This is a genomic window from Staphylococcus sp. HMSC069D12, from assembly GCF_001810405.1.
Taxonomy (GTDB): domain Bacteria; phylum Bacillota; class Bacilli; order Staphylococcales; family Staphylococcaceae; genus Staphylococcus; species Staphylococcus haemolyticus.
This window is the reverse complement of the sequence record NZ_KV801132.1, coordinates 1-57,671: the sequence shown is the minus strand read 5'-3', so window position 1 is coordinate 57,671 and position 57,671 is coordinate 1. Positions and strand designations below refer to the sequence as shown.

General features: G+C 32.1%; 53 protein-coding genes, 1 other RNA gene, 1 pseudogene, 1 riboswitch and 3 other annotated features. Of the genes and pseudogenes, 53 read left to right on the top strand and 2 right to left on the bottom strand.

Translation table 11 applies throughout. The annotated features are described in order from the left end of the window. Positions 1 to 41 precede the first annotated feature (41 nt). The 24 genes from polA (at position 42) to HMPREF2737_RS10330 (ending at position 26,959) form a co-directional block, all read left to right on the top strand. Complete coding sequence (polA, locus tag HMPREF2737_RS10445; protein WP_037551025.1) at positions 42 to 2,672, top strand: DNA polymerase I; 2,631 nt, start codon at positions 42 to 44, stop codon at positions 2,670 to 2,672. A gap of 15 nt (positions 2,673 to 2,687) precedes the next feature. Continuing rightward, entirely contained in the window at positions 2,688 to 3,560 is an 873-nt protein-coding gene (gene mutM / locus HMPREF2737_RS10440) for a bifunctional DNA-formamidopyrimidine glycosylase/DNA-(apurinic or apyrimidinic site) lyase (RefSeq protein WP_037551024.1), read from the top strand. Between the two features lie 16 nt (positions 3,561 to 3,576). Beyond that, entirely contained in the window at positions 3,577 to 4,185 is a 609-nt protein-coding gene (gene coaE / locus HMPREF2737_RS10435) for a dephospho-CoA kinase (protein ID WP_037551023.1), read from the top strand. Positions 4,186 to 4,405: 220 nt separating this feature from the next. Then, positions 4,406 to 5,431: a type I glyceraldehyde-3-phosphate dehydrogenase gene (gap, locus tag HMPREF2737_RS10430; RefSeq protein WP_037551022.1), complete on the top strand. Its 1,026-nt coding sequence runs from the start codon at positions 4,406 to 4,408 to the stop codon at positions 5,429 to 5,431. 254 nt (positions 5,432 to 5,685) lie between these two features. Further along, positions 5,686 to 6,156, top strand: coding sequence for a transcriptional regulator NrdR (gene nrdR / locus HMPREF2737_RS10425; protein WP_037551021.1), 471 nt, complete (start codon positions 5,686 to 5,688; stop codon positions 6,154 to 6,156). Continuing rightward, positions 6,157 to 7,542 carry a replication initiation and membrane attachment family protein gene (locus tag HMPREF2737_RS10420; RefSeq protein WP_037551020.1) on the top strand — a complete coding sequence of 462 codons (1,386 nt, stop codon included), beginning with the start codon at positions 6,157 to 6,159 and terminating at the stop codon, positions 7,540 to 7,542. After that, entirely contained in the window at positions 7,543 to 8,463 is a 921-nt protein-coding gene (gene dnaI / locus HMPREF2737_RS10415) for a primosomal protein DnaI (protein WP_037551019.1), read from the top strand. It begins immediately after the preceding gene. Positions 8,464 to 8,800: 337 nt separating this feature from the next. Beyond that, positions 8,801 to 10,738, top strand: coding sequence for a threonine--tRNA ligase (gene thrS / locus HMPREF2737_RS10410; RefSeq protein WP_037551017.1), 1,938 nt, complete (start codon positions 8,801 to 8,803; stop codon positions 10,736 to 10,738). A 49-nt stretch (positions 10,739 to 10,787) separates the two neighbouring features. Continuing rightward, positions 10,788 to 10,963: riboswitch (Lysine riboswitch) on the top strand. Positions 10,964 to 11,121: 158 nt separating this feature from the next. Then, entirely contained in the window at positions 11,122 to 12,615 is a 1,494-nt protein-coding gene (locus HMPREF2737_RS10405; RefSeq protein ID WP_037551015.1) for an amino acid permease, read from the top strand. A gap of 63 nt (positions 12,616 to 12,678) precedes the next feature. After that, positions 12,679 to 12,805, top strand: a sequence feature (ribosomal protein L20 leader region). 22 nt (positions 12,806 to 12,827) lie between these two features. Beyond that, a complete protein-coding gene (gene infC / locus HMPREF2737_RS10400; protein ID WP_029376631.1) occupies positions 12,828 to 13,355 on the top strand; it encodes a translation initiation factor IF-3 in 528 nt (175 codons plus the stop codon). A gap of 27 nt (positions 13,356 to 13,382) precedes the next feature. Then, positions 13,383 to 13,583, top strand: coding sequence for a 50S ribosomal protein L35 (gene rpmI, locus HMPREF2737_RS10395; RefSeq protein ID WP_002448990.1), 201 nt, complete (start codon positions 13,383 to 13,385; stop codon positions 13,581 to 13,583). 54 nt (positions 13,584 to 13,637) lie between these two features. After that, positions 13,638 to 13,994 (top strand): 50S ribosomal protein L20, encoded by a 357-nt coding sequence (gene rplT, locus HMPREF2737_RS10390; RefSeq protein ID WP_011275545.1) that lies wholly within the window; start codon positions 13,638 to 13,640, stop codon positions 13,992 to 13,994. 284 nt (positions 13,995 to 14,278) lie between these two features. Continuing rightward, positions 14,279 to 14,887, top strand: a complete 609-nt coding sequence (locus tag HMPREF2737_RS10385) for an NUDIX domain-containing protein (RefSeq protein WP_037551013.1) — start codon at positions 14,279 to 14,281, stop codon at positions 14,885 to 14,887. A 12-nt stretch (positions 14,888 to 14,899) separates the two neighbouring features. Beyond that, positions 14,900 to 15,823, top strand: coding sequence for a hypothetical protein (locus HMPREF2737_RS10380; RefSeq protein WP_037551011.1), 924 nt, complete (start codon positions 14,900 to 14,902; stop codon positions 15,821 to 15,823). Between the two features lie 158 nt (positions 15,824 to 15,981). Further along, positions 15,982 to 17,286 (top strand): trigger factor, encoded by a 1,305-nt coding sequence (gene tig / locus HMPREF2737_RS10375; protein ID WP_037551009.1) that lies wholly within the window; start codon positions 15,982 to 15,984, stop codon positions 17,284 to 17,286. A 157-nt stretch (positions 17,287 to 17,443) separates the two neighbouring features. Further along, positions 17,444 to 18,706 (top strand): ATP-dependent Clp protease ATP-binding subunit ClpX, encoded by a 1,263-nt coding sequence (gene clpX / locus HMPREF2737_RS10370; RefSeq protein WP_037551007.1) that lies wholly within the window; start codon positions 17,444 to 17,446, stop codon positions 18,704 to 18,706. A gap of 217 nt (positions 18,707 to 18,923) precedes the next feature. Then, positions 18,924 to 19,511, top strand: a complete 588-nt coding sequence (gene yihA / locus HMPREF2737_RS10365; protein WP_037551005.1) for a ribosome biogenesis GTP-binding protein YihA/YsxC — start codon at positions 18,924 to 18,926, stop codon at positions 19,509 to 19,511. A gap of 170 nt (positions 19,512 to 19,681) precedes the next feature. Next, positions 19,682 to 21,028, top strand: a complete 1,347-nt coding sequence (gene hemA / locus HMPREF2737_RS10360; RefSeq protein ID WP_037551004.1) for a glutamyl-tRNA reductase — start codon at positions 19,682 to 19,684, stop codon at positions 21,026 to 21,028. Between the two features lie 21 nt (positions 21,029 to 21,049). After that, positions 21,050 to 21,862, top strand: a complete 813-nt coding sequence (ccsA, locus tag HMPREF2737_RS10355; RefSeq protein WP_037551002.1) for a cytochrome c biogenesis protein — start codon at positions 21,050 to 21,052, stop codon at positions 21,860 to 21,862. 30 nt (positions 21,863 to 21,892) lie between these two features. Next, positions 21,893 to 22,825, top strand: coding sequence for a hydroxymethylbilane synthase (gene hemC / locus HMPREF2737_RS10350; RefSeq protein WP_037551000.1), 933 nt, complete (start codon positions 21,893 to 21,895; stop codon positions 22,823 to 22,825). Positions 22,826 to 22,851: 26 nt separating this feature from the next. Further along, positions 22,852 to 23,532, top strand: a complete 681-nt coding sequence (locus tag HMPREF2737_RS10345) for a uroporphyrinogen-III synthase (protein WP_037550998.1) — start codon at positions 22,852 to 22,854, stop codon at positions 23,530 to 23,532. Then, positions 23,522 to 24,496, top strand: coding sequence for a porphobilinogen synthase (gene hemB, locus HMPREF2737_RS10340; protein WP_037550996.1), 975 nt, complete (start codon positions 23,522 to 23,524; stop codon positions 24,494 to 24,496). Before HMPREF2737_RS10345 ends, hemB begins: the two co-directional genes overlap by 11 nt. Positions 24,497 to 24,518: 22 nt before the next feature. Next, entirely contained in the window at positions 24,519 to 25,802 is a 1,284-nt protein-coding gene (gene hemL, locus HMPREF2737_RS10335; RefSeq protein ID WP_037550994.1) for a glutamate-1-semialdehyde 2,1-aminomutase, read from the top strand. A gap of 80 nt (positions 25,803 to 25,882) precedes the next feature. Then, positions 25,883 to 26,959, top strand: a complete 1,077-nt coding sequence (locus tag HMPREF2737_RS10330) for an AbrB family transcriptional regulator (protein ID WP_037550992.1) — start codon at positions 25,883 to 25,885, stop codon at positions 26,957 to 26,959. A gap of 126 nt (positions 26,960 to 27,085) precedes the next feature. On the opposite strand, the pseudogene HMPREF2737_RS10325 reads toward HMPREF2737_RS10330, so the two are convergent. After that, positions 27,086 to 27,640: pseudogene (locus HMPREF2737_RS10325) on the bottom strand (DNA-3-methyladenine glycosylase I). A gap of 56 nt (positions 27,641 to 27,696) precedes the next feature. Further along, positions 27,697 to 27,915, top strand: a binding site (T-box leader). A gap of 43 nt (positions 27,916 to 27,958) precedes the next feature. Here HMPREF2737_RS10325 and HMPREF2737_RS10320 point away from each other — a divergent pair. The 5 genes from HMPREF2737_RS10320 to HMPREF2737_RS10305 all read left to right on the top strand — a co-directional run bounded on the left by HMPREF2737_RS10320 (position 27,959) and on the right by HMPREF2737_RS10305 (position 33,804). Continuing rightward, positions 27,959 to 30,589 carry a valine--tRNA ligase gene (locus tag HMPREF2737_RS10320; protein WP_037550989.1) on the top strand — a complete coding sequence of 877 codons (2,631 nt, stop codon included), beginning with the start codon at positions 27,959 to 27,961 and terminating at the stop codon, positions 30,587 to 30,589. 11 nt (positions 30,590 to 30,600) lie between these two features. Beyond that, a complete protein-coding gene (locus tag HMPREF2737_RS10315; RefSeq protein WP_037550987.1) occupies positions 30,601 to 31,863 on the top strand; it encodes a bifunctional folylpolyglutamate synthase/dihydrofolate synthase in 1,263 nt (420 codons plus the stop codon). Between the two features lie 192 nt (positions 31,864 to 32,055). Further along, entirely contained in the window at positions 32,056 to 32,751 is a 696-nt protein-coding gene (locus HMPREF2737_RS12045) for a prepilin peptidase (RefSeq protein ID WP_083303072.1), read from the top strand. A 15-nt stretch (positions 32,752 to 32,766) separates the two neighbouring features. Then, positions 32,767 to 33,453: a RadC family protein gene (gene radC, locus HMPREF2737_RS10310; RefSeq protein ID WP_037550985.1), complete on the top strand. Its 687-nt coding sequence runs from the start codon at positions 32,767 to 32,769 to the stop codon at positions 33,451 to 33,453. Positions 33,454 to 33,522: 69 nt separating this feature from the next. Then, the gene (locus HMPREF2737_RS10305; RefSeq protein ID WP_037550983.1) at positions 33,523 to 33,804 is read left to right on the top strand and encodes a hypothetical protein; all 282 of its coding nucleotides are present in this window, start codon (positions 33,523 to 33,525) and stop codon (positions 33,802 to 33,804) included. 56 nt (positions 33,805 to 33,860) lie between these two features. Here the strand turns inward: HMPREF2737_RS10305 and HMPREF2737_RS10300 are convergent, their stop codons facing one another. Further along, positions 33,861 to 34,040, bottom strand: coding sequence for a hypothetical protein (locus tag HMPREF2737_RS10300; RefSeq protein ID WP_011275566.1), 180 nt, complete (start codon positions 34,038 to 34,040; stop codon positions 33,861 to 33,863). A gap of 165 nt (positions 34,041 to 34,205) precedes the next feature. On the opposite strand from HMPREF2737_RS10300, the gene HMPREF2737_RS10295 reads away from it, so the two are divergent. From HMPREF2737_RS10295 to HMPREF2737_RS10185, 24 genes are all read left to right on the top strand, one after another. Continuing rightward, the gene (locus tag HMPREF2737_RS10295) at positions 34,206 to 34,682 is read left to right on the top strand and encodes a DUF4930 family protein (protein WP_037550981.1); all 477 of its coding nucleotides are present in this window, start codon (positions 34,206 to 34,208) and stop codon (positions 34,680 to 34,682) included. Between the two features lie 80 nt (positions 34,683 to 34,762). After that, entirely contained in the window at positions 34,763 to 34,885 is a 123-nt protein-coding gene (locus HMPREF2737_RS11930) for a hypothetical protein (protein WP_011275568.1), read from the top strand. A 196-nt stretch (positions 34,886 to 35,081) separates the two neighbouring features. Further along, complete coding sequence (gene mreC, locus HMPREF2737_RS10290; RefSeq protein ID WP_037550978.1) at positions 35,082 to 35,918, top strand: rod shape-determining protein MreC; 837 nt, start codon at positions 35,082 to 35,084, stop codon at positions 35,916 to 35,918. After that, positions 35,918 to 36,427: a rod shape-determining protein MreD gene (mreD, locus tag HMPREF2737_RS10285; RefSeq protein ID WP_037550976.1), complete on the top strand. Its 510-nt coding sequence runs from the start codon at positions 35,918 to 35,920 to the stop codon at positions 36,425 to 36,427. Before mreC ends, mreD begins: the two co-directional genes overlap by 1 nt. Before the next feature lie 46 nt (positions 36,428 to 36,473). After that, positions 36,474 to 36,550, top strand: a sequence feature (ribosomal protein L21 leader region). Between the two features lie 13 nt (positions 36,551 to 36,563). Continuing rightward, entirely contained in the window at positions 36,564 to 36,872 is a 309-nt protein-coding gene (rplU, locus tag HMPREF2737_RS10280) for a 50S ribosomal protein L21 (protein ID WP_002448968.1), read from the top strand. 3 nt (positions 36,873 to 36,875) lie between these two features. Then, positions 36,876 to 37,196, top strand: a complete 321-nt coding sequence (locus HMPREF2737_RS10275; protein WP_037536746.1) for a ribosomal-processing cysteine protease Prp — start codon at positions 36,876 to 36,878, stop codon at positions 37,194 to 37,196. Positions 37,197 to 37,207: 11 nt separating this feature from the next. Further along, positions 37,208 to 37,492, top strand: coding sequence for a 50S ribosomal protein L27 (gene rpmA / locus HMPREF2737_RS10270; RefSeq protein WP_011275573.1), 285 nt, complete (start codon positions 37,208 to 37,210; stop codon positions 37,490 to 37,492). A gap of 152 nt (positions 37,493 to 37,644) precedes the next feature. After that, positions 37,645 to 38,937 (top strand): GTPase ObgE, encoded by a 1,293-nt coding sequence (gene obgE / locus HMPREF2737_RS10265; RefSeq protein ID WP_037550974.1) that lies wholly within the window; start codon positions 37,645 to 37,647, stop codon positions 38,935 to 38,937. A gap of 11 nt (positions 38,938 to 38,948) precedes the next feature. Beyond that, a complete protein-coding gene (locus HMPREF2737_RS10260; RefSeq protein ID WP_037550972.1) occupies positions 38,949 to 39,404 on the top strand; it encodes an ACT domain-containing protein in 456 nt (151 codons plus the stop codon). Positions 39,405 to 39,416: 12 nt separating this feature from the next. After that, positions 39,417 to 40,022: a Holliday junction branch migration protein RuvA gene (gene ruvA, locus HMPREF2737_RS10255; protein ID WP_037550970.1), complete on the top strand. Its 606-nt coding sequence runs from the start codon at positions 39,417 to 39,419 to the stop codon at positions 40,020 to 40,022. Between the two features lie 52 nt (positions 40,023 to 40,074). Next, positions 40,075 to 41,064, top strand: coding sequence for a Holliday junction branch migration DNA helicase RuvB (ruvB, locus tag HMPREF2737_RS10250; RefSeq protein ID WP_037550968.1), 990 nt, complete (start codon positions 40,075 to 40,077; stop codon positions 41,062 to 41,064). Between the two features lie 19 nt (positions 41,065 to 41,083). Continuing rightward, positions 41,084 to 42,109 carry a tRNA preQ1(34) S-adenosylmethionine ribosyltransferase-isomerase QueA gene (gene queA, locus HMPREF2737_RS10245; RefSeq protein WP_037550966.1) on the top strand — a complete coding sequence of 342 codons (1,026 nt, stop codon included), beginning with the start codon at positions 41,084 to 41,086 and terminating at the stop codon, positions 42,107 to 42,109. Between the two features lie 19 nt (positions 42,110 to 42,128). Then, positions 42,129 to 43,268: a tRNA guanosine(34) transglycosylase Tgt gene (tgt, locus tag HMPREF2737_RS10240; protein WP_037536731.1), complete on the top strand. Its 1,140-nt coding sequence runs from the start codon at positions 42,129 to 42,131 to the stop codon at positions 43,266 to 43,268. Positions 43,269 to 43,283: 15 nt separating this feature from the next. Next, positions 43,284 to 43,544, top strand: coding sequence for a preprotein translocase subunit YajC (gene yajC / locus HMPREF2737_RS10235; RefSeq protein WP_011275581.1), 261 nt, complete (start codon positions 43,284 to 43,286; stop codon positions 43,542 to 43,544). Between the two features lie 224 nt (positions 43,545 to 43,768). Beyond that, positions 43,769 to 46,054 (top strand): protein translocase subunit SecDF, encoded by a 2,286-nt coding sequence (secDF, locus tag HMPREF2737_RS10230; RefSeq protein WP_037550964.1) that lies wholly within the window; start codon positions 43,769 to 43,771, stop codon positions 46,052 to 46,054. 141 nt (positions 46,055 to 46,195) lie between these two features. Further along, positions 46,196 to 48,469 (top strand): single-stranded-DNA-specific exonuclease RecJ, encoded by a 2,274-nt coding sequence (recJ, locus tag HMPREF2737_RS10225; protein WP_037550962.1) that lies wholly within the window; start codon positions 46,196 to 46,198, stop codon positions 48,467 to 48,469. A 21-nt stretch (positions 48,470 to 48,490) separates the two neighbouring features. Next, positions 48,491 to 49,009, top strand: coding sequence for an adenine phosphoribosyltransferase (locus tag HMPREF2737_RS10220; protein ID WP_037550960.1), 519 nt, complete (start codon positions 48,491 to 48,493; stop codon positions 49,007 to 49,009). A gap of 367 nt (positions 49,010 to 49,376) precedes the next feature. Continuing rightward, positions 49,377 to 51,566 carry a RelA/SpoT family protein gene (locus HMPREF2737_RS10215; protein WP_011275585.1) on the top strand — a complete coding sequence of 730 codons (2,190 nt, stop codon included), beginning with the start codon at positions 49,377 to 49,379 and terminating at the stop codon, positions 51,564 to 51,566. A gap of 15 nt (positions 51,567 to 51,581) precedes the next feature. Then, positions 51,582 to 52,034 (top strand): D-aminoacyl-tRNA deacylase, encoded by a 453-nt coding sequence (gene dtd / locus HMPREF2737_RS10210; protein ID WP_037550958.1) that lies wholly within the window; start codon positions 51,582 to 51,584, stop codon positions 52,032 to 52,034. Next, positions 52,031 to 52,906 carry an N-acetylmuramoyl-L-alanine amidase family protein gene (locus tag HMPREF2737_RS10205; RefSeq protein ID WP_037550956.1) on the top strand — a complete coding sequence of 292 codons (876 nt, stop codon included), beginning with the start codon at positions 52,031 to 52,033 and terminating at the stop codon, positions 52,904 to 52,906. Before dtd ends, HMPREF2737_RS10205 begins: the two co-directional genes overlap by 4 nt. Before the next feature lie 360 nt (positions 52,907 to 53,266). Further along, positions 53,267 to 54,538, top strand: coding sequence for a histidine--tRNA ligase (gene hisS, locus HMPREF2737_RS10200; RefSeq protein WP_037550954.1), 1,272 nt, complete (start codon positions 53,267 to 53,269; stop codon positions 54,536 to 54,538). Between the two features lie 17 nt (positions 54,539 to 54,555). Then, positions 54,556 to 56,322 carry an aspartate--tRNA ligase gene (gene aspS, locus HMPREF2737_RS10195; RefSeq protein WP_037550952.1) on the top strand — a complete coding sequence of 589 codons (1,767 nt, stop codon included), beginning with the start codon at positions 54,556 to 54,558 and terminating at the stop codon, positions 56,320 to 56,322. A gap of 233 nt (positions 56,323 to 56,555) precedes the next feature. After that, a non-coding RNA gene (gene ssrS / locus HMPREF2737_RS10190) (6S RNA) lies at positions 56,556 to 56,746 on the top strand. A 91-nt stretch (positions 56,747 to 56,837) separates the two neighbouring features. Continuing rightward, entirely contained in the window at positions 56,838 to 57,614 is a 777-nt protein-coding gene (locus HMPREF2737_RS10185; protein ID WP_011275590.1) for a tRNA threonylcarbamoyladenosine dehydratase, read from the top strand. Positions 57,615 to 57,671 lie beyond the last annotated feature (57 nt).

Genomic DNA, 57,671 nt, shown 5'->3' with positions numbered 1-57,671 from the left:
ATATGCTAAAATATAATAAAATCACTCTGGAGGTATACGCTTTGAATAAATTAGTTTTAATTGATGGTAATAGTTTAAGTTTTAGAGCATTTTATGCATTACCACTACTTTCTAACAAAGCAGGAATACATACGAATGCAGTATACGGTTTTGCTATGTTATTGGAAAAGATTATAAGAAAAGAACAACCAACACACTTTTTAGTTGCGTTTGACGCCGGCAAAACAACATTTAGACATTCAAAATTTAGTGAATACAAAGGCGGAAGACAGAGTACCCCACCTGAGTTAAGCGAACAGTTCCCATACATTCGACAATTATTAGATACTTACCATATAAAGCACTATGAGTTAGAAAATTATGAGGCTGATGATATTATAGGCACATTAAGTAAAGAAGCAAACGAGCAAGGGTTTGAAACGATTATTGTTACTGGTGATCGAGATTTGACACAGTTAGCAACTGATAATGTTACAATTTATTACACTAAGAAAGGTGTAACAGATGTTGATCATTATACTCCAGAATTCATTAATGAAAAATATGATGGGCTTAATCCAAGTCAAATTATAGATATGAAAGGACTTATGGGTGACACATCTGATAATATCCCTGGCGTTGCGGGTGTAGGTGAAAAGACGGCTATCAAATTATTGAAACAATTCAATACTGTTGAAGGTGTTTATGACAATATAGAATCTGTTTCAGGAAAAAAATTAAAGGAAAAACTTGAAAACAGTCGTGAAGATGCATTTATGAGTAAAGAATTAGCAACAATTAATAAAGATAGCCCAATTGAAGTTGCATTACAAGATACTAAGTTAGAAAATCAAGATGATAATAAAGATAAAATTGAATTATTCAAAAAGTTAGAATTCAAACAATTATTATCTGATATAGATAGTAATAATACTGAAGAGAATCACGAGGATAAAGTCATTGAAGTGAGTAATGATTTTAGCAACATAAATTTTAAAGAATTAAAAGAAGCTGTGATTCACATCGAAGTAGATGGTACCAATTACTTACAGGATACAATTTTAAAATTTGGATTTTATGATGGAGTGGACCATGTTGTAATAGCTTCCGATCAACTAAAGGAATATCCTGAATTGATTAAATGGCTAGAGAATGATACTACAGAAAAAATTGTTTATGATGCTAAAAAAACATACGTTGTTGCGCATAGATTAGATATAGATATAAAAAATATTGTATTTGATGTTATGTTAGCAAGTTATATTATTGATCCATCGAGAACGATAGGTGATGTAAACTCTGTAGTAAGTAATTATAATCAAAATTTTGTTCAAGATGATATTTCAATTTATGGAAAAGGGAAAAAGCGACATGTTCCAGAAGACGCAATTTTAAATAAGCATATTGCTACAATCACAGAGGCAATTTATGCCTGCAAACCTGAAATGGTTGCTGAATTAGAATCGCACCAACAAATTGATCTATTGTTAAATTTAGAACTTCCACTTGCACGTATTTTAAGTGAAATGGAAGAAACAGGAATTTATACGGATATTAATGATTTAAAACAAATGCAGTCTGAAATTCAAGAAAAATTAGATTTACTAATAAGTAATATTCACGAAGCGGCTGGGGAAGAATTTAACATTAACTCTCCTAAACAATTAGGTGTAGTATTATTTGAAACACTAGAACTACCGGTCATTAAAAAAACAAAAACTGGATATTCTACTGCAGTTGATGTGTTGGAGCAGTTACAAGGTCAGCACCCAATCATTGACTATATACTTGAATATCGTCAATTATCAAAATTACAATCCACTTATGTAGAAGGATTACAAAAAGTCATAAGTAAAGATAACAGAATTCATACTCGCTTCAATCAAACATTAGCACAAACTGGTCGTTTATCAAGTGTAGATCCTAATTTACAAAATATACCTGTCCGTCTTGAAGAAGGACGTAAGATTAGAAAAGCTTTTAAGCCTACTACAAATGATAGTGTGATATTATCAGCTGATTACTCTCAAATTGAATTACGTGTACTTGCTCATATTACCCAAGATGAAAGTATGAAAGAAGCATTTATCAATGAAAGAGATGTTCATAATGCTACTGCGATGAAAGTATTTGATGTAGAAGCGAATGAAGTTAACGCTTTAATGAGAAGACAAGCTAAAGCTGTTAACTTTGGAATAGTATATGGTATTAGTGATTATGGTTTGAGCCAGAGCTTAAACATTACTCGAAATAAAGCAAAAGCATTTATAGATGATTATTTGGCAAGTTTCCCAGGTGTAAAACAATACATGTCTGATATTGTTAAAGATGCGAAAGCAGATGGATTTGTTGAAACATTATTGCACCGTCGTAGATATATACCAGATATTAATAGTAGAAACTTTAATTTGAGAGGTTTTGCTGAACGTACGGCAATGAATACTCCAATACAGGGTAGTGCAGCAGATATTATTAAATTAGCAATGGTAGAATTTGATAGACAAATTAAACGAACGTCATATCATGCTCAATTATTACTACAAGTACATGATGAATTAATTTTCGAAGTACCTGCAAATGAAGTTGAAGATTTTAGTTTATTTGTTGAGGAAATTATGGAACACGCATTACAATTAGATGTGCCGTTAAAAGTAGATTCTAACTACGGATCTACATGGTATGATGCAAAATAGAAAGAGGAATTAGAAATGCCAGAATTACCAGAGGTTGAACACGTTAAAAGGGGTATAGAGCCTTATATATTGAATGCAACTATTAAAAGTGTGACATTTTCAAACAAAGTTATTGAGGGTAAACAACAAGGAAAAGAGACAATTATTAAAGGAATTAATTTGGATGGTTTCAGATTGAATAGTGAAAGTTTTAAAATAAAATCCGTTGATAGAAGAAGTAAATATATTGTCTTCACTATTGAAAAAAATAACAACCAGCGTATTATATTAAGTCATTTAGGTATGGCAGGCGGATTTTTTATTGTCGATAAATTATCAGATATTAGTACACCTAACTATCGAAAACATTGGCATGTTGTGTTTCATTTAGATAATGGTCAACAACTTGTTTATTCTGATATTAGACGATTTGGTGAACTAAGAAATCTAGCTACTTATAATGATTATCCAGCTTTTCTTGAAATTGCGCCTGAACCTTTTGATGACAATGCATTAAACTATTTTTTAGACCGGATTAAACTTAAGAAATACCAAAACAAACCTATTAAACAAATGTTGCTTGATCATAAAATGATAGCAGGTTGTGGAAATATTTATGCATGTGAAGCGTTATTTAGAGCAGGCGTTTTACCTGAGAGAAAAGTAAAAGATGTATCTAATCAAGAACGACAAATGTTATTTTATTATGTTCAAGAAGTATTAAATGAGGGTATAAATAATGGCGGTACTAGCATTTCTGATTATCGTCATGCTGATGGCAAAACAGGAGAAATGCAATTACACTTAAATGTATATAAACAAAATATATGTAAAATATGTGGTCATGATATTGAGCAAAAAGTCATTGCATCGCGAAATAGTCATTTTTGTCCACATTGTCAGAAATAAAGGTGAGTGAATATTTATGCCAAAAGTTATTGGATTAACAGGTGGTATTGCCACTGGAAAGTCAACGGTTTCTGAGTTATTAACAGCATTTGGTTTTAAAGTTGTAGATGCTGATATAGCTGCAAGAAAAGCTGTTGCAAAAGGAACCAAAGGTTTAGAACAAGTTAGAGCAGCTTTTGGTGATAGTGCTATCACTGATGAAGGTGAAATGGATCGCAAATATGTAGGTGAAATTGTTTTTAATCACCCAGAGAAACGTTTAGAGTTAAATGATATTGTGCATCCTATAGTTAGAGAAATAATGGAAGAAGAAAAGCAATCATATCTTAATCAAGGTTATGATGTCATTATGGATATCCCGCTTCTTTTTGAAAATGAATTACAAAATATAGTTGAAGAAGTATGGTTAGTATACACGTCTGAAAGTATTCAAATTGAGAGATTGATGGAGCGAAATCAATTGTCGCTAGAGGATGCGAAAGCGCGCGTTTATAGTCAAATATCGATAGATAAAAAGAGTAGAATGGCAGACCATGTTATTGATAACCTAGGGGATAAGTTGGAACTGAAACAAAACTTAGAACAGCTATTGACTGATAAAGGTTTTATTAACAAAGATATATAAAATTTGCTTAAGCAATTATTTATGCTTCGGCTCTAGTAGATGAATGATGTAAATATCAAATTTTTACATAGAGAAGTCTATTAGAGCTTTTTTGTTAATCAAATATTGTCGATTAAAAAATTTTTTAAAATTAATAGAAAACGCTTTCAAAATCAAATTATTATGTTACACTATTTTTATAAAGTATAACATATAAACAAACGATCAAGGGGTGCTTTAAATGTCAACAAATATTGCAATTAATGGTATGGGTAGAATAGGTAGAATGGTGTTAAGAATCGCATTACATAAAGAAGATTTAAACGTTGTAGCGATTAACGCAAGCTATCCACCTGAAACAATTGCACATCTAATAAATTATGATACTACTCATGGTAGATTTGATAAAAAAGTAGAACCAATTGAGAACGGTATCCGTGTCGATGGACAAGATATTAAACTTGTTTCTGACCGTAATCCTGAAAATTTACCTTGGAAAGACTTAGACATTGATATTGTAATTGAAGCTACAGGTAAATTTAACCATGGAGATAAAGCAATAGGCCATATTAATGCAGGTGCTAAAAAAGTATTATTAACTGGTCCTTCTAAGGGTGGCCATGTACAAATGGTGGTTAAAGGGGTAAATGATAACCAATTAGATGTAGATACATATGACATTTTTAGTAATGCATCTTGTACAACTAACTGCATTGGTCCGGTAGCAAAAGTGCTTAATGATAAATTTGGCATCGTTAACGGTCTTATGACAACAGTGCATGCGATTACTAACGATCAAAATAATATTGATAATCCGCATAAAGATTTACGTCGTGCACGTTCATGTAATGAAAGTATTATTCCAACTTCAACTGGCGCAGCTAAAGCTTTAAAAGAAGTACTTCCAGAATTAGAAGGTAAATTGCATGGCTTAGCTTTACGTGTGCCAACTAAAAACGTGTCACTTGTAGACTTAGTTGTAGATTTAAAAGAAGATGTTACAGCTGAACAAGTCAATGATGCATTCAGAAATGCTGGCCTAGAAGGTATTCTTGATGTAGAAGACGCGCCTCTAGTATCAATGGACTTCAATACAAATCCTAATTCAGCAGTTATTGACGCTCAAAACACAATTGTGATGGATGATAATAAAGTAAAAGTGATTGCATGGTATGATAATGAGTGGGGCTACTCAAATAGAGTAGTTGAAGTTGCTCAACAAATTGCTAAATTAATTGCCTCTGAAAATGTTGCAACGGCTAACTAAGAAGATATCACTATAAATTAAAACGAGACTGTTAAATCTTTTGACTAAGATTTGATAGTCTCGTATTTTATTTTTATGTGATTTTGTATTTAAACTTTCACACATTCTTGTCATTTAAGAAATATATTATGCATATAACTAGATTCTTATTAAGATACTTTTGTTTTAGTCTAATTTAAATGAGAATTAGACTTCTTTTGTCAAGAATGCTTTTATAGTATAATAAATCATAATCTATTCAAGAGGGTGAAGATATGAAATGCCCAAAATGTAGTTCAACACATTCGCGTGTAGTTGATTCTAGACATGCCGATGATGCAAATGCAATTAGAAGAAGAAGAGAATGCGAAAATTGTGGTACTCGATTTACGACGTTCGAACATATAGAAGTAAGTCCATTAATTGTAGTAAAAAAAGATGGAACTCGAGAACAATTTTTAAGAGAGAAAATTTTAAATGGTCTTGTTAGATCTTGTGAAAAGAGACCAGTACGTTATCAACAATTAGAAGATATTACTAATAAAGTTGAATGGCAGCTACGTGATAGCGGACAAACTGAAATATCTTCACGAGATATTGGTGAACATGTTATGAACCTATTGATGCATGTCGATCAAGTTTCTTATGTGAGATTTGCTTCAGTTTATAAAGAGTTTAAAGATGTTGATCAATTGTTAGCATCAATGCAAGGTATCTTGAACGATAATAAACGGAGTGATATATAAATGAGTTTACAATCGTATGAGTATGGTTTGAGTCCACATGACGGTTTTAAAGTGTATCGTCAGTTCCAAATAAATCATAATCATTTGGAAATACTTAATAGATTGTATATGCCATTAATTGGCGCGCAAGCGATAGGTACATATCACTTTATGAACCAATTCGTGAATAGTGATGACACATTAACGCATTACACAATAATGAATGAATTGAAAATGAATTTATCAGAATTTAGACAGTATATGGATTTATTGGAAGCAATCGGTTTATTTAAAACATATGTAAAGCATGATGAACAACAATCATTTTTTATTTACGAATTGATACAGCCACCAACTGCCTATCAATTTTTTAATGATCCTATGTTATCGATTTATCTATATAACCAAGTCGATAAACAACGTTTTAAAAGCTTAAAAAATTATTTTAAAAAGCATGATTTTGATTTAAGTGGGTTTCAACAAGTAACTCGCAAGTTTACTGATGTTTTTAAAATTCCACACTCAAGCGTTACTATTGATGCTTCATCAATAAAAAAAGAAAAACCATATCTTGGTATAGATTTATCCAATGTATCATTTGATTTTGAGATTTTAAAAGAAATGCTACGTCATCATTTTATTAGCGATGAAATTATAACTAAAGAAGCTAGAGATTTAATTGTTCAATTGGCTACATTGTATGGTTTAACTGAAGATGCTATGAAACGAATTATATTAAATTCTATTACAAGTAATCAACAATTATCATACGAAGAAATGAGAAAGCATGCGCGTTCGTATTATTTAATTGAACATAATCAACAATTACCTGAACTAGAGACTAAGGCTAGTAATCAAAATGAAGTGAATAGTAACAATCAATCTGTGTCTTCAAGTCAACCCACTTCAAATGATGATTGGTTTCAATTGTTAGAGGAAACAAGTCCAGTAGATATGTTGGCGTCATGGTCAGAATCAGAACCAACATTTCAACAAAAGAAAATGATTGAAGAGTTAGTCGAAAGAGAAAAATTAAACTTTGGTGTAATTAATATTCTTTTACAATTTGTAATGCTAAAAAATGAGATGAAACTACCTAAAACATATATTTTAGAAATTGCATCTAATTGGAAAAAATTAGGTATTAAGACTGCAAAAGAAGCATATAACTATGCGTTAAAAGCAAATGAATCAAAATCAGAATATAAAGGTAATGACCAACGTCAATCAAGAAAACGTTATTCAAAATCACGTGAGATTGTATCTAGAGAAAAAACACCTAAATGGTTAAAAAATAGAGGTCAAGAAAATACTGATAAAGAAACGACTAAAGAAGAACAAGAACAGTTTGAAAAGGAAAGAGCTGCGTTTCGTGAACAATTAAAACGCGATTGGGAGGAGGATTAAATGAAATCATTCAATAGTATTATCAAATCAAATGGCGATTTAGAAAAAAGAATTGCTAAAATTAAAAAACAAGTCGTTAACGATCCTGATGTTAAATCATTCTTAAATGAACATCAATCTGAATTGACCAATGAAATCATTGATAATGACTTAAATGTGTTACAAGAGTATAAAGATCAACAAAAAAATTATGATGGGCATGATTATGAAAATTGTCCGAACTTTGTTAAAGGTCATGTACCTGAATTATATATCGACAATAATAGAATTAAAATACGTTATAATATGTGCCCTTGCAAAATTAAACACGATGAAGAAAGATTTAATTCTCACTTAATCACATCACACCATATGCAACGTGATACATTAAACGCTAAGATGAAAGATATTTATGACACTGATTTGAACCGATTAGTTATTGCTAAAAATGTAAATGATATCTGTAAAAAATTAGTAAATGGAGAAAATGTAAAAGGAATGTATATTCACGGTCCATTTGGAACTGGGAAATCATTTATTCTAGGTGCAATTGCCAATCAACTTAAAGCTAAAAGTGTTGCTTCTACGATTGTTTATTTACCTGAATATATTCGCACGCTAAAAAGTGGTTTCAGAGATGGTAGTTATGAAACAAAGTTACAACGAATACGAGAGGCAAATATATTAATGATAGATGATATAGGTGCGGAAGAAGTAACACCTTGGGTTAGAGATGAAGTAATTGGACCATTACTACACTATCGCATGGTTCAAGAACTACCAACGTTTTTCTCATCGAATTTAAATTTTGATGAGCTAGAACATCATTTATCTATCACACGTGAAGGTGCGGAAGAAACAAAAGCTGCTAGAATTATTGAAAGAATTAAATCTTTATCAACGTCATATTATTTGGATGGTAAAAATTTAAGAAACAATTGAAATTTAAAATAACTATTGTATAATTAAGATAAATCTTAATCGTTGAAATAATTGAAGATATGATAATTTAATCCATGTTATACAGCGAGCTAATAAATGATGAGAGATTAGCTAACAAATTAAATTATTACTCCTTCATCATTAGGTGTTGGTAATCAATGCCCGGCTCAAGACCGTTATCTTAAGTAGAGATATTTAGTTGTTGCTAAATAACTAGGGTGGTACCACGACGAACTCGTCCCTTTTTTAGGGGCGAGTTTTTTTATTTCAACGAAATTAGAATTTAATTGAAATTAGAATTTAATTGAAATTAGAATTTATTTATGGAGGTTTTATAATGGATCAAATAAATGTTCAATTCCCAGATGGTAATTCGAAAGCGTTTGATAAAGGCGTAACAACTGAAGAAATAGCACAATCAATTAGCCCTGGATTAAGAAAAAAAGCGGTTGCTGGTAAATTTAATAATCAAATGGTTGATTTAACTAGACCATTAGAAGAAGATGGTTCAATTGAAATTGTGACTCCAGGTAGTGATGAAGCGCTTGAAGTTTTACGTCATTCTACTGCCCATTTAATGGCTCAAGCTTTAAAACGTTTATATGGGGATGTTAAGTTTGGAGTTGGCCCTGTTATAGATGGTGGGTTCTATTATGATTTTGATATGGATGAAAAGGTTTCGTCAGATGACTTTGAAAAAATTGAAAAAACGATGAAACAAATCGTTGATGAAAATCATAAAATTGAACGTAAAGTTGTATCAAGAGAAGAAGCTAAATCATTCTTCAAAGACGATCCTTATAAATTGGAATTAATTGACGCTATACCTGAAGATGAAAGTGTTACTTTATATTCACAAGGTGAATTTACTGATTTATGTCGAGGTGTACACGTTCCTTCAACTTCAAAAATCAAAGAATTTAAATTACTTTCAACTGCCGGTGCATATTGGCGCGGGGATAGCAATAACAAAATGTTACAACGTATTTATGGTACAGCATTCTTTGATAAAAAAGATTTGAAAGCACATTTAGAGATGCTTGAAGAACGTCGTGAGCGTGATCACCGTCGAATTGGTAAAGATTTAGAGCTTTTCACTAACAATCAATTAGTAGGTGCAGGTCTTCCATTATGGTTGCCTAATGGTGCTACAATCCGTAGAGAAATTGAACGTTATATAGTTGATAAAGAGGTAAGTATGGGTTATGACCACGTATATACTCCAGTGTTAGCAAATGTAGAGTTATACAAAACTTCTGGACACTGGGATCATTATAGAGATGATATGTTCCCACCAATGAAATTAGACGAAACAGAAGAAATGGTATTACGACCTATGAATTGTCCACATCATATGATGGTCTATAATAACCGTCCTCATTCTTATCGTGAACTACCTATCCGTATTGCAGAATTAGGAACTATGCACAGATATGAAGCCAGTGGTGCTGTATCAGGATTACAACGTGTACGTGGAATGACATTAAACGATTCACACATATTTGTTAGACCTGATCAAATTAAAGATGAATTTAAACGTGTTGTTAACATGATTCAAGAAGTATATAGTGACTTTGGCTTTGAAGATTACACATTCAGATTAAGTTACAGAGATCCAGAAGATAAAGAGAAGTATATGGATGATGATGAAATGTGGAACAAAGCTGAGACTATGTTAAAAGAAGCAGTCGATGAAATGGGATTACCATATGTTGAAGCAATTGGTGAAGCAGCATTCTATGGTCCAAAACTAGATGTTCAAGTTAAGACTGCTATGGGTAAAGAAGAAACTTTATCAACTGCTCAAATTGATTTCTTATTGCCAGAACGTTTTGAACTAACATACATCGGTAGCGATGGTGAAAATCATCGTCCAGTAGTTATTCATCGTGGTGTAGTTTCAACTATGGAACGATTTGTAGCGTTCTTAACTGAAGAAACTAAGGGTGCATTCCCAACTTGGTTAGCACCTAAACAAGTTGAAATAATACCTGTTAATGTTGACTTACACTATGACTATGCTAGAAATTTACAAGATGAATTAAAATCACAAGGTGTACGTGTAGAAATTGATGACCGTAATGAAAAAATGGGGTACAAAATTCGTGAAGCACAAATGCAAAAAATACCTTATCAAATAGTTGTTGGTGATAAAGAAGTTGAAAACAATCAAGTCAATGTACGTAAATACGGCTCTCAAGATCAAGAAACAGTTGAAAAAGATGAATTTATTTGGAATTTAGTAGATGAAATTCGTTTGAAAAAACATAGATAGTCTTGATAAAAATGATAGCTTAATGTATATTACTATATAGTTAATTAAAAAAAGAGTTAGAGGTTGCGTCTTTAATTAGTAACACTTCAGAAGTTATTAAGGAACGTATGTTGAAAGTGTGGAAGGTAAAGATGCCGAAATGAATGATACCCTTAATTATCATTTGTTGGGACAGTTATCGAATAGAAACTGTACTGTCACAATTTGTGATGTGCTACCGACATAGATTAAGCAGATGGTTGCATATCTAAAGGTATGCAACCATTTTTTATGCTTTAAAGAATTATAAACTATTTGGAAGTATAATTTGAATGCGTTCATAATCATCGCATAACACAACAAAACTATTTTAGTTAGCCTCTACTGTAAGAAAGGGAGCTTCTATGAAAAAAGTCGAAAATCAAGTTGATGGAATCAAAAGAGGACTGAAGGACCGTCATATTTCTATGATAGCAATGGGTGGTTGTATCGGTACCGGATTATTTATGACCTCTGGGGGAGCAATACACGATGCAGGGGCACTAGGAGCTTTAATTGCATATGCGATTATTGGAGCTATGGTATTCTTCCTCATGACATCTTTAGGTGAAATGGCAACGTATTTACCAGTGTCTGGTTCATTTAGTACTTACGCAACACGTTTTGTAGATCCATCTTTAGGATTTGCGTTAGGTTGGAACTATTGGTTTAACTGGGTTATTACAGTTGCAGCAGATGTAACCATTGCTGCACAAGTCATTCAATATTGGACACCTATGGCTGGTATTCCAGCATGGGTTTGGAGTTGTATATTCTTAGTTATTATATTCGCACTAAACTCTTTATCTGTTAGAGTTTATGGTGAAAGTGAATATTGGTTCGCTTTAATCAAAGTTGTAACAGTCATTATCTTTATCATTATTGGTCTTTTAACGATACTAGGTATTATGGGTGGAGAATTTGTAGGTTTCGAGACATTTACGAAAGGTGACGGACCAATTCTAGGTGGTAACTTAGGTGGAAGTTTATTATCAATTCTAGGCGTCTTCCTAGTTGCTGGATTCTCATTCCAAGGTACAGAATTAATTGGTATTACAGCTGGAGAATCTGAAAATCCAGAACGCGCTGTACCTAAAGCTATTAAACAAGTATTCTGGAGAATATTATTATTCTACATATTAGCAATATTTGTTATAGGTATGTTAATTCCTTACGATAGTAATGCATTGATGGGTGGCGATGATAATATTGCTACTTCTCCATTTACACTCGTGTTTAAAAATGCAGGGTTAGCTTTTGCGGCATCATTTATGAATGCAGTTATTTTAACATCAGTATTATCAGCAGGTAATTCAGGTATGTATGCCTCAACACGAATGCTTTATTCAATGAGTAAAGATAAATTAGCTTTTCATTCGTTTGGTAAAACGAATAAATATGGTGTTCCTTATTTATCACTAGTTGGAACAGCGATTTTAGTAGTTATTATTTTCTTAGTGCAAAAACTAAGTGGTGATGCATATGAGTATATAGTTGCTGCTAGTGGTATGACTGGCTTTATCGCATGGGTAGGTATTGCAATTAGTCACTACAGATTTAGAAGAGCTTTCGAAAAACAACATCATAGTAAAAGGGAATTGAAGTATAAAGCTAAATGGTTCCCATTCGGTCCTATATTCGCAGGCTTGCTCTGTGTGATTGTCATAATTGGGCAAGATGTTGATTTTATTAAAACAAGTCATTTCGATTTAAATCGCTTCATTATCACATATATGGGAATCCCAGTTTTCTTAGTATTCTTTATTTATCATAAATTGAGATATAAAACGAAGATAATTCCATTAGATAATGTGGATTTAAGACAAGATGTTTCAATGGATGAAGTAAAACATCACTAATATTAAAATAATTGTTGACTTATATGATATACACTGATATGATTATTAACGTTGAATACGAAACGTACCAAGTAGAAACACCCGTTTCTCACCTGTAGCGACGCTTAAAGCAGTTGGCAGGTCAATCATGTCACACATAAATGTGTATGAGAGAAGAGCGGGCATAATTTGTCCGCTCTTTTTGCTTGGAAAATTTCGTAAAATTTTGGGAGGTGTCAACCATAGCAAAAGATCAAACGCAAGTTAACGAAAAGATTCGCGCTAAAGAATTACGTTTAATTGGCCAAAATGGTGACCAAATTGGTGTTAAATCAAAACGAGAAGCATTAGAAATGGCTGAACGTGTTGAATTAGATTTAGTAGTTGTAGCACCAAATGCTAAACCACCTGTTGCAAGAATTATGGATTATGGTAAGTACAAATTCGAACAGCAGAAAAAAGAAAAAGAAATGAAAAAGAAACAAAAAGTTATCAATGTTAAAGAAATACGCCTAAGTCCAACTATTGAGGAACATGATTTCCAAACTAAGTTGAAAAATGGTCGTAAATTCTTATCTAAAGGCGATAAATGTAAAGTTTCTATTCGTTTCAGAGGTCGTGCAATCACTCATAAGGAAATTGGTCAGCGCGTATTAGAAAAATTCGCTGACGAATGTAAAGATATTGCCACTGTTGAACAGAAACCTAAAATGGAAGGGCGTCAAATGTTTATCATGTTAGCGCCTATTAACGAAAAATAATTCACTATTATTAGGAGGAAATGAATCATGCCAAAAATGAAAACTCACCGTGGAGCAGCTAAACGTGTTAAAAGAACTGGTTCAGGTCAATTAAAACGTTCAAGAGCTTTCACATCACACTTATTTGCAAATAAAAACACTAAACAAAAACGTAAATTACGTAAAGCTAAATTAGTTTCTAAAAGCGATATGAAACGAGTAAAACAATTATTAGCTTATAAAAAATAATTGTAATTGATAAATGAACGATAATTAATTGTTATATCTAAGGAGGAATTTAATATGCCACGAGTTAAAGGTGGAACAGTAACAAGAGCACGTCGTAAAAAAACGATTAAATTAGCTAAAGGTTACTTCGGTGCTAAACACACATTATATAAAGTAGCAAAACAACAAGTAATGAAATCAGGTCAATACGCTTTCCGTGACCGTCGTCAACGTAAACGTGATTTCCGTAAATTATGGATTACACGTATTAACGCAGCTGCACGTCAACATGACATGAGCTATTCAAGATTAATGAATGGCTTGAAAAAAGCTGACATCAATATTAACCGTAAAATGCTTTCTGAAGTTGCTATTTCAGATGAAAAAGCTTTCGCAGAGTTAGTATCAAAAGCTAAAGAAGCTTTAAAATAATTAACTTTTCCGAGCCTGTGACATAATCTAATGTCTCAGGCTATAATTATATATTGGCAACAGTTGCTTGAATTAAATTTTCATTTGTAACAAGTTTTTAATTCTAAACAACTTTGTCGGGGTGGGACGATGAAATGAATTTTTAAAAATATTATTTCTGTTCCACTCCTTTTTATTTTAACCATCAGGTGAATAGTACATTATTAATTTATGCACCTTTATTTGTTTTTTAATGATTTAGTTTGATAAAATGCTAATTAAGAAACTAATGTAAGGAGAACATTATGTCTAAATATGATGAACAAATAATAGTAGTATCAAGAGATATCCTTTTTGAACAAGAGTCAAATGCTTTTAACGGCTTTTTAACTAAAAATGATCCACAAGGTGAAGCGATATTTAATACTTTTTCTAATTATGAAGTTAAAAGACGTGGAGATATGGAAGAAGATCCTTCGTATAAACAATTAATATCATATTGTCTTTTAGAAAATGAGAAAAATGAAATATTAATATACAAAAGATTAAGTGGTGGTGGAGAGTCACGTTTACATGGTCAATCTTCTATCGGTGTAGGTGGACACATGAATGATGTGATTGGCGCAAGTTCTGTAAATGAAATTTTAAGGGTAAATGCTCAAAGAGAGCTAGAAGAAGAAGTCGGTTTATTAGAAACTAATTCTCAGAATTTGGAATATATAGGTTTTATAAATGATGATACAAACGATGTGGGTAAAGTACATATAGGTATAGTCTTTAAAATTAAAGTTAACTCAAATGATATTGAAGTACGTGAAACAGATACATTAAAAATTCAATGGTTAGAAAAAGAGCGTATTGATAATTATGATGAATTTGAAACATGGAGTGCATTAATTTTACAAGATTTATAGGAGGGATACAACATGTCAGACATCATCCCTTTTCCAAAACTACAGCAAAAAATGTATAAAGATATTAAATCATCTCATAACAGTCAACATTACGAAATGGTATATCAATTAATTGAAGATTATGAAGCACAATTTGAACTAGATGAGACATTAGCCTTAATTAAATGTGATATGTTATTTCATTTGAATTCGTTTTTGGAGTTAAGAGAAGAAGCTATTGTACTTTTAAAAAGAGGCATTCAAGCGTATGATGAGTTAATGTTATATTATATCAAGGCGTTAAATGGCTTAGGTCAGTATTATGAGTCTGTAAATGTTATCAATCAAATTATAGACGAGGTTCAAAGTCATAAAACAAGAATGGCGTTATTTCCATTAAAAGAATATGCTCAATCTCAACTCAATGAAGATAAACATATCACCAGCCAATCATTGGCTAAATTTAATACGCTCAATTTGAATGAACAAATACAATTAGTTCTTAAATTAATTGATAATGGGCATTATGAATTTAAAGAAACTATAGCCTTTTTATTATCTAATGAGGTTGAGGCAGATAATTTAAAAAGTTTAATGCTAGAATTTTTAAGATTTGCTGGCTACAATATACCAATTAATATTAACAAGATGAATTATACAGTTAACGTTATTCCTAATGAGCTTAATGGTTTGGAACATACTGAACTTAAAACTCAAGTAATTCCTCGAGTAATTGATAAACTAGAAAATGGAGCACTCAATATCATTGATGAAGCAATACATACCATGAATAATCATGCTATTTTACTATATCCACTCAATATATTCGATTTATACACCTGTGATGATTGGATTACTGGTTATGATGTTTACTTTAAATCAATGATTGGTATACAAACTAAGCAAGGGAATGTAAAAATATTAAATTTTATTAATAGTCTTGATGGTCAACTTTGAGCAAATTATTTTATATTGTTAAATTAATTCGTTAAAGTTAGATTATTGAATTTTAAAAGTGTTTTAAGCCCTATAAAAGACTGTTTGTGTCCGTATAGGACGTGTGCTATAATAGGGAAGTTGAAAAAATAAAAATGTAATCATGGAGGTATTTATACATGACAGCAACTTGGGAAAAAAAGGAAGGTAACGAAGGATTATTAAAAGTTACAGTTCCAGCAGAAAAAGTAGACAAAGCATTAGATCAAGCATTTAAAAAAGTAGTTAAACAAATTAACGTGCCTGGTTTCCGTAAAGGTAAAGTGCCTCGTCCTATCTTTGAACAACGTTTCGGTGTAGAAGCATTATATCAAGATGCAGTAGATATTCTATTACCTGAAGCATATGGTGAAGCTATTGATGAAACTGGAATCAATCCAGTAGCTCAACCAGAAATTAATGTTACACAAATTGAAAAAGGTAAAGATTTTGAATTTGAAGCTACTGTAACTGTTGAACCTGAAGTTCAATTAGGTGATTACAAAGGTTTAGAAATAGAAAAACAAGATTCAGAATTAACTGATGAAGATTTACAAGAAGCAATTGACCACAGCCTAGGACACTTAGCTGATATGGTAGTTAAAGAAGATGGTGCTGTTGAAAATGGAGATACAGTAAACATTGACTTTGATGGCTATGTTGATGGCGAGCAATTTGAAGGTGGACAAGCAGATGGTTATGATCTTGAAATTGGCTCAGGCTCATTTATTCCTGGATTTGAAGATCAATTAGTAGGCGTTAAAACAGGTGAAGAAAAAGATGTAGTTGTAACTTTCCCTGAAGAGTATCATGCTGAAGAATTAGCTGGCAAAGAAGCTACTTTCAAAACTAAAGTAAATGAAATTAAATATAAAGAAGTACCTGAATTAGATGATGAAATTGCAAATGAATTAGATTCAGATGCTAACAGTGTTGATGAGTACAAAGAAAACTTACGCAAACGTTTATCAGAACAAAAAGCTGAGGAAGCTGAAAATGTTGAAAAAGAAGAAACAATTAATAAAGCAACTGATAATGCTACAATCGATATTCCTCAAGCAATGATTGACACTGAATTAGATCGTATGGTTCAAGAATTTGGTCAAAGAATCCAACAACAAGGATTAGATTTACAAACTTACTTCCAAATTTCAGGTCAAGATGAATCTCAATTAAGAGAACAAATGAAAGATGATGCAGAACAACGCATTAAAACAAACTTAACACTTTCAGCTATTGCCGATAAAGAAAATATTGAAGCAAATGATGAAGATATCGAAAAAGAATTAGAAAAAATGAGTAAACAATTTAATATCTCAGTTGAAGATATTAAAAATACTTTAGGTAATACTGACATTATTAAAAATGATGTACGTATCCAAAAAGTAATTGACTTACTTAGAGACAATGCTAAATACGTTGAATCTACTAAAGAAGATAAATAATAATTCATTGTTAAATTAATAATTAAAATTTAAAGTAGCAGGTGCATCAATATATGTAACCTGCTACTCTATATTTTAAGCATTTTAGTTGTTAACCATGAATTTGCATTGTAGAATGCTATCTAGTATAGTCGTTTAAGAATAGAGGTGTAAATGAATGTTTAAATTCAATGAAGATGAAGAAAATTTAAAATGTTCTTTCTGTGGTAAGGACCAAGACCAAGTTAAGAAATTAGTCGCAGGAAGTGGCGTATATATCTGTAATGAGTGTATCGAACTATGTTCAGAAATTGTAGAAGAAGAATTAGCTCAATCGACTTCTGAAGAGTTTACTGAACTGCCTACACCGAAAGAAATTATGGATCATTTAAATGAATATGTTATTGGTCAAGAAAAAGCTAAAAAATCTTTAGCAGTTGCCGTATATAATCACTATAAACGTATCCAACAATTAGGACCTAATGAAGATGAAGTTGAATTACAAAAAAGTAATATTGCGTTAATAGGACCAACTGGTAGCGGTAAAACATTATTAGCACAAACATTAGCTAAAACTTTAAACGTTCCATTTGCTATTGCAGATGCTACAAGTTTAACTGAAGCAGGTTACGTTGGTGACGATGTAGAAAATATTTTATTACGATTAATTCAAGCAGCTGACTTCGATATTGATAAAGCTGAAAAAGGTATTATCTATGTTGATGAAATTGATAAGATTGCTAGAAAATCTGAAAACACATCAATTACGCGTGATGTATCTGGTGAAGGTGTTCAACAAGCCTTACTTAAAATTTTAGAGGGTACGACTGCAAGTGTGCCTCCACAAGGTGGACGTAAACATCCCAACCAAGAATTAATACAAATTGATACAACAAATATCTTATTCATTCTAGGTGGTGCGTTTGATGGCATCGATGAAGTAATTAAACGTCGCTTAGGAGAAAAAGTGATTGGATTTGCAAGTAATGAAGCGGATAAATATGATGAGGAAGCATTGTTAGAACAAATTCGCCCAGAAGATTTGCAATCATATGGTTTAATTCCTGAGTTTATTGGTCGTGTGCCAATAGTTGCTAACTTAGAAACATTAGATGTAGAAGCGCTTAAAAACATTTTAACGCAACCTAAGAACGCTTTAGTAAAACAATATACTAAAATGTTAGAACTTGATAATGTTGAGTTAGAATTTACCGAAGAAGCATTAGCTGCGGTAAGTGAGAAAGCTATTGAGCGTAAAACAGGAGCACGTGGATTACGTTCTATTATTGAAGAAGCATTAATCGATATTATGTATGATGTTCCTTCATCAGAAAACGTAACTAAAGTTGTTATTACTGATAAAACAATTAATGATGAAGTTGACCCAGAATTATACGATTCTGAAGGTAACTTATTGAATGATAGTAAAACATCAGCATAATATAAGTTATTTAAGTTTGAGTACGCTCTGTAAAGATTGCGCCGAACAAGTGAAATGTTTTTAAGATCCTATAAACAATTAAAGTTGGAGTGGAACATCGAATTCTATTTGAATTCTGTTCTGCTCCTTTTTTAATTAAAAAATTGCTTATTTAGATATAATGAAATATATATTATAATGAAACAGTTAAATTTAATTACAAAAGAGAGGATAATTTATGAATATTAATCCTAATAACATTGATTTGATTATAAGTACTGTACAAGAGGCTCAATATCCTGATACAGGTTTATCTGAAGTGGCATTAAGTGGACGTTCAAACGTTGGTAAATCTTCTTTCATTAATAGTATGATTGGCAGAAAAAATATGGCTCGCACGTCGCAACAACCAGGTAAAACACAAACATTAAATTTCTTTAATATTGATAATCAATTAATATTTGTCGACGTCCCTGGGTATGGCTATGCAAAAGTGAGTAAATCACAACGTGAGAAATTTGGTAAAATGATTGAAGAATATTTGACTAAGAGAGAGAGTTTAAAGCTAGTCATTCAACTAGTTGACTTACGACACAATCCAACTGAAGATGATATTTTAATGTATAATTACTTAAAACATTTTGATATACCTACACTAGTTATTTGTACTAAAGAGGATAAGATTGCAAAGGGTAAGATTCAAAAGCATATTAAAAATATTAAAGAGAAATTAGATTTAGATCCAGATGATACGATTATTAGTTACTCATCAATTCAAAATACAAAGCAGCAACAAATATGGGATTTAATTGCTGATTATTTATAATGATTTTAATCTAAGAAGGGGTCAAACTTCTGTTTAGATTTTTTAATGGGATAAGTGTCAAAATTTTGACTTCAAATTAGAATCTTTCTAATTTGTTTGAGCAATCAACTTAAAATCATTAAATAATGTGTTATACTATCAGTATTGTTAGTATTTGGAGGGCGTTATAAATGCATTTTATTGCTATAAGTATAAATCATCGCACTGCTGATGTAGCACTTAGAGAGCAAGTAGCTTTTAGAGATGATGCCTTGCGATTAGCCCATGAAGATTTGTTCGAAACTAAATCTATTTTAGAGAACGTCATTTTATCTACATGTAATCGTACTGAAGTATATGCTATTGTTGATCAAATTCACACAGGTCGTTACTATATTCAAAGATTTTTAGCGCGTTCATTTGGATTTGATGTAGATGATATAAAAAATATGTCAGAAGTTAAAGTGGGGGACGAAGCAGTTGAACATTTACTGCGAGTCACTTCTGGCTTGGATTCAATTGTATTAGGTGAAACTCAAATTCTTGGACAAATGAGAGATGCATTCTTTTTAGCTCAAGACATTCAAACAACTGGTACAATTTTTAATCATTTATTTAAACAGGCTATTACTTTCGCTAAAAAAGCTCATAATGAGACTGACATAGCAGATAATGCTGTGAGTGTTTCATATGCAGCAGTTGAATTAGCTAAAAAGGTATTTGGTAAACTAAAAGGTAAACAAGCTATTATTATAGGTGCAGGGGAAATGAGTGAATTATCACTTTTAAATTTATTAGGTTCTGGTATTGATGATATTACTGTCGTTAATAGAACTGAAACTAATGCGTATAAATTAGCAACGAAGCACGGCGTAAATTATAATACACTTGAGTCATTACCAACTCTTTTGACTAATGCTGATATTGTTATCAGTTCAACAAGTTCGCCAGATTTTATTGTTACAAAATCTATGATAGAGTCGGTCAATCTTAATAGAAAAGCTTCTTCATTATTGTTAATAGACATTGCGGTTCCTAGAGATATCGAACCAAATGTTAATATCAGTGAAAATATTTTCAGCTATGATGTGGATGATCTTAAAGGTTTAGTTGATGCTAACTTGCGAGAACGTCAGATGGCTGCTGACTTTATAGCAAGTCAGATTCCTGATGAAGTCCAGGCTCATAATGATTGGGTAAATATGTTAGGTGTTGTACCTGTAATTAGAGCATTGCGTGAAAAAGCAATGACAATCCAGTCAGAAACAATGGATAGTATTGATAGAAAGCTACCTGATCTTAGTGATAGAGAACGTACAATCATTTCGAAACATACTAAAAGTATTATTAATCAAATGTTGAAAGATCCAATAAAACAGGCCAAAGAATTGAGTAATGATAAGAGAAGTAATGAAAAATTAGAGCTATTTCAAAACATATTTGATATTGATGCTGCAGACCCTTACGAGGATATTAAAGCTCGTAAAGCACAAAAAGAAAAAGAAGTTTCTATCCGTCACTTCTTTAGTTTTGAATAAGCATATTAATATGGTGATAATATGCAAGAGACCCTGTTTATTAGATTTCATGAAATAATATTAATTATATATTTAATTAGTATTCTCTGTTATTTTATAGATTTCGTTAAAAAGAGTCATAAAATTAGAGAATTAGGAATTTATACATTAGGGATTGTTTGGATATTGCAAACAATCTCTTTGTCTGTTTATATCACTTCGCATAATGAAATTCCGTTGAGTTCATTATTTGATGTATTTTTCTTTTTATCATGGATAATTATATGTATAGCACTGGTTTTAAATGTAGTTAAAGTATTAAGTTTTTCAGTATTCTTTCTCAATGTTATTGGATTTATATTATTGATGATGAATACTTTTCAACCTGAATATTACTCAACAAATGTGCAACGCATTGCAGTTATAAATGAATTGTTATTAGTGCATATAGGCTTAGCGGTATTAAGTTATGCTCTTTTTGCATTAGCTTTTGTAAATTCATTACTTTATATTATTCAATACCGCAATTTAAGGGAAAAGAATTTTGATCAAAAATACTTTAGAATTGGTAGCGTAGCCACACTTGAAACAGTTGTGTTTTATTCATCTTTAAGTGGTTTAATTATTTTAATTTTGAGTATTATTTTAGGCGCACAGTGGGGTGTCTATGCAATTGGACATAGTATTTTTGCTGACCCTAAAGTAGTACTATCTTCTGTTATTACAATTTTTTATGCTATTTATTTACTAAGTCGTATTAATCGATGGTTTAAAACAATTTATTTAATTTACTTTAATATTATGTTATTTTGCTTATGCATGATTAATCTATTTTTTACAACACATTTCACTTAAAATTTCAAATGTCATTAGGAGGCAACAATTATGCGCAAATTGGTTGTAGGCTCACGTAGAAGTAAGCTTGCCTTAACTCAGAGTCAACAATTTATAGATAAGTTAAAAGCGGTGGATCCAACCCTTGAAATAGAAATTAAGGAGATTGTTACTAAAGGTGACCGCATCGTAAATAAACAATTATCTAAAGTGGGCGGTAAAGGATTATTTGTTAAAGAAATCCAACAAGAACTTTTTGACAAAGAAATTGACATGGCAATACACTCACTGAAAGATGTACCAAGTATCATTCCTGAAGGTTTAACATTAGGTTGCATACCTGATAGAGAAGTTCCATTTGATGCTTATATTTCTAATAATCATATACCGTTAAATGAATTACCGGATGGTAGTATTATTGGTACGAGTTCATTAAGACGTGGTGCTCAAATTTTATCTAAATATCCAAACTTAGAAATTAAATGGATAAGAGGAAATATTGACACACGACTTAAAAAATTAGAAACAGAAGATTATGATGCAATTATTTTAGCTGCTGCAGGACTTAGACGTATGGGTTGGTCAGATGATATTGTAACGACATATCTGGACAAAGATATTTTATTACCAGCTATTGGACAAGGTGCATTAGGTATAGAGTGTCGTAGTGATGATGTCGAACTATTGGAATTATTAAGTAAAGTTCATAATCAAGCAGTAGCGAATTGTGTTACAGCTGAAAGAACATTCCTTTCAGCTATGGATGGTAGTTGTCAAGTACCTATTGGAGGGTATGCAACTAATAAGGAGAATGGTGAAATTGAATTTACTGGGTTAATTATGACTCCAGACGGTACAAAGAGATATGAGCACACAGAAGTTGGTAAAAATCCTGTTGATTTAGGTGAAACAGTCAGCCGTGTTTTAAAAGAGCAGGGTGCTTATGAAATAATCAAAAAACTAAATGAAGAACAAGCGCATTAAACCATATTGTTGAGGTGTAATGAAATATGAAACCAGTTGTAGCTATGACGCAATCGAGTGAATTTAATAGTGATTTAGTGGAAATAATGCATAAGCCATTTATAGAAATTCAATCACTTGAATTTGATACTCAAGTTTTGCATCATAAATATGACTGGATTATTTTTTCTTCTAAAAATGCGGTTCGCATATTTTATAAATATTTAAATCAACTAGATGTTAAATATGTAGCTGTCATTGGAAAGAAAACTGCCGAACTTTGTGAAACGCTTAAAATTAATGTTGATTTTATACCTAATGACTACTCTCAAGAAGGATTTTTGAATCAGTTTAAAAAAGATCAACAAAGCATTCTCATACCAAGTAGTGCTGAAGCGCGTCCCAAACTCCAACATACATTAGCACAAAACAATATTGTGACTAAAATCGATTTATATAAACCTATTCCTAATGATAGGAATATTAGAGAAGTCATTCAATTGATAGAACATCATAAAGTTCATGCGGTAACATTTTCAAGTTCATCTGCAGTAAAAGCGTATATAAGGCATGACGTTCCTTGTGGTTTTGATAAGTATGTTGCTATTGGGGCCCAAACTGCAAACACATTACGAAAGAACGGTCTCAATCCATTAATAGCTAATAAACAAACTTCGGAATCACTTATAAATAAAATTATTGAAAGTTGGTATAATAATGAAATTTGATAGACATAGACGATTACGCTCATCAGAGTCAATGCGTAATTTAGTTAGAGAAAACCATGTTAGAAAAGACGATTTAATTTATCCAATATTCGTAGTTGAAAAAGATAATGTAAAAAGTGAGATTAAATCACTTCCAGGCGTTTACCAAATTAGCTTGAATTTATTAGATGATGAAATAAATGAGGCATATGAACTAGGAATTAGAGCAATCATGTTCTTTGGTGTACCAAATTCTAAAGATGAGGTAGGTTCTGGTGCATATGATCATAATGGTATTATCCAAGAAGCAACAAGAAAGGCTAAAGAATTACATAAAGATTTATTAATTGTAGCAGACACATGTTTATGTGAATATACCGATCATGGACATTGTGGTGTTATTGATGATCATACTCATGATGTAGATAATGATAAATCATTACCTTTACTTGTTAAAACAGCTATCTCACAAGTTGAAGCGGGTGCAGACATTATAGCACCAAGTAATATGATGGACGGTTTTGTTGCAGAAATTCGTAAAGGTCTAGATGATGCCGGTTATTACAATATTCCAATTATGAGTTATGGTATCAAATATGCATCAAGTTTCTTTGGTCCATTTAGAGATGCGGCTGATTCTGCACCTTCTTTTGGTGACAGAAAGACTTACCAAATGGACCCAGCGAATCGTTTAGAAGCATTTCGCGAACTTGAAAGTGACTTAAAAGAGGGCGCAGATATGATGATAGTAAAACCAGCGCTAAGTTATTTAGATATTGTAAGAGATGTTAAAAACAATACAAATATTCCTGTTATTGTTTATAACGTAAGTGGTGAGTATGCAATGACAAAAGCAGCAGCACAAAATGGTTGGATAGATGAAGAACGTGTTGTTATGGAACAAATGGTTTCAATGAAACGTGCAGGTGCAGATATGATTATTACTTACTTTGCGAAAGATATTTGTCATTACTTAGATAAATAATTAATTTTAGGAGGATTTTGATATGGGTTACGAGAAATCGATTGAAGCGATGAAAATAGCTGAAAATTTAATGCCAGGTGGCGTTAATAGTCCTGTAAGAGCATTTAAATCTGTTGATACACCAGCGATTTTTATGGATCAAGCAAAAGGATCAAGAATTTATGATATCGATGGTAACGAGTATATTGACTATGTATTAAGCTGGGGACCTTTAATTCTAGGACATAAAAACGAACAAGTTATAAAAAAACTACATGAGGCGGTTGATAGAGGAACAAGCTTCGGAGCATCTACCTTAGAAGAAAACAAACTTGCAGAATTAGTAATCGAACGCGTACCATCAATTGAAAAAGTGCGTATGGTTTCATCAGGAACTGAGGCAACGTTAGCAGCGTTAAGATTGGCTCGTGGTTATACTGGAAGAAATAAAATTATAAAATTTGAAGGCTGTTATCACGGTCATAGTGATTCCTTATTAATTAAAGCGGGTTCTGGTGTTGCAACACTAGGATTACCAGACTCACCTGGTGTCCCAGAAGGTACTGCTAAGAATACGATTACAGTTCCGTATAATGATTTAGAAGCAATTAAAATTGCTTTCGAAAATTATGGAGATGATATCGCTGGAATTATCGTAGAACCAGTTGCTGGTAATATGGGCGTTGTACCTCCTAAAGATGGCTTCCTACAAGGGTTACGTGAGATTACAAATGACTATGGTGCGCTATTAATATTCGATGAGGTAATGACAGGTTTCCGAGTAGGGTACAATTGTGCGCAAGGTTACTTTGGTGTTACACCAGATCTTACATGTTTAGGTAAAGTTATTGGTGGTGGATTACCAGTAGGTGCGTTTGGCGGTAGAAAAGAGATTATGGACAAAGTTGCTCCAGTTGGAAATATTTATCAAGCTGGAACATTATCCGGGAATCCTTTAGCAATGACGAGTGGTTACGAAACTCTAAGTCAATTAACACCTGAATCTTATGAGTATTTCCAAGAATTAGGTGATATCTTAGAAGAAGGACTTAAAAAAGTATTTAGCAAACATAATGTCCCAATTACTATTAATCGAGCTGGATCTATGATTGGATACTTCTTAAATGAAGGACCAGTAACTAACTTTGAAGAAGCAAATAAAAGTAATTTAGAATTGTTCAGTCAAATGTATCGTGAAATGGCTAAAGAAGGCGTATTCCTACCACCTTCTCAATTTGAAGGAACATTCTTATCTACAGCACATAATAAAGAAGACATTGAAAAAACAATCCAAGCATTTGATACTGCTTTAAGTCGTATTGTATAATGTTATGAAATAGAATGAGGTTAGGACTTTCAACTCGATGACGTCTTAACCTCATTTTTAATGAAAGAAGTGGCTGCATAATGAAAAGTGTATGGATCAATAACTTTATTCTATTAGTGACTGCTGTTGTTATAAGTTTGTTATTACATGTTGCGCACGTTCTTTTACCATTTATGTTCGGTCCGATTATTGCATCGATAATCGTCATTAAAGTATTTAAATTAGAGGTCAAATGGCCATTCTGGCTTAGTCAAATTGGATTGATTGTATTAGGGGTACAAATTGGATCAACATTTACGTCTGAAGTGTTGCATGATATTAAAAATGATTGGTTGATAATTGTTGTTATTACACTATTACTATTAGTTTTATCTCTATTGATCGCCTTCTTTTTCAAAAAAATAGCAAGAGTAAACACTGAGACAGCTATATTAAGTGTCATTCCAGGTGCTTTAAGTCAAATGCTAATTATGGCAGAGGAAAATAAAAAGGCAAATATTCTCGTAGTGAGTTTAACTCAAACGTCTCGCGTTATATTCGTCGTGATATTAGTACCCTTAATTTCTTATTTCTTTAGTAGTGATAGTGGAAATGAAACAACTTCTATTAAATCACCTCCATTAACGGAAGTACTAAACTTATCGCAAGTAATACTATTAATTTGTTGTATTGCAATCATTTATAGTCTTATGGCTAAAATCAATTTTCCTACTAAGCAATTATTGGCTCCTATTGTCGTGTTAGTAATATGGAATTTAACTACACATCACATATTTACATTAGATAATTATATTCTTGCTTCTGCACAAGTGATTTATATGATTAGAATTGGATTGCAGATTGCCAATTTACTTTCCGATTTAAAAGGTCGAATTGCCGTTGCAATCATTTATCAAAATATCTTTCTAATCATTGGATCATTTATCATGGTATATATTGTGCACATATTTACAAATAATAATATTAATGAGTTGTTTTTGGGCGGAGCGCCAGGAGGTATGAGTCAGATTGTTTTAGTGGCTATGGCAACGGGGGCGGATGTAGCAATAATTTCTAGTTTCCACATATTTAGAATCTTTTTTATTTTATTTGTAGTAGCGCCTATCATTGGCTTTTTCTTACGTGGCGGTATTTTAAAATTTCATCAAAAAAGATAGGTTGTGTCATGCAAAGTTTAAGCGTTAGTAATTTTAATATTAAAGAAGGTTGATAAAACCTTTACCTACAATTACCTTTCGACTTATTTCTTAAATTGCACTCTATGACACAACCTATATAAATTATTATGAAGGCTTAGATGGACATCCTTTCAAATGGGCATCATATAAACCTGCCGCTTCTAAAAATGAAAAAACAGTTACTGGTCCTAAAAATTTAAAACCATATTTTTTTAAGTCTTTAGATAATTGTTTAGCACGATCATCAACAGTAATTCTTTCTGAGGCAGTTGTATAGTTCAAATCTATAGGTTGATGATTAACATATGACCAAAGGAAATTACTAAAACTACCAAAATCCTTTTCTATTTCAAAATAACCTTGTGCTTGTGATACAATCGCTTCTAACTTTTTACGATTATGAACAATGTTAGGAAATTCCATTAAATTATCTATATCTTTCGTAGATAGCTGAGCAATTTTGCTTGGCTCAAAGTTGTAAAATGCTTGTTCATAAGATTGTTTCTTTTTTAAAATGGTTAGCCAAGATAACCCAGCATGTTGAGATTCTAAAGCCATTAGCTAAAATAAGGCTTTGCTATCATATATGGGTTGTCCCCATACATTGTCATGATAATCTAAGTAAGTCGGGTCTTTTGTACTAAATGCACATTCATTCATAAATATACCTCCAAGAGATTGACTTATCACGATTTCCATTATACTATAATTAAGTAATGAAATATATTATTGGGAAGAGTAAGTTTGAATGATAGCACAGAGAGCATATGGTTGGTGTAAATATGTATAACATTCAATCTGAAGGTAGCCCACTTGAACTTTTATTGAATCATTTATTAGTAGATAAAAGCGTGTTTGAGCGTTAATCAAATTAAGTGCAGGTATATTAATTTATACTTGAATTTAGGTGGTACCACGGAACATCCGTCCTATATTATTTAGGAGGATGTTTTTTTAATTATTAGGAGGTTTTAATCGATGAACATGGAGCCTAAGTATAATCCACGCGAAGTTGAGGCTGGCCGTTATGAAGAATGGGTAAAGAATGATTATTTCAAACCCTCAGAAGACAAATCAAAAGAGTCATATACAATTGTAATTCCACCACCCAATGTGACAGGAAAATTACACCTTGGACATGCGTGGGATACAACTTTACAAGATATTATTACGCGTATGAAACGTATGCAAGGGTATGACACACTATATCTACCTGGTATGGACCATGCAGGTATTGCTACTCAAGCAAAAGTAGATGCTAAATTAAAAGAACAAGGCATTTCTCGTCATGATATCGGACGTGAGAAGTTCTTAGAACACGCTTGGTCATGGAAAGAAGAATATGCGTCATTTATACGCCAACAATGGGCTAAATTAGGTTTGGGTCTAGATTATAGTAGAGAGCGTTTTACTTTAGATGATGGGTTAAGTAAAGCAGTAAGAAAAGTCTTCGTTGACTTATACAATAAAGGCATTATTTATCGTGGTGAACGTATTATTAACTGGGATCCTGAAGCTAGAACGGCTTTATCAGATATTGAAGTAATTCACGAGGATGTGCAGGGTCATTTCTATCATTTTAAGTATCCTTATGCTGATGGTGATGGACATATTGAAATTGCGACAACAAGACCTGAGACAATGTTAGGAGACACTGCCATAGTTGTTAATCCTAATGATGACCGCTATAAAGATGTAATTGGTAAGAAAGTTATATTACCAATTGTTGGTCGAGAGTTACCGATATTAGCTGATGAATATGTTGATATTGATTTTGGTAGTGGCGCTATGAAAGTAACGCCAGCACACGATCCAAATGATTTTGAGATTGGTCAACGACATAGTTTAGAGAACATTATTGTCATGGATGAAAATGGTAAAATGAACGATAAAGCTGATAAATATGCTGGATTAGATCGATTTGAATGTCGTAAACAATTGGTTGAAGATTTAAAAGCGCAAGATCTAGTCATTAAGATTGAAGAGCATGTTCATTCAGTTGGTCATTCTGAACGCTCAGGTGCTGTTGTTGAACCTTACTTATCAACGCAATGGTTTGTAAAAATGAAACCGTTAGCGCAACGTTCACTTGATAATCAAAAAACAGATGATCGCATCGATTTTTATCCACCACGTTTTGAGAACACTTTCAATCGTTGGATGGAAGAAATTAGAGACTGGACAATTTCTAGACAATTATGGTGGGGGCATCAAATACCTGCTTGGTACCATAAAGAAACTGGTGAAATTTATGTTGGTGAAGAAGCGCCTAAAGATATTGATAATTGGGTGCAAGATGAAGATGTTTTAGATACTTGGTTCTCTAGTGCATTGTGGCCATTTTCAACTTTAGGTTGGCCGAATATTGATGCAGATGATTTTAAACGTTACTATCCAACTAATGTACTTGTAACTGGATATGACATTATTTTCTTCTGGGTTGCAAGAATGATATTCCAAGGTCTTGAATTTACTGACAGAAGACCATTCAACGATGTTTTACTTCATGGTTTAGTTCGAGCTGAAGACGGTCGGAAAATGAGTAAATCATTAGGTAATGGTGTAGATCCTATGGATGTAATTGATGAATATGGAGCAGATAGCTTAAGATATTTCTTGGCAACAGGATCATCACCTGGTCATGACTTACGTTATTCTACTGAGAAAGTAGAGTCTGTTTGGAATTTCATTAATAAAATATGGAACGGTGCACGTTTTAGCTTAATGAATATAGGTGATGAATTTAAATTTGAGGATATCGATTTAACTGGAAACCTTTCATTAGCGGATAAATGGATCTTAACTCGTTTAAATGAGACGATTGAAACAGTTACTAATTTAAGTGAAAAGTATGAGTTTGGAGAAGTTGGTCGTGCACTATATAATTTCATTTGGGACGAGTTCTGTGATTGGTATATTGAAATGAGTAAAATACCAATGAATGGTGAAGATGAAGCACAAAAACAAACGACACGTTCTGTTTTAAGTTATACACTAGATCAAATTATGAGAATGTTACATCCGTTTATGCCTTTTGTTACTGAGAAGATATGGCAAAGTCTTCCACATGAAGGCGATACGATTGTGAAAGCATCATGGCCTAAGGTTAGGGAAGAACTTGTATTTGAAGAAAGTAAGCAAACGATGCAACAATTAGTTGAAATTATCAAATCTGTAAGACAATCTCGTGTTGAAGTAAATACGCCACTTTCTAAAGCTATACCTATTTACATTCAAGCTAAAGATGAAAATATTAAAGCAACACTAATTGTAAATGAAGATTATATTCATAAATTCTGTAATCCTAGTGAATTAACGATTGATACACATATTGATATTCCTGAAAAAGCAATGACTGCAGTGGTAATCGCTGGTAAAGTTATATTACCTTTAGAAGGTCTAATTGATATGGATAAAGAAATTGCACGCTTAGAAAAAGAATTAGATAAATTACAAAAAGAACTTGATCGTGTTGATAAAAAATTATCTAATGAAAATTTTGTTAATAAAGCGCCTGAAAAAGTTATCAACGAAGAAAAAGAAAAACAACTACGTTATCAAGAAAAATATGATGGTGTAAAAAACAGAATTGAACAATTAAAAGCATAGGAGAATCGCCAATGAATTACCTAGAGAGTTTGTATTGGATACATGAGAGAACTAAATTTGGTATCAAACCTGGTGTAAAACGTATGGAGTGGATGCTAGATCGTTTGAATAACCCTCAATTAAATATTAGAGGCATACATGTTGGTGGTACAAACGGAAAAGGCTCAACTGTAGCTTACATTAGAGCAGCTTTAGTGGAAAATGGTTATGAGGTAGGAACTTTTACTTCTCCATTTATTGAAACTTTTAATGAAAGAATTAGTCTAAATGGACTTCCAATTACAAATGACGAGATTGTTGAATTAGTCGAAATAGTTAAACCAATTAGTGAAGCTTTAGAGCAGGAAACAGAACTAGGTGGTGCTACTGAGTTTGAAATCATTACAACAATGATGTTTGTATACTTTGGACAAATTCACCCTGTTGATTTTGTTGTAGTTGAAGCAGGGTTAGGTATAAAAAATGACTCTACTAATGTGTTTAACCCAATTCTCTCAGTACTTACAAGTATTGGATTAGATCATACTGATATTTTAGGTAACACTTATTTAGATATTGCAAAAGACAAGGGTGCCATTATTAAACCTAATATACCTGTGATTTATGCTGTTAAAAATGAGGAAGCATTAAAATATATTAGAGACTTAGCTGAAAGTAATGAGGCGAAACCAATTGAATTAGACCGTGAGATTGTGGTTGTTTCACAAGACGATGAATTCACTTATCGTTATAAGGACTATGAGTTAGAAACAATTATTTTAAACATGCTTGGTGAACATCAAAAAGAAAATGCAGCGCTTGCAATTACTGCATTGATTGAGCTATATGAACAAGAAATTATTACGTTAGATTTTAATAAAATGATTGATGCTATTGAGAGTGTTAGTTGGACTGGTCGTATTGAACAAGTAAAAGAGAATCCATTAATCATTATAGATGGAGCCCACAATAACGAAAGTATTGAAGCTTTAATTGATACGATTAAGAATTATTACGATAACGAAAAAATGGACGTTCTTTTCTCGGCAATAAAAGGTAAACCAGTGCATGGCATGCTTAATAAACTTGAAGAGATCTCAAATCACCTATATTTCACTGAATTCGATTTCCCTAAAGCATTGACTAAAGATGAGTTGTCAGAACAAGTAAATTTAGAGCATATTGAATTTATTGATGATTATGTTTCTTATATAAAAAATTATGATGGCAATGGGTTATTAATTACTGGTAGTTTATATTTTATAAGTGAAGTAAAAAGTAAAACTGAATTTTAAACTTGAAATAGTATATCCCCAAGTCATTTAGGATAACGTTGTACCTAAATGACTCGGGGATATTTGATTATCACTAAATTTTAGTTATTGATAATGAAATTAACATTTTTCTTAAATACTATTATTTATTTATAAAATAAATAACATAACTCATTTACTTTCAAGATGAAATAGTTATAATTAGTTTAGGTGATGCTAGTGTTATTAATATCTTATGTTTGTAGTGTTTTGTTTAGTTTTTTATACCATCTCACCAATACGAACAGTTTGAATTTGAATTATCTGGTTAGGCGTTCCAAGTGTGATCATTGCGGTCGTAAATTAGGTTGGTTCGAATTAATACCTATATTTAGCTTTTTTATTTTAAAAGGAAAATCTAATTGTTGTAATCAAAAGTTAAAACGTCATTATATTTTTGGGGAATGCTTAGCCTTCTTAATTATCCCTTTAATAATTAATTTTGATACTAATGTACACTTCTCTCTATTTATTACTACTTATTTATTCCTTCTTACAATGGCATTGTATGACCTTCAAACGTTAACAATTAATATAGTCATAATAATTCTATATACTATTGTATGTGCAAAAATCACGATGATTTATTTTTCAACCTTTATATTCTTCACTTTAATATTACATCTATACTATTTTCTTTTTCCAAGACAAATAGGATATGGTGATATATTACTATTAAGTATCTTATCTTGTTTTTTCCCATATCACTTTTATTTGATATTTCTTCTTTATACGCTATTAATCGCTATTATAGTTTCTTCAATTTTATTAATAATGAAACAGCAAACTTATATTCCTTTTGTACCATTCATGTTTATTGGTCTTATGATGACAAATTATTTATACCAGAACACGCTATTATACATTTAGAAAGGTTGATCTAGTTTGAGAATTAAAAGTATGGCAAAGTCTGAATTACCTAGAGAGCGTCTTATTCACAATGGAGCAAAAAGTTTATCAAATAGTGAGTTATTAGCAATTCTTATAAATACAGGAAGACAAGGATTTTCAAGTTTAGATATTGCTAATGAATTAATGATTAGCTTTAATGGTTTGAAAGAATTAAAACATTTATCAATTAATGATTTAACAACCATTAAAGGAATTGGACTATATAAAGCAGTCATCCTTAAAGCTGCTTTTGAATTAGGTGAAAGAATGTATGCTAGGGATTTTAATGAAAAAATTAAGATAACATCACCAAGTGATGTATCTAATATTATGATGTCAAAAATGAAAGATTTGACTCAAGAACATTTTGTAGTACTTTTATTAAACTCTAAAAACATTGTGATAAAAGAAGAAACGATTTATAAAGGGACATTAAATTCTTCAGTAATACATCCACGGGAAGTTTTCAAAGCAGCTATTAGAGCATCTAGTAATGCGATTATAGTTTTACATAATCATCCTTCTGGCGATGTCACACCTTCTAAAGAAGATATTGAAACAACAATTAGATTAAAAGAATGTGGTGAATTACTAGGAATTCAAGTCCTTGATCATATAATTATTGGTGATCAAAAATATGCTAGTTTAGTAGAAGAAGGTTACTTTGACTTGAGTAATTAATGATATCATTTGTTTAAAATATTAGTAATCCTGTATAATTATGGTTGAAAAATTTTATAGAGGTGCATTATGACATTATTTTTAATAATAGGAATTTTGATACCAGTAGTTTATGTTCTTAGACTGACAATCAAAGAACATACGATTGGACTTAAGGAAATGTTCACGACAATTGTTTTATCTATGATAGGGATTGTCTTATTTTCTGTAATAGGTGTACTGATAAGCGGTCAAAATATTAATATAGCATCATTAATTTTTGCCTCGTTAATTACAGGGGTAATATGGGGACTATTATTATCAGGTGTATATAAATTATTTAACTATCTGACACATACATTTAAAAAATAAAACTAGCCATTGCAATATCAATCCTACAAGAATTGAGACATGGCTAGTTTAATAATTTATTGAATATAGGCTGATAGTACTTGGAAATTTTCCATAATCCAAAGTATGCCTTGATATCCTAAATATAATCCTAATAATATTAAGGCTGCAGATATTATAAATCTAAGAATTGCAAACCCAACTCTAAATAACAATATCACAAGTAATGCAATTAAAATGATACTCACAATACTCATTATCAACACTCCTCATGAATATCCATAAACGATAATATAACCTTATTATAAAGCATCCAGTATTAATTTGGAATCATACTTTAGTACATACCATTATCATGCTAAAGACTGATGTTGATATAGTATTGTTCTATTATAATAAAGATTACTATTGGAGGGTATTTAATGCGGTTTTTTCTTAGTATTATAAAAAATATTATTGCAGTTATAGCTATTATTTGTATTATATATTTTGCATTAAAATACGCACCATTTCTAAGGAATCAAGATTGGAATCCGATAAATCATTCTATAAACAATGAGCAGTTGAATAACTCATCTAGCAATTTAGATTGTCCTCATAACATATCAACAAATGGTAAGCGTTATGTGCTTGAGGATAATGATATTTTACAAAATATCCCGGCAAGTCAAACAAGAAATGTATTTAAATACATAGACAAGAAAGAGTTTATGGCTGTATCAGGCTTAGGAAGAATGGGATATAATGACAATTACATTGCTGGACAACGTAATGACGAATTCATTATTTATAAATTTGGTAGTGATCAAATAAAAGTATATCGAACTGAAATAGAAATGGAACAAGATTTGAATGCACTTGGTCAATATATTGAATTAAAGCCTTTTGATGCATATTAATTAAGTTTTCATAATTGAACTAGTTTATTTTCTACGTTATGGTTATGTTATAAACTATATTTCAAAGGTTGGTGTGATACATGTCTGAACAATCTAAAGAAAAACAAGCAAATGAACAAGCTAAAGCACAAAATCTTTTCGCTAAATGGAGAAAAGATGAAAAACTTTATAGTGACGATGATAAAAAGGATAAAGATAAATAACTAAATTGAGTTCATACTGAGTTTATTAAGATTAGGTACCACTAACTATTTGACGCATTGCGTAATAGTCGTGCTATCTAATCTCTTTTTTAATTAAAGATGTTGATATAGAATGAACTTAGTGCTTTATTTCAAACAACGAGTAATATAAAATAATAAAGGATGATTTAAATTAGAATTTGTAGAGGTGTTATGAGTGCAAAAGTTTTTTAAAAATAACAAATTAATTGTTGTTTTTTGTGCGGTTATAATTTTTATTGCACTGATTGGTTTGTCATTAAGGTCACATACCCAATCACCTCCTGAACAATATGTGGGGGATTCTGTTTCTCTTGGGCAAAGAGTCGTGAGCTATCCTGTCAATTTTGTTACTGGAGCGATAAATAATCTTTTTAGCTCAAATAAAACAACTGACAACAAGAAAATAAAACAACTAGAGGCTAAAAATGAAAAGTTAGAAGCGGAAAATAAAGATTTAAAAAAAGAATTAGATATGACTGATATTTCTAAATATGATCCAATTTCTGGTGCTGTAATCGCTAGAAATGCTGACCAATGGATGAATACAATAATCATTGATAAAGGAAATAAAGACGGTGTTAAATCAAATATGGCTGTTATGACAGCTGAAGGTTTAGTTGGAAGAGTAACGAAAGTTAACCAATTTTCAGCACAAGTAGACTTATTATCTACTAACACTAGAACAGGTAAATTGTCTGTTAACATTCAACACGATTCTAAAAATGTATTTGGCTTAATCGACCAGTATGATAAAAAGAATCAAGAACTAGTCATTGGCAATATCAATAATAAAGATAAGGTTTCAAAAGGCGATAAGGTCATAACTAGTGGATTAGCCGATCAATTGCCAAGTGATTTATACATAGGTGAAGTGACCAAAGTTGAAAATGATGAGTATGGATTAGCAAGAGAAGTTAGAGTTAAAACAGGCGCTAATTTATCCGATATTAGCCACATATATATCGCCAAAAAAGATCCTGACAATGCTACCGATGAAAGCAGGGACAATTGATGAGAGTATTTTTGTACTTAATCGTTGGTGTAGTACTGTTTTACATTGACAGTATCATTGGACTTATAATCCCAATGCATCTTGGTCATTTCGAGTTTAATTTTATTCCTCACTTAATTTTGTTGTATATTTTGTTGATAACGATTTATCGTAGCTTTGGAATCGGATTAATATTCGCAATTCTGTTTGGAATCGTAACTGATATATATGTCGGCAGTGTCTATGGATTATATATGTTTGGTTACTTAGCACTTGTCGTTATATTTGATAAATTTCTCAAAGTTTTTTATCGAGACTATACAATGATTTGTATTTTGAGTATTATTAGTATTATTGTTTTCGAAATTTACGTAGCAATTATTTATGGTGTGATTGGATTTGCTAATATTGATATAATCAATTTCATCTTATTAAGAATGATTCCAACTATTTTATTAAATGTCATTTTACTTATTATACTTTTCCCAGTTTTTATAAAATTTATGAAAAAAACTCATATACAAGATTGACACCGGTATTTAGTAATGGTAAGATGCAATAGTTGAGTAGTTTTATAGCTACATACAACCGCTCAAATATAGGTTTAAGAACATTTTTAATGTCACCTATATATGGCGTGACTTATTAATATAGGAGGTGCAAAGTATGTTTGCTATTATCGAAACAGGCGGTAAACAAATTAAAGTAGAAGAAGGTCAAGAAATCTTCGTTGAAAAATTAGATGTTAATGAAGGTGACTCATTCACATTTGATAAAGTATTATTTGTAGGTGGCGATTCAGTTAAAGTTGGTGCCCCAACTGTTGAAGGCGCTACTGTTACTGCTACAGTTAACAAACAAGGTCGCGGTAAAAAAATCACTGTATTTACGTATAAACGTCGTAAAGACTCTAAACGTAAAAAAGGCCATCGTCAACCATATACTAAATTAACTATTGATAAAATCAACGCTTAATTTATGATTACAGTTGACATCACTATTAATGATAGTGGAAAAGTAACAGACGTTATTATGGATGGTCATGCTAATCATGGTGAATATGGACATGACATTGTTTGTGCAGGTGCCTCAGCGGTTTTGTTTGGAAGCGTTAATGCAATTCTAGGTTTAACTTCTGAGAAACCAGACATTGACTATGAGGATGATGGAGGTCATTTTCATATAAGAAGTGTAGATACAAACAATGAACAAGCGCAATTAATTCTTCAAGCAATGTTAGTTTCTTTACAAACGATTGAAGATGAATATAATGAAAATATCAGATTAAATTACAAGTGAGGTGTATCCCGATGTTAAAATTAAACTTACAGTTCTTCGCATCTAAAAAAGGGGTAAGTTCTACTAAAAACGGTCGTGACTCAGAATCAAAACGTTTAGGTGCTAAACGTGCTGATGGTCAATACGTTACAGGCGGCTCTATTTTATACCGTCAACGTGGTACTAAAATTTATCCTGGTGAAAATGTAGGTCGTGGTGGCGATGATACATTATTCGCTAAAATCGACGGCGTTGTTCGTTTCGAACGTAAAGGTCGCGACAAAAAACAAGTTTCTGTATATGCAGTAGCTGAATAATTTTGTCTAGTTAACACCAGAAGTGAATGCTTCTGGTGTTTTATTTTGTTTTAATACAAAAGTAGTAACTTTATAGTGTTAATTTTTCATGCTTTAATGGATAATGATATAATGTTGTCATTAAAGAACAAATCGTAAAAGAGGTGAGATATATGTTTGTCGATCAAGTTACAATATCTCTTAAAGCTGGTGATGGTGGTAATGGTATCACTGCCTATAGAAGAGAGAAATATGTTCCATTTGGAGGTCCAGCTGGTGGTGACGGTGGTAAGGGCGCATCAGTTGTTTTTGAAGTAGATGAGGGATTAAGAACATTATTAGATTTTAGATACCAACGTCATTTTAAAGCTAAAAAGGGCGAGAATGGGCAAAGTAGTAATATGCATGGTAGAGGTGCAGACGATTTAGTTTTAAAAGTACCTCCTGGTACAATAATCAAAAGTGTGGAAACGGATGAAGTATTAGCTGACCTTGTTGAGGATGGCCAACGTGCTGTCGTAGCTCGTGGTGGACGAGGTGGACGAGGTAATTCTCGTTTTGCTACACCTAGAAACCCAGCACCAGACTTTAGTGAAAATGGTGAGCCAGGTGAAGAATTAGATGTAACATTAGAGCTTAAATTATTAGCAGATGTTGGATTAGTTGGATTCCCTAGTGTTGGTAAATCAACATTATTGTCAATAGTTTCAAAAGCAAAACCAAAGATTGGTGCGTATCATTTTACTACAATTAAGCCAAATTTAGGTGTCGTTTCAACACCTGACAATAGAAGTTTTGTTATGGCCGATTTACCAGGTTTAATTGAAGGTGCTTCAGATGGTGTTGGATTAGGACATCAATTTTTAAGACATGTTGAACGTACAAAAGTGATTGTTCATATGATAGACATGAGTGGATCAGAAGGTAGAGATCCATTTGATGATTACCAAATTATAAATAAAGAATTAATAAATTATAAACAACGATTAGAGGATAGACCTCAAATTGTGGTCGCTAATAAAATGGATATGCCCGATGCACAAGATAATTTAACTTTATTTAAAGAACAAGTAGATGATAGCGTTACGATAATTCCTGTTTCTACAATTACAAGAGATAATATTGAACAGTTATTATACGCTATAGCAGATAAATTAGATGAAGTTAAAGATATTGACTTTAGCGTTGATAACGATGAAGAAATAGGTGTTAACCGTGTACTTTATAAACATACGCCTTCTCAAGATAAATTCACTATCACTAGAGACGACGATGGTGCGTATGTAGTAAGTGGTAATGCAATTGAGAGAATGTTCAAAATGACAGACTTTAATAGTGACCCAGCAGTAAGAAGGTTTGCTAGACAAATGCGTTCAATGGGTATTGATGATGCACTGAGAGAACGTGGCTGTAGTAATGGAGACATCGTTAGAATTTTAGGTGGAGAATTTGAATTTGTAGAATAGGAGTGCTAACAGTGGACAACAAAGATTATAAAAAGTTTTACTTGATACGTGAAGATGTCTTACCTGAATCAGTGGTAAAAACATTAAAAATTAAAGATGCTTTAAAAAATAATCCGGAATTGTCCATTTATGAAGCTGTTAAATTATTTGATCTTTCACGTAGTGCATTTTATAAATATAGAGAAACAATCTTCCCTGTAGATGAAAAAATGTTAGATCATCGTGAATTTACGCTTATTCTTTATGTTAATGATATTGTTGGGATGTTAGCGCAAGTACTTAATAAGGTTTCTAAATTACAATTATCTGTTCTTACTATACATCAAAGTGTACCAATGGAAGAGAAAGCTACGATAACATTATCACTTAGCGCAAAAGATACCACCATTTCAATTGATGAAATTATAAAGGCATTAAGAAATATTGAACATGTTTCTAAAGTTGAATTAATAAGTATGAGTATGTAAGGAAGGTAACGAATGTACGCTTATATTAGAGGTAAATTGACGCAATTATTTCCAACGCATGTAGTTGTTGAATCAACTAATGGGGTTGGATATGAAATTCAGACTCCAAATTCCTATCGATTTCAAAAATATTTAGAGAAAGAATTAGTAATTTATACATCTTTAATTGTTAGAGAAGATGCTCAGTTACTTTATGGATTTATTAATGAAGAAGAAAAAGATATGTTCTTAAGTTTAATCAAAGTTACAGGTATAGGTCCAAAGTCTGCATTAGCAATTTTAGCTACTAGTACACCAAATGAAGTTAAAATGGCAATTGAAAATGAGAATGATGCTTATTTGACTAAGTTTCCAGGTATTGGTAAGAAAACTGCACGTCAAATTGTGCTGGATCTAAAAGGCAAAGTTCAAATTACAAATGAAACAACTGAGACACTTTTAAGCATCAATGAAGAAAATTCAAATAACGAAAAACTAGTTAAAGAAGCATTACTCGCCCTAGAGGCTTTAGGTTACTCAAAACGAGAAATTTCTAAAGTTGAAAAAGTACTCAACAAATCAACATTTGATTCTGTTGATGAAGCAGTAAAACTAGGACTAAAAACACTTGTGTCTTAAATTAGAAAATTCGTATTATTTACAACTACTAATGTATCTGGGGGGAGAAATTATGGATGACAGAATGGTTGATCAATCTTTGCATAGTGAAGAAACTTCTTTCGAATTATCACTTAGACCAACAATGTTAAAACAATATATTGGGCAATCATCAATAAAGAACAACTTAGAAGTATTCATTAAAGCTGCTAAACTACGTGAAGAGCCATTGGATCATGTACTTCTATTCGGACCACCAGGATTAGGTAAAACAACACTATCCAATATTATCGCAAATGAAATGAACGTTAATATAAGAACTGTCTCAGGTCCTTCATTAGATAGACCAGGTGACTTAGCAGCAATACTATCTGGTTTGCAACCTGGGGATGTACTATTTATTGACGAAATTCATCGTTTAAGCAGCACCGTTGAAGAAGTTTTATATTCAGCGATGGAGGATTTCTTCATTGATATTATCATTGGAAAAGGTGATGAAGCTCGTAGTATTAGAATAGATTTGCCTCCATTTACACTAGTAGGTGCGACTACACGGGCTGGAAGCTTAACTGGTCCACTAAGAGATAGATTTGGCGTTCATCTGAGATTAGAATATTATAATGAAAATGATTTAAAGGAAATTATAATTCGAACAGCAGAAGTGTTAAACACAAAAATTGATGATGAAAGTGCAACTGAGTTAGCTAAACGTTCACGAGGAACGCCTCGAGTCGCAAATCGTTTATTGAAACGCGTTAGAGATTTTCAACAAGTCAATGAAGATGAACAGATTTATATTGAGACTACTAAACAAGCTTTACAATTGCTTCAAGTAGATGCAGAAGGTTTAGACTACATTGATCATAAAATGATGAGATGCATCATTAATCAATATGATGGTGGTCCGGTGGGTCTTGATACTATAGCTGTTTCAATCGGTGAGGAGCGTATAACAATTGAAGATGTCTATGAGCCTTTTTTAATTCAAAAAGGATTTATAGAGCGTACACCAAGAGGTAGAAAAGCTACTGCATTTGCATACGAACATTTCAAAAATTTTTAATAAATGAGGGATATAAAAAATGAATGTTGAGGAATTTGATTATGACTTGCCTGAATCATTAATTGCTCAGACCCCTTTAAAAGATAGAGACCAAAGTAGATTGTTAGTGTTAGGTAGACACAGTGGTAACATTGAACACAAACATTTTAAAGATGTCATTGATTACTTGGAAACTGGTGATACACTTGTCTTAAATGACACACGTGTTATGCCTGCACGATTATTTGGTTTAAAAGAAGAGACTGGTGCAAAAGTTGAAATGCTTATGCTTACTCGAATTGAGAATAATGATTGGGAAGTATTACTTAAACCAGCAAAGCGAATTAAAGTTGGGAATAAGTTGTCTTTCGGAGAGGGTAAGATTATAGCTGAATGTATACAGGAATTGGATCAAGGTGGACGTATCATGCGTTTGCATTATGAAGGAATTCTTGAGGAAAGATTAAATGAACTCGGTGAAATGCCTTTACCGCCATATATAAAAGAACGGTTAGATGATCCTGACCGCTATCAAACTGTCTACGCTAAAGAAAGTGGTTCTGCAGCAGCACCAACAGCAGGGTTGCATTTTACAGATGAACTTTTAGATGAAATTAGAGCAAAAGGTATAAATATTGCATTTATAACATTGCATGTTGGATTAGGAACATTTAGACCTGTAAGTGTTGAAGATATTAATGACCATGAAATGCATAGTGAATATTATCAAATGACCCAAGAAACAGCTGACTTATTAAATCAAACAAAAAAAGAAGGTCATAGAATCATTTCTGTAGGTACAACTTCAACAAGGACTCTAGAGACTATTCGTCGTGATTACAATGAATTTGTAGCTGTTAGTGGATGGACTGATATTTTTATATATCCAGGATTTACATATAAAGCTATAGATGGTTTAATTACTAATTTCCATTTACCTAAATCAACTTTAGTCATGCTTGTATCAGCATTTAGTAGTCGAGAAAACATTTTAAACGCATATAAAGAAGCTGTTAAACTAGAATATAGATTTTTCAGTTTTGGAGATGCGATGTTAATTATTTAATGAATGAGAGGTATTAAATATGCCAGCAGTAACTTATGAACATATAAAGACATGTAAACAATCAGGTGCACGTTTAGGTATCGTTCATACACCGCACGGTTCTTTTGAAACGCCTATGTTTATGCCGGTAGGAACAAAAGCAACTGTTAAAACAATGAGTCCTGAAGAATTAAGACAAATAGAAGCGAAAATAATATTAGGAAATACGTATCATTTGTGGTTACAACCTGGAAATGATATTATCAAACAAGCTGGGGGTCTGCATAAGTTTATGAATTGGGATGGCCCTATTCTTACTGATTCAGGTGGCTTCCAAGTATTTAGTTTAAGTAATCTCCGTAAGATAACTGAAGAGGGTGTTGAGTTTAGACATCATACAAATGGATCAAAGTTATTTTTAAGTCCAGAGAAATCAATGGAAATACAAAATGACTTAGGTTCAGATATAATGATGGCTTTCGATGAATGTCCACCTATGCCTTCTGAGTATAAGTATGTTAAGGATTCAATTGAACGCACTACGAGATGGGCTGAGCGTTGTTTAAACGCACATAAGCGCCCAGAGGACCAAGCACTCTTTGGTATTATTCAAGGTGGCGAATATAAAGATTTAAGAGAACAAAGCGCTAAGGAATTAGTTGCTTTAGATTTCCCTGGATATGCTATTGGTGGGTTGTCGGTAGGCGAACCTAAACCAGTTATGTATGAAATGGTTGAACATACAGTGCAATATATGCCAGATGATAAACCTCGTTATTTAATGGGCGTAGGTTCTCCTGATGCATTAATTGAATGTAGCATACGTGGCATGGATATGTTTGATTGTGTATTACCAACGCGTATTGCTAGAAATGGTACATGTATGACTTCAAACGGAAGATTAGTAATTAAGAATGCTAAATATGCAAACGATTTTAAACCACTAGATGAAAATTGTGATTGCTACACATGTAAGAATTATTCACGTGCTTATATCAGACATCTGATTAAAGCTGAAGAAACTTTCGGTATCCGTCTTACTACTATTCATAATTTACATTTTCTGCTAAAATTGATGGAAGATATTAGACAAGCTATTCGAGAAGATCGTCTTTTAGATTTTAAAGATGAATTCTTTGAACAATATGGGCTTAATGTAGAAAACCCTAAAAATTTCTAATAAGGAGACAACATAATGAACGTTTCAGCACTTATTTTACCTATAATTTTAATTATAGTATTTTATTTCTTTTTAATTCGACCTCAACAAAAACGTGCTAAAGAACATCGTGAAATGATTAGCCGAATCGAATCTGGTCAACGTATTACTACAATTGGTGGTTTGAAAGGAACTGTTAAAGCTGTTGATGAAACTACAGTTGTTATCACAGTTAATGGTCATGGAACAGAAATGACTTTTGAAAAACCAGCAATTAAACAAGTAGACCCTTCTTAAAGTTAAGGGGAAATGAAATTTATTTATTTAAAACTGTCGACAAAGTTCATACTATGTTGACAGTTTTTTTATTATAAGTATATGCGTAATAATCTTAATTTCACTAAAAGATGTAGTATGTTAATATAGATAGGTCATGTAATAACTATGTAATTTTTAATTAACTTGCACATGGTTTATTAAAAGATTATTCTTAGTACATAAGTAAACAATGAGGTGTTCATGTGAAGAAATTTAGTAGGATAATTGCATTCATACTAATTGTAGCCGTTTTGTTCGTTGGAATGGGACTTACATATAAGAATGTAGTTAAAAACGTAAATCTTGGATTAGATTTACAAGGTGGATTTGAAGTTCTTTATCAAGTTAAACCATTAGATGGTGATAAAAAAATTGATGAGAAAGCCTTACAATCAACTGCTAGAACTTTGGAAAATCGTGTCAATGTTCTCGGTGTTTCTGAACCTCATATTCAAGTTGAGGATCCAGACAGAATTAGAGTTCAATTAGCAGGTGTTAAAGATCCAGATGAAGCTCGTAAAATATTATCTTCCCAAGCTAATTTAACTATTCGTGATGCCAATGATAAAGTTAAATTAACTGGTAAAGATATTGTACAAGGTTCAGCTAAACAAGAATTTAAGCAAGGTACTAATGAACCAGCTGTTACATTTAAATTAAAAGATCGTGCTAAATTTAAAAAAGTAACAGAAGAAATTTCGAAAAAACAAGAAAATATGATGGTAGTATGGCTTGATTATAAAAAAGGTGATAGCTACCATAAAGAGTTAGAAAAAACTGAAGATAAACGTAAATACGTTTCAGCTGCTTCAGTAGATCAACCTATTAATTCAGATAGTGTTGAAATTTCAGGTGGATTCCATGGTCAACAAGGTGTGGAAAGAGCTAAACAAATTGCAGAATTACTAAATGCTGGTTCACTACCTGTTGATTTAAAAGAAATTTATTCTAATTCAGTAGGTGCACAGTTTGGTCAAGATGCACTTGATAAAACAATATTTGCATCAGCGATAGGCGTAGCAATTATATATCTATTTATGGTCGGTTTCTATAGACTACCTGGTTTAGTTGCTATCATCGCATTGACTGTTTATATTTATCTTACATTAGTAGCATTTAATTTCATTTCTGGTGTTCTTACATTACCAGGATTAGCAGCTCTCGTACTCGGTGTAGGTATGGCTGTAGATGCGAACATAATTATGTATGAACGGATAAAAGATGAATTGCGAATTGGTAGGACGTTAAAACAAGCCTACTCTAAAGCAAACAAGAGTTCACTCTTAACGATATTTGACTCGAACTTAACTACAGTTATTGCTGCGGGTGTATTATTCTTCTTCGGTGAAAGTTCAGTAAAAGGTTTTGCGACAATGTTACTTTTAGGTATTCTTATGATATTTGTAACAGCTGTATTTTTATCAAGAGGTTTATTATCATTACTTGTATCATCTAATTACTTTAAGAAGAAATTCTGGCTATTTGGAGTTAGTAAGAAAAATAGACATGATATTAATGAAGGTGTAGATGTTCATGATCTTAAAACTTCATATGAAAAGTGGAATTTTGTTAAATTAGCCAAACCATTAATCGGATTCAGTATTCTGATTTTGATTGTTGGTATTGTGATTTTAAGTATATTCAAATTAAACTTAGGTATTGATTTCTCTGCAGGTACGCGTGTTGATATTGACTCTGATACAAAATTGTCTCAACCTAAAGTTGAACGTACGATGAAAGACATGGGATTAACTCCAGATCAAGTTCAAATAAATGGTAGTGACAATAAACAAGCAACTGTGCAATTTAAGAAAGATTTATCTAAAAATGAAGTTGTAGAACTTAACAAAAAAGTGAACAATGAATACAGTCATAAACCAACTGTAAATACAGTATCACCAATGATTGGACAAGAATTAGCTAAAAACGCTATGAAGGCTCTTATCTATGCGGCAATAGGTATTATTATCTATGTTTCACTAAGATTCGAATGGAGAATGGGTCTATCATCAGTATTAGCATTACTGCATGATGTCTTTATGATTGTTGCATTATTCAGCTTACTTCGTTTGGAAGTTGATATTACATTTATTGCAGCAGTACTAACTATCGTAGGTTATTCAATTAATGATACGATTGTAACATTTGACCGTGTAAGAGAAAATCTGCATAAAATTAAAGTCATTACCAAACCAGAGCAAATCGATGACATCGTTAATCGCTCTATTCGTCAAACAATGACTCGTTCCGTTAATACTGTTTTAACAGTAATTGTTGTCGTAGTTGCGATTTTAATATTTGGGGCATCAAGCTTATTCAATTTCTCATTAGCATTATTAATTGGATTAGTATCTGGTGTATTCTCTTCAGTATTTATCGCTGTACCTTTATGGGGTATAATGAAGAAACGACAACTTAAAAAAGCAGATAACGGTAAATTAACGGTATACAAAGAGAAAAAATCAAATGATGAAAAGATTTTAGTATAAATTATTAGGGAGTAGGACATTGTATTCAATGTTCTACTCTTTTTCTAGTATCACTAATAGTTTTATCAACTTAGCGTTGTTTACTTTTTATTTAGTTGAATTTTCGGTATAATGGCTTTTGGAAAAAGGGAGGATAATTACATGATTAAATCTAAATATAACTGGCTCTATGAACCTCCAACAGAATACATAAATGAAACTTTAATAAAAAAATATCAATTAACACCGATTATAAAAAAACTGCTTGAAAGTAAATCGATAACTGATGATGAGTCAATAAAAGCCTTATTAGATGAAACTATCATTAATCACGATCCATGGCTATTAAGTGATATGGAAAAAGCGGTGACTCGAATCAATGAAGCAATTGATAAAAATGAGCGTATATTGGTATATGGTGATTATGATGCCGATGGTGTCACTTCTACAACTATATTAGTTAATACATTGCAGACATTAGGTGCTGAAGTGGGTTGGTATATTCCTAATCGATTTTCAGAAGGTTATGGTCCTAATGAACTTGCATTTAGAAATGCCTATGATGAAGGCGTGTCTCTCATCATAACTGTCGATAATGGCATACAAGGTCATAAAGAGATTGAAATGATACAAAAGCTAGGAGTTGATGTCATAGTAACTGATCATCATGAAATTGGACGTACTTTGCCTGAAGCGTATGCCATCGTGCATCCAATGCATCCAGAGTATGAATACCCATTTCACTTTTTATGCGGTGCTGGTGTAGCTTACAAATTATCTCAAGTTTTATTAGACAATCCTCCTAATTATTTTGTAAGTTTAGCTGCGATTGGTACTATAGCAGATTTAGTGTCAATGACAGATGAAAACCGCTCTATAGTAAAACAAGGTTTATCATTTTTAAATCAAAGCTGTCCTATTCAAATTAAAGCATTACTTAACCAAGCTGGTTATAATAACACGATTAACGAAGAAACTGTAGGTTTTATTATAGGGCCTCGACTTAATGCTGTTGGTAGATTAGAGGATGCATCGTTAGCTGCGGAGTTATTAATGACCGAGGATGAAGAAGAAGCTGAATTTCTAGCTGAACAAGTAGAAGATTTTAATGTTGAACGTAAAGAAATAGTAGCTCAGATAACTGATGAGGCACTAGCCATTGCTGAAGAAAAAGTGAATAATGGCAATCAATTTTTACTATTAGCTAAAGAAAATTGGCATGAAGGTGTCTTAGGTATTGTAGCATCTAAAATTGTTGAGACATATGCATTACCTACCTTAATTCTGAATATTGATTTAGAACAAAATCATGCTAAAGGATCAGCTCGTAGTATAGAACAAGTTTCAATGTTTGAAATTTTGAGTGCACATCAAGATTTAATTTCTAAGTTTGGTGGTCATCATATGGCAGCGGGTATGACTATGGAAATAGATTATATTGAAGCTTTAGAGCAAGGATTGAATGACTGGATGTTTAAATTATCAGAACATACGTCACTAGCGCCGGCAAAACATGTATCAGTTAAATTAGAAGAGAATGATATTTCTATAAATAACATTCGTGATATTCAAAGACTAAGTCCATTTGGCACAGACTTTGAAAAACCATTATTGGAAATAGATGATAATGAAGTCGTTGATGTTAGAGCAATAGGAAAAGATAAAAACCATTTGAAATTAGTAACCGGTCAGTTACAATTACAAAGCCTATTTTGGAAAAATGGTCAGTTAGCAACTCAAATTGAACCTGGTCAACCAATCAATCTACTAGGAAATTTACAAATCAATGAATGGAACGGAAATCAATCACCACAGTTTATTATTCAAGATATAGCAACGAATAAAGAACAAATATTAGATTACCGAAGTAAACGTAAACAATTAAATATAGACCCAAACGATACTAGAGTTGCTTTTTTAATACACCCTAAAAAAGAAAAATTGAATCATAATTACTATTATTATGGTGATAAAATCGATCAAGAACATGAAGTAGTAATTTTAAGAGACTTGCCAAATGATTTAGACAGTCTTAAAGATAGTCTCAAAAACTTAAATTATTCACAACTCTATTTAGTTTTGCAACATCAGCAGAGTATATATTTTGATGGTATGCCCTCGTCAAATCAATTTAAAAGCTGTTTCAAAGCGCTAATGACCAAAAAAGAAACCAATCTTGAACAAGAGGGTATGTTACTATGTCAACATTTGAATGTTAAACCTAATATTTTAAAATTTATGCTTAAAGTATTTTATGAGTTAGGTTTTGTAACAGAAGAAAATGGTATAATTAAAATTGTAGATAATGCTGACAAACAAAATATTGAAACAAGTCGTGTTTATCAATTAAGACAATCCAGAATGGAAGTTGAGAAACTTTTACTTTATGATGATTTTACGCAATTAAAAACTTGGATCAAATCACAGAAGGGTTAGTAAATAGGAGGAAATAGATATATGGATTTAAAGCAATATGTTTCGGAAGTGCAAGATTGGCCTAAACCGGGAGTCAGTTTTAAAGATATAACAACAATTATGGATAACGGGGAAGCTTATGGTTATGCTACCGATCAAATTGTAAAATATGCTAAGGAGAGAGACGTTGATATAGTTGTAGGTCCTGAGGCAAGAGGATTTATAATTGGGTGCCCTGTAGCTTATTCAATGGGTATTGGTTTTTCGCCCGTGAGAAAAGAGGGTAAATTACCTCGTGAAGTTATCCGATATGAATATGACTTAGAATATGGTACAAATGTTCTTACAATGCACAATGATGCAATTAAACCAGGTCAACGTGTTCTTATAACTGATGACTTATTAGCTACTGGAGGTACTATAGAGGCGGCAATTAAACTAGTTGAAAAACTAGGAGGAATCGTCGTAGGTATTGCATTTATAATTGAACTTAAATATTTAAACGGTATTGAAAAAATTAAAGATTATGATGTGATGAGTTTAATTTCATATGATGAATAGATGACTAGAATTAAAAGACATAGTATATGCTTTTAATGTCTAACAATTTTTGGGAATGAGATAATGAATTCGTAATGGGATTCTATCTCATTCCCATTTTTTCGTTAAATTGTTTACTTGATTTGATTTCAGCGTAACACCATTTATTTATTTAAAAACTTGTAGTATCATAGAACTATTATTTATAAAAATGTTAAGGCTTTTGTAGTTCTTTTAACATTTGATAAAATTAAAGTAATACTCGCATTTCTATATCTAAATAGATGATATACTCGGATTAATGAAGGACAATGTATCTTTTCTTAATTTTCAAAAATTCGAATATGAGTTGAGTATTTGAAATACAAATGAGTTGGGGTGTCATATATTGAATAACGAGTATCCATATAGCGCTGATGAGGTGCTAAATAAAGCTAAATCATATTTATCAACTGATGATTATCAATATGTCCTAAAAAGTTACCATATAGCTTATGAAGCCCATCAAGGACAGTTCCGCAAAAATGGTCTTCCGTATATCATGCATCCAATTCAAGTAGCGGGCATATTAACAGAAATGCGTTTAGATGGTCCAACGATAGTGGCAGGCTTTCTGCATGATGTCATTGAAGATACGCCATACACATTTGACGATGTTAAAGATATGTTTAATGAAGAAATAGCGCGAATTGTTGATGGTGTTACTAAACTTAAAAAGGTAAAATACCGCTCTAAAGAAGAACAACAAGCAGAAAATCATCGTAAATTATTTATTGCAATTGCAAAAGATGTTCGAGTTATACTTGTCAAATTAGCCGATAGATTACATAACATGAGAACATTAAAAGCTATGGCTAGAGAAAAACAAGTGCGTATCTCTAAAGAGACACTAGAAATTTATGCACCATTGGCACATAGATTAGGTATTAATACGATTAAATGGGAATTAGAAGATACTGCACTTAGATATATAGACAGTGTTCAGTATTTCCGTATTGTCAATTTAATGAAGAAAAAGCGTAGTGAACGGGAAGCTTATATCGCTAATGCAATAGATAAAATTCAAACAGAAATGATTAAAATGGACATCACTGGAGAAATTAGCGGTAGACCTAAACATATTTATAGCATATACCGAAAAATGATGAAGCAGAAAAAGCAGTTTGATCAAATATTCGATTTATTAGCTATTCGTGTAATTGTAAATTCTATTAATGATTGTTATGCAATTTTAGGGTTAGTCCATACATTATGGAAACCAATGCCTGGAAGATTTAAAGATTATATTGCCATGCCTAAACAGAATATGTATCAATCTCTACATACAACTGTCGTTGGTCCTAATGGTGACCCTTTAGAAATACAAATTAGAACATATGAAATGCATGAAATAGCTGAACATGGTGTTGCAGCTCATTGGGCATATAAAGAAGGAAAAACAGTTAATGAAAAGAATCAAGATTTTCAAAATAAATTAAATTGGTTAAAAGAATTAGCTGAAGCTGATCATACATCATCTGACGCACAAGAATTTATGGAATCACTGAAATATGATTTACAAAGTGATAAAGTGTACGCTTTCACACCTGCAAGTGATGTTATTGAATTGCCTTATGGTGCGGTTCCAATAGATTTCGCTTATGCTATTCATAGCGAAGTCGGAAATAAGATGATTGGTGCAAAAGTTAATGGTAAAATTGTTCCTATTGATTATGTTCTTCAAACCGGAGATATTATTGAAATTCGTACAAGTAAGCACTCTTATGGACCTAGTAGAGATTGGCTAAAGATAGTTAAATCATCAAGTGCTAAAAGTAAAATTAAGGGTTTCTTTAAAAAACAAGACCGTTCATCTAACATTGAAAAAGGTAAGTTTATGGTCGAAGCAGAAATTAAAGAACAGGGCTTTAGAGTAGATGATATTTTAACTGATAAAAATATAGAAGTTGTTAATGAGAAATACAATTTTGCTAATGATGATGATCTATTTGCAGCAGTTGGATTTGGTGGTGTAACAGCTTTACAGGTTGTTAATAAATTGACCGAAAGACAACGTATACAAGATAAACAAAAAGCGCTAAACGAGGCGCAGGAAGTTATTAAATCACTTCCAATTAAAGATGATATCATCACTGATAGTGGTGTCTATGTCGAAGGTATAGAGAATGTATTGATAAAGCTTTCAAAATGTTGTAATCCAATCCCTGGAGATGATATTGTAGGATATATCACTAAAGGACATGGTATAAAAGTGCACCGTACAGATTGTCCAAATGTTAAAAATGAAACAGAACGATTAATAGCAGTTGAGTGGGTTAAATCTAAAGATTCTACTCAACGATACCAAGTAGATTTAGAAGTTAGTGCATATGATCGTAATGGTTTATTAAATGAAGTAATACAAGCCGTTAACTCTACAGTCGGAAGTATTATTAAAATCAATGGACGGTCTGATACTGATAAGAATGCAATTATCACTATTAGTGTTATGGTGCGTAATGTTAATGATGTATTCCGTGTAGTTGAAAAACTAAAACAATTAAGTGATGTATATACAGTGTCAAGAGTTTGGAATTAATGAGGTGCTATTAATATGAAAGTAGTTGTACAAAGAGTAAAAAGAGCAGCAGTTACAAATAACAGCATTCACAATGAAATCGACAAGGGTTTCTGTCTTTTAGTCGGAATAGGTAAGGATACAACAGAAGCAGATATAGATGCAGTTGCTAAAAAGATTATTAACGCTCGTTTGTTTGAAGATGAAAATGGCAAACTTAATTTAAATATCCAACAAGTTGAAGGTCAAATTTTATCTATCTCTCAATTTACTTTATATGCTGATGTACGTAAAGGGAATAGACCAGGATTTTCAAATTCAAAAAATCCTGAAGAAGCCAATGTGTTATACGAAAAATTTAACACTGCTTTAAAAGCTTATGACGTTGAAGTGAAAACAGGTGAATTTGGTACTGATATGGAAGTTGAAATTATCAATGATGGTCCAGTTACTATTATTTATGAAAGTCAGGATGGCAAAATAATATGAACAAAATAGATGCATGGTTATCTAAACATGACCTTAAAAATCTGACAACATTGATTGTTGTAGGTGCTTTTATATTATTTTTAATATTATTATTTATGCTAATGAATCATAGTGATCAAGGGAGTAATAGAATTATAGTTTCAGAGAATGCTGAATTACGAACTGGTCCAAATGCTGCTTATCCTGTGATTTACCAAATCGAAAAAGGTGATACGTTTACTAGATTGAAGAAATCAGGTAAATGGATAGAAGTTGAAAGCAGAGATGGTTCTGAAAAAGGTTGGATAGCTGGATGGCACACAAGCTTAAATATTGAAGCGGATGCGAATAAAAAAGTAAACCCATTAAAAAATAAGGTCATTGTCTTAGATCCTGGCCATGGAGGCAATGACCAGGGTGCATCCAGTAATACTTCAAAAAAGAGTTTGGAGAAGAACTATACTTTAAAAACAGCTAAAGAATTGAGACGTGCTCTTGAAAAAGCGGGGGCAACAGTTAAATTAACACGTTCTGATGATACATATGTTAGCTTAGATGATAGAAAACTTAATGGTGACGCATACATTAGTATACATAATGATTCTCTTGATAGTCCTAATGCTAATGGTGCAACTGTTTATTGGTATAAAAATAATCAAGAAGCTTTAGCTGAAACGTTAAATACAAACATACAAAAGAAAGCCATGTTGTCTAATAGAGGAACTCGACAAGAGAACTTCCAAGTACTAAGACAGACCAATAAGCCAGCCGTGTTATTAGAATTAGGATATATAAGTAATCCAACAGATGAGGTAATGATACGAGATCAAATTCATCGACAAGTTGTAGAAGAAGCTGTAGTGGATGGTTTAAAACAATATTTTGCCTCTTAAAGCTTGCAAACTATGCATAAACTCGTTATTATAATTAGTGAACTTTATATATAATACCGTTATGATTCTTGAAAGTGTAAATGAAAGAGGTAGCAATAATTGATATTGTGAAGAGATATAATCCATGGCTGTAAGATTATACTGAGTAATTTATTACTTTGAACACAAGAACAGGTGCTTTAATAGATTAAGCCGTTTTACGTACGTTACACGTTTTGAGTGGTAATTAAGTTTTACTAACGAATTTAATTACAATTAGGGTGGCAACACGGCGATTCGTCCCTTGTATAGCAGAAATGCTATATAAGGGACTTTTTTTATTAAAGGGAGTTTGTAAAAATAAAAAGAAGGAGTGATTGTGTGATTAGAATTCCTAGAGGTACACAAGATATCTTACCTGAAGATTCTAGTAAATGGCGTTACATTGAAAATCAACTTGATAAATTAATGAAATTATATAATTATAAAGAAATTCGCACGCCTATATTTGAAAGTACAGATTTATTTGCACGTGGCGTGGGTGACTCTACAGATGTCGTACAAAAAGAAATGTACACTTTTAAAGATAAAGGTGACAGAAGCATAACTTTAAGACCAGAAGGAACAGCAGCTGTTGTACGTTCATACATTGAGAATAAAATGCAAGGTATTCCAAATCAGCCTGTTAAATTATATTATAATGGGCCAATGTTCAGATATGAACGTAAACAAAAAGGGCGATACCGTCAATTCACTCAATTCGGCGTTGAAGCGATTGGCGCTGAAAATCCGAGCATGGATGCTGAAGTTCTAGCTATGGTGATGCATATCTATGAATCATTCGGCCTTAAACATTTAAAATTAGTTATCAATAGTATTGGTGATGCTGATTCACGTAAAGAATATAATGAGGCACTAATACGTCATTTTGAGCCAGTGATAGATACATTTTGTGATGATTGTAAATCAAGATTACACACAAATCCAATGAGAATACTAGATTGCAAAATTGATAGAGATAAAGAAGCGGTTAAAAATGCACCAAGAATTACTGATTACTTAAATGACGATTCAAAAGCTTACTTTAATGAAGTGAAGACTCACTTAGATGATTTAGGTATTTCATATGTTGAAGATCCTAACCTTGTACGTGGTCTTGATTATTACACACACACTGCTTTTGAATTAATGATGGATAATCCTAATTATGATGGTGCAATAACTACCTTATGTGGTGGTGGTCGATATAATGGACTGCTTGAATTATTAGATGGACCAAATCAAACGGGTATTGGTTTCGCTTTAAGTATTGAAAGATTGTTATTGGCGCTTGAAGAAGAAGGAATTGATTTGGACGTCGAGGATACGTTTGATCTTTTCATCGTTACTATGGGTGAAGAAGCTGAACGATATAGCGTTAAGCTTTTAAATCAACTCAGAAAATCGGGTATAAAAGCCGACAAAGATTATTTACAACGTAAAGTTAAAGGTCAAATGAAACAAGCTGATCGGTTGAATGCTCAATATACAGTTGTTATCGGTGATCAAGAACTTGAAAATGAAGTGATTGATGTCAAAGACATGTCAACAGGTGAAACAGAAACTATTAACTTAAATAACTTAGTAAATTATTTTCAAGAAAAAAATAATTAATAAAAAGGAGAATATAAATGAGTAAAAGAACAACGTATTGTGGTTTAGTTACAGAAGAACTTTTAAACCAAAAAGTTACTTTAAAAGGTTGGGTTCATAATCGTCGTGACTTAGGTGGTTTAATCTTTGTCGATTTACGTGACAGAGAAGGTATCGTGCAAATCGTCTTTAACCCTGATTTTTCTGAAGAAGCTTTAAATGTAGCTGAAACAGTAAGATCAGAATATGTAGTTGAAGTTGAGGGAACAGTAACCAAGAGAGATCCAGATACTGTGAATCCTAAAATTAAAACTGGTCAAGTAGAAGTACAAGTTTCTAATATAACAATTATCAATAAATCAGAAACACCACCATTTTCTATTAATGAAGAAAATCAAAATGTTGATGAAAACATCCGTTTAAAATACCGTTATTTAGATTTAAGACGCCCAGAGTTGGCACAAACTTTCAAAATGAGACATCAAACAACACGCTCTATTCGTGAATATTTAGATAACAATGGTTTCTTCGATATTGAAACTCCTGTTTTAACTAAATCTACGCCAGAAGGTGCCAGAGATTATTTAGTACCTTCTCGAGTTCATGAAGGAGAATTTTATGCATTACCACAATCACCTCAATTATTTAAACAATTATTAATGATTAGTGGTTTTGACAAATATTATCAAATTGTTAAATGTTTCCGTGATGAAGATTTACGTGCAGATCGTCAACCTGAATTCACTCAAGTCGATATTGAAATGAGTTTCGTTGATCAAGAAGATGTGATTGAAATGGGTGAAGAAATGTTACGAAAAGTTGTTAAAGATGTTAAAGGCATTGACGTATCAGGTCCTTTCCCTAGAATGACTTATGAAGAAGCGATGAGACGCTATGGTTCAGATAAACCTGATACTCGTTTTGATATGGAACTTAAAGATGTATCACAGTTAGGTCGTGAAATGGACTTTAAAGTATTTAAAGATACTGTAGAAAATAATGGCGAAGTAAAAGCCATTGTAGCTAAAGGTGCAGCCGACAATTATACTCGTAAAGACATGGACGCATTAACAGAATTCGTAAATATTTATGGTGCTAAAGGTCTAGCATGGGTAAAAGTTGTTGATGATGGATTGAGTGGTCCAATCGCTCGTTTCTTTGAAGATTCAAATGTTGCGACTTTAAAAGAACTTACACAGGCTGAATCAGGAGACTTAGTAATGTTTGTCGCTGACAAACCAAATGTAGTAGCTCAAAGTTTAGGTGCTTTACGTATTAAAATTGCCAAAGAATTAGGTTTAATCGATGAAAATAAACTTAATTTCTTATGGGTAACAGATTGGCCGTTATTAGAATATGATGAAGATGCTAAACGTTATGTAGCTGCACACCATCCATTTACTTCACCTAAACAAGAGGATATTAGTAAATTAGATTCAGAACCTCAAAATGCACAAGCGAATGCTTATGACATCGTTTTAAATGGTTATGAATTAGGTGGGGGATCAATCAGAATTGCAGACGGTGAATTACAAGAAAAAATGTTTGAAGTATTAGGATTCACTAAAGAACAAGCTAGAGAACAATTTGGATTCTTATTAGATGCATTTAAATATGGTACACCACCACATGGCGGTATTGCACTAGGCTTAGACCGTTTAGTAATGCTATTAACTAATCGTACAAACTTACGTGATACAATTGCATTCCCTAAAACAGCTTCTGCGACTTGCTTGCTTACAGATGCACCAGGTGAAGTCTCAGACAAACAATTAGAAGAGCTTTCTTTACGTATTCGTCATTAGATTTAACATATAAAATGATATAAATACATTAGTCATCAAAATCACAATTGATTTTGGTGACTTTTATTTAGCGTTTTTTCGTTTTGTTGTAGAACTATATTCATCCAATAAAAACTATAATAATATTATGTAAACTAAATATAATTAAAATTTTTCTTCACAAAATATATATTCCATCTAGTTCATAAGGATTTCTTTATTTAAACCTCTGTGGTAATATATAAACATAAGGTAGTCATCTGTATTGTTCGTATGTTTGCTTTTTATTTGGGCCTAACACTTTTTGATCAGGGAGCCCAATAGGTTTTCTTGCAGCGCACACGCCTCAATTGGAGGACTTGCAAAACAAGAAACAGGGCACCCACCTGTATATAGCAGGCCGAATGATCAAGCTTTTTATAACTACGGCAATCACGGACTCTACCGGTACGCAAGGCTTTATGTCTTGCGTATTTTTATTTGTCTTTTTCTGTTAACATATAGTTATCGTATTGTTTTTTATAAAGGAGTTTAAAATGAAACATCAATTTTCAAGAAACGAATTAGCATATGGACAAGAGGGTTTAGATCTATTAAAAGAAAAAACAGTTGCAGTTCTTGGGGTAGGTGGTGTTGGTTCATTTGCTGCCGAAGCATTGGCTAGAACCAATATTGGTCATATTATTTTAATCGATAAAGATGACGTAGATATTACAAATGTCAATCGTCAAATACATGCACTCACTACAACTATCGGACAAAGTAAGGTCACTTTGATGGAAGAACGTATTAAACTTATTAACCCTGATTGTAAAGTAACACCACTTCACATGTTTTATACTGAGGAGACATATGAGGATTTATTTAATAATTATGATATTGATTACTTTATCGATGCAAGTGATACTATAATATATAAAGTTCATCTGATGAAAGAGTGTTTAGAACGAGGAATTAAGATGATTTCAAGCATGGGGGCAGCTAATAAAACTGATCCTACACGATTTAAAATAGCAGATATTTCTAAAACTTATATGGACCCTATGGCTAAAATTATCCGTAATAAACTAAAGCGTCAAGGTATAAAAAAGGGTGTGCCTGTCGTGTTTTCTGATGAAAGTCCTATTGTAATTCGTGAAGATGTAAAAGCAACCGTTGGAGATGCAAACGCCATTAATCGTAAAGGGCAAATGCCTCCATCATCAAATGCATTTGTACCAAGTACAGTAGGATTAATCTGTGCGAGTTACGTAGTAAACGACATTTTAAAAAATATACCTGTACGCCGTATTAAGGATAAAGGTAATATTTAAATAATAGACTATGAATCAAATTTAAAAGGCTCTACGTCAAATCGGACTGATGAGTCC

Excerpts from the sequence above, each read along its gene's own strand:
- mutM (WP_037551024.1), top strand. The coding sequence starts at position 2,688 with ATGCCAGAATTACCAGAGGTTGAACACGTTAAAAGGGGTATAGAGCCT.
- coaE (WP_037551023.1), top strand. The coding sequence starts at position 3,577 with ATGCCAAAAGTTATTGGATTAACAGGTGGTATTGCCACTGGAAAGTCA.
- gap (WP_037551022.1), top strand. The coding sequence starts at position 4,406 with ATGTCAACAAATATTGCAATTAATGGTATGGGTAGAATAGGTAGAATG.
- nrdR (WP_037551021.1), top strand. The coding sequence starts at position 5,686 with ATGAAATGCCCAAAATGTAGTTCAACACATTCGCGTGTAGTTGATTCT.
- HMPREF2737_RS10420 (WP_037551020.1), top strand. The coding sequence starts at position 6,157 with ATGAGTTTACAATCGTATGAGTATGGTTTGAGTCCACATGACGGTTTT.
- dnaI (WP_037551019.1), top strand. The coding sequence starts at position 7,543 with ATGAAATCATTCAATAGTATTATCAAATCAAATGGCGATTTAGAAAAA.
- thrS (WP_037551017.1), top strand. The coding sequence starts at position 8,801 with ATGGATCAAATAAATGTTCAATTCCCAGATGGTAATTCGAAAGCGTTT.
- HMPREF2737_RS10405 (WP_037551015.1), top strand. The coding sequence starts at position 11,122 with ATGAAAAAAGTCGAAAATCAAGTTGATGGAATCAAAAGAGGACTGAAG.
- rpmI (WP_002448990.1), top strand. The coding sequence starts at position 13,383 with ATGCCAAAAATGAAAACTCACCGTGGAGCAGCTAAACGTGTTAAAAGA.
- rplT (WP_011275545.1), top strand. The coding sequence starts at position 13,638 with ATGCCACGAGTTAAAGGTGGAACAGTAACAAGAGCACGTCGTAAAAAA.
- HMPREF2737_RS10385 (WP_037551013.1), top strand. The coding sequence starts at position 14,279 with ATGTCTAAATATGATGAACAAATAATAGTAGTATCAAGAGATATCCTT.
- HMPREF2737_RS10380 (WP_037551011.1), top strand. The coding sequence starts at position 14,900 with ATGTCAGACATCATCCCTTTTCCAAAACTACAGCAAAAAATGTATAAA.
- tig (WP_037551009.1), top strand. The coding sequence starts at position 15,982 with ATGACAGCAACTTGGGAAAAAAAGGAAGGTAACGAAGGATTATTAAAA.
- clpX (WP_037551007.1), top strand. The coding sequence starts at position 17,444 with ATGTTTAAATTCAATGAAGATGAAGAAAATTTAAAATGTTCTTTCTGT.
- yihA (WP_037551005.1), top strand. The coding sequence starts at position 18,924 with ATGAATATTAATCCTAATAACATTGATTTGATTATAAGTACTGTACAA.
- hemA (WP_037551004.1), top strand. The coding sequence starts at position 19,682 with ATGCATTTTATTGCTATAAGTATAAATCATCGCACTGCTGATGTAGCA.
- ccsA (WP_037551002.1), top strand. The coding sequence starts at position 21,050 with ATGCAAGAGACCCTGTTTATTAGATTTCATGAAATAATATTAATTATA.
- hemC (WP_037551000.1), top strand. The coding sequence starts at position 21,893 with ATGCGCAAATTGGTTGTAGGCTCACGTAGAAGTAAGCTTGCCTTAACT.
- HMPREF2737_RS10345 (WP_037550998.1), top strand. The coding sequence starts at position 22,852 with ATGAAACCAGTTGTAGCTATGACGCAATCGAGTGAATTTAATAGTGAT.
- hemB (WP_037550996.1), top strand. The coding sequence starts at position 23,522 with ATGAAATTTGATAGACATAGACGATTACGCTCATCAGAGTCAATGCGT.
- hemL (WP_037550994.1), top strand. The coding sequence starts at position 24,519 with ATGGGTTACGAGAAATCGATTGAAGCGATGAAAATAGCTGAAAATTTA.
- HMPREF2737_RS10330 (WP_037550992.1), top strand. The coding sequence starts at position 25,883 with ATGAAAAGTGTATGGATCAATAACTTTATTCTATTAGTGACTGCTGTT.
- HMPREF2737_RS10320 (WP_037550989.1), top strand. The coding sequence starts at position 27,959 with ATGAACATGGAGCCTAAGTATAATCCACGCGAAGTTGAGGCTGGCCGT.
- HMPREF2737_RS10315 (WP_037550987.1), top strand. The coding sequence starts at position 30,601 with ATGAATTACCTAGAGAGTTTGTATTGGATACATGAGAGAACTAAATTT.
- HMPREF2737_RS12045 (WP_083303072.1), top strand. The coding sequence starts at position 32,056 with ATGCTAGTGTTATTAATATCTTATGTTTGTAGTGTTTTGTTTAGTTTT.
- HMPREF2737_RS10305 (WP_037550983.1), top strand. The coding sequence starts at position 33,523 with ATGACATTATTTTTAATAATAGGAATTTTGATACCAGTAGTTTATGTT.
- HMPREF2737_RS10300 (WP_011275566.1), bottom strand. The coding sequence starts at position 34,040 with ATGAGTATTGTGAGTATCATTTTAATTGCATTACTTGTGATATTGTTA.
- HMPREF2737_RS10295 (WP_037550981.1), top strand. The coding sequence starts at position 34,206 with ATGCGGTTTTTTCTTAGTATTATAAAAAATATTATTGCAGTTATAGCT.
- HMPREF2737_RS11930 (WP_011275568.1), top strand. The coding sequence starts at position 34,763 with ATGTCTGAACAATCTAAAGAAAAACAAGCAAATGAACAAGCTAAAGCA.
- mreD (WP_037550976.1), top strand. The coding sequence starts at position 35,918 with ATGAGAGTATTTTTGTACTTAATCGTTGGTGTAGTACTGTTTTACATT.
- rplU (WP_002448968.1), top strand. The coding sequence starts at position 36,564 with ATGTTTGCTATTATCGAAACAGGCGGTAAACAAATTAAAGTAGAAGAA.
- HMPREF2737_RS10275 (WP_037536746.1), top strand. The coding sequence starts at position 36,876 with ATGATTACAGTTGACATCACTATTAATGATAGTGGAAAAGTAACAGAC.
- rpmA (WP_011275573.1), top strand. The coding sequence starts at position 37,208 with ATGTTAAAATTAAACTTACAGTTCTTCGCATCTAAAAAAGGGGTAAGT.
- obgE (WP_037550974.1), top strand. The coding sequence starts at position 37,645 with ATGTTTGTCGATCAAGTTACAATATCTCTTAAAGCTGGTGATGGTGGT.
- ruvA (WP_037550970.1), top strand. The coding sequence starts at position 39,417 with ATGTACGCTTATATTAGAGGTAAATTGACGCAATTATTTCCAACGCAT.
- ruvB (WP_037550968.1), top strand. The coding sequence starts at position 40,075 with ATGGATGACAGAATGGTTGATCAATCTTTGCATAGTGAAGAAACTTCT.
- queA (WP_037550966.1), top strand. The coding sequence starts at position 41,084 with ATGAATGTTGAGGAATTTGATTATGACTTGCCTGAATCATTAATTGCT.
- tgt (WP_037536731.1), top strand. The coding sequence starts at position 42,129 with ATGCCAGCAGTAACTTATGAACATATAAAGACATGTAAACAATCAGGT.
- yajC (WP_011275581.1), top strand. The coding sequence starts at position 43,284 with ATGAACGTTTCAGCACTTATTTTACCTATAATTTTAATTATAGTATTT.
- recJ (WP_037550962.1), top strand. The coding sequence starts at position 46,196 with ATGATTAAATCTAAATATAACTGGCTCTATGAACCTCCAACAGAATAC.
- HMPREF2737_RS10220 (WP_037550960.1), top strand. The coding sequence starts at position 48,491 with ATGGATTTAAAGCAATATGTTTCGGAAGTGCAAGATTGGCCTAAACCG.
- dtd (WP_037550958.1), top strand. The coding sequence starts at position 51,582 with ATGAAAGTAGTTGTACAAAGAGTAAAAAGAGCAGCAGTTACAAATAAC.
- HMPREF2737_RS10205 (WP_037550956.1), top strand. The coding sequence starts at position 52,031 with ATGAACAAAATAGATGCATGGTTATCTAAACATGACCTTAAAAATCTG.
- aspS (WP_037550952.1), top strand. The coding sequence starts at position 54,556 with ATGAGTAAAAGAACAACGTATTGTGGTTTAGTTACAGAAGAACTTTTA.
- HMPREF2737_RS10185 (WP_011275590.1), top strand. The coding sequence starts at position 56,838 with ATGAAACATCAATTTTCAAGAAACGAATTAGCATATGGACAAGAGGGT.